Consider the following 57,671-nt stretch of genomic DNA (forward strand, 5'->3'; position numbering starts at 1 on the left):
CCCTTGCGGGCCACGGCCACGACGTCGTCGCGGAACTCCTTGGGATAGGGCTTTGCCACGGGGACATCCTTCCGCTTGAGGTCGAAACCTCAGAGGTCAGGTGTCAACTCAACTGGGGGCAGTCCCGGACTCGGGTCATCGGGCCAACGACGGCCCGGATGAGGTCATCGGTGCCCAACCTCACCTCGAATGTGGTGCCGCACGCACTCGCGGAGCGTGGGAGGTCTGGAACGTCGAACTCGCTCATCACCGCTCCTGGTCCGCGGCCCAGAGCAGAGGTGTCGCGAGACGGATCGGCTGGTCGAGATCAGGCGTCCCAACGTGACCATGCGCCAAGGCGTACAGTGCCGCATCCAAGCCCACCAACGACGGGCAGCCCACGCTCGGCAGGTCCAAGGTCTGACCGAACCCCAAGTGCCCGCGGATCACGCCGTAGAACCCGCCCATCGTCCGCGGCCGGCGCAGCGCCGCGACCTCGACCAGGGCCTCCAAACCAGCGTCATAGACGCGGTACCGCGCCAGACGGTCGAGATTGACCCGCTGCTGCTTCGATAGCGACCCACGAACCTCGAAGCCGACCCGAGCGCATCTCAGTGCCTCAGCGGCGAAGTCGAACATCAACCGCACCCGCTCCTCCGACGACCGCTCATCCGGTTTGACGGCGTACACGGTCCACTCCTGCCCGCGTCGCGCGGCTAGGTCAGGCACGTGGAGTACCGAACCTCTCGGATGGCGCCACAGCATCAAGAACGGTTGCGCCAGCAGGTCACTGACCCGCGGATCGAGACTCAACTTGAGGGCGTGGAAGCGCTCCAGTTGCGACTCCAGTTCCAACATCGTGGCCTTGCCCTCGCGGATCACCGGGTACATCGCGATACGGCTCTGAGCGCCCTTGTACGTCCCGATCCGGCGAACAGATTTCACCGCTTCCAGCGACGGCACCTGCATCTGCGATACCGGGTGTATAACCGCCCGATCCCGGACGTTCCACACGATCTGACACCGGCCCGGGTCCAAATCCCCAGACGCGATGAGCGCCTCCGCGTCCACCCGCGGCATCAGTGAGCCGACCGCAGCACGGATCGCTGGCACCATCCGCCTCGTACCGCGCCGGGCCGTGGCTTTCGGCAACAGTGCGTGCGGCCCGGGAAGAGAGACGGATCGAGCCTGGGTGGCCCCGATAGGCGTCGCGGCACTCACTGAGCCGCCCTGCCTGAGAGACCAACGTGGTCATTGCACGCCGCACTGTGCCGCCCGAGGTGGCGTATGCGCGCCGGGTCTAGAAGAATGGGCACAGCAGCCCCTTCCGTCGACTTGCGTTGTCGTATCCGCGAAGGGATCTGCGAGTGAAGCCCGCGAACTGTGCCAGCAGTCGCGGGCTTTGCGCTTCTCAGTGCTCTCTCGAGGCCCCGTCGCCCTGTCTCCGAAGTTACGACCATCCGCAGGGCTGCGGCAAGTGTTAAAAAAACGGCCCGCGGAAATCTCAACGTGTCATTTTCACGCGCAGCATCCGCATCTACCCTGTTCACATGCGGTACTTCGCGATCGACAGCACCGGAGTGAGGCCTACCCAAGCGCTTCCCGGATCCGGGGAAAAAGATCAAGGGCGCCCGTGTCGCGCACCGACCTGTCGACGGCAGGTGAAGAAGGACTCCACCTCAGGGGAGACCCGTGGACGCAAGAAGCAGTTCTGCAGCCGGAGTTGCGCAGAGCAGTTCGCACGCACCAGGCAGAGACTCGATGAGGCGATCGACGAACTTGTCAGCGCGCTGGACTCTGAGCAGTGGACGGCACGGCAAGAACGACAGTTGGCGTCGCTCCTGCGGGGTCTGCTTGATCAACGTTCGCTGTACGTCACCCCTGCCGAGTTCTTGGCTGTCACCCTCGACGACGTTGAGCACGTCGGCGACTTCGGCAAGCGCCCGACAGCCGGTCTCATCCGCGGATGGCTTCACCGCCCGCGTCCCCGGCCGGAGGTCGCATGTAGGCGATGCTCAGGAACGGGAGAGGACGAAAGAGGTCGGCGCCTCGGGCGTCTGCGAGGCCATCGCATCGCAGACCGAGACGCACGCGACATGGTCCGCGACGTCTTGTGGCAGATCGCCTCTCACAACCCCGGCTACGTGCTCAGCGACTGGTATCGCATGGCCGAAGACTGGGCGAACTCGCGCCCGAAGCACGGAAGTGAGCGCTGACGCTCGCCATTCGGGGCGCGCCCAGCGTCGGCCCAACAGCCCCCGCACCGAAGAGAGCGCCAAGACATGCCATCAGCCGCGCGCGATGGGCCAGAGCCCTCGGCAGAGGTTGTGGATGACCGCCGTGCCCGCAGGCATCGGGTTGTGTTTTTGGTGTTTGCGCGTGAGAATCACACCGTGACCACGACGACGCTCGAACCGATGCTGAGGACCGGCGAGGTCGCCCAGATCCTCGGGTCCTCGCGCCAGCATGTCGTCGACCTGTGCGATAGCGGCAGGATCCGATCCGTGCGCGTCGGCAGTCACCGGCGCATCCCGCGCAGTGAGCTCGAACGCGTCAAGCGCAGCCCGCTGACCCGCGAGCAGGAGAAGTCGCTGTGGCTGCACCGCGCACTGGTCACGCCACTGGTCCTCGACCCCGAGTCGGTCATCTCGAAGGCGCGCGCCAACATCGAGCGTTGGCGCGAAACCCAGCGTCACGACGGCATGACAGCGCGCTGGCTGAGCCTGTGGGAAGAAGTCTTGGACTCCGGCGTCGACACAGTGATCGACAGGGTGACCTCGCCAGACCCGGAGGCGTGCGAGTTGCGGGCGAACTCTCCATTCGCCGGAGCCCTTTCCGAGGAAGTCCGCACTCAGACGCTGCGCTCGTTTAAGCGCCACTGGCGAGACGAACACGAAGACCTTGCGTCTTGAACCGTCAGCAACTAGCGCACGTACTGCGCTCAGCGTGTCAGATCGTGGATGACCCAGATGTGCTCGTTCTGGGTTCGCAGTCCATCCTCGGCACGTTCGACGAAGACGACCTCCCCGCGGAAGCAACCGCCTCGCTCGAAGCGGACGTGGCGTTCCTCAACGATCCCGACCGTGACAAGGCCGACCGGGTCGAAGGCACGATCGGGGAATTGTCACCGTTCCACGACACGAACGGTTACTACGCCGAGGGGATCCACGTGAGCACGGCCGTCCTGCCGCGCGGGTGGCGTGATCGACTCGTCGGGTGGGGCCTGGTGTCCTCTGCGCCCGCGCGTCCGCACTTCTTGGACCCGCACGATCTGGCGGTGTCGAAGATGGTTCGCCTCAGCGAGAAGGACCGGTTATTCGTCGGGGCACTCATCGAGGCCAGGATGCTCGACGTACAGAGGCTGCGCGAGCGCGCCGAGATGCTCGACGAGAAATACGAGAAGCACCGGATACGCATCCATGGGTACTTGGACTTCTACGACCGCGGCGCTGGCCGTCCGGGCGTGGAGTGATTTTCACCTGAGTAGTGCCGACCGCTCGCGAACCTCGACTTCGCCCGACGCGACTCACGGATCACACCTACCGCGGCATGACAGCGCGACCGTTCCGATTCGCACCGTGAGGTGAGGGGTTAACGCGCAAAAGGGCTTGCTCGTCTGCGGAGAACTAGGCGCCGCCCATCCACTAGCCATCGCTCGATGGCATAGGACTGCTGTAGACAGAGTGAGGGTCGATAGCCTGCGACCTCACCCCAGCAACAGGAGCCTCACCCCGTCATGATGGTCGACTCTAAGACAGGCAAGCCGCAGTCCATGTCCGTGTGGGTCTGGGGCATCTCGGATCTACTCCGCGGCGTCTACAAACCGCACGAGTATGGCCGTGTGATTTTGCCGTTCACGATCTTACGTCGAATGGACTGCGTCATGGAGCCGCCAACCGGCGCGGACCGGCGCGCCGCAAAGCAGAACTACGGCAACACCTCCGGGCTGAGCCTGCCCGAGATCGTGGAGCAGGGCTCAGACATCCACACGAACTTGTTGAAGTTCATTGACGGGTTCGAGGGCGACGCGAAAGACATTTTCGACCGGTTCGGCATCGCTGCCCAGATCGACAAGTTGGACTCCGAGGGACTGCTCGCACCGGTGGTGCAGCGCTTCGCAACCCTCGACCTACACCCTGAGGCGGTCTCGAATACCGACATGGGCATGTTGTTCGAAGACCTCATCCGGCGGAGCCACCATGACTCGCCGGGCGAGGACTTTACTCCCCGTGACGCGGTCGCGCTCCTGGTCGACCTGCTGATCGCCGAACGCCGAACGCACATCGCCGCCACAAACGTCTCCCAGCGGATCTACGACCCGACCGCAGGCACCGGCGGACTCCTGACGGTGGCATCCGACCGGTTTCGAGACCTGAACCCACATGCGTCGTTGCGGTTGTTCGGTCAGGAGATCAACGATCAGTCGTACGCGGTGTGCAAGGCCGATGTGCTCTCCAAAGGCAAGACGTTCGGCGACATCAAACTGGGCAACACCCTCATCGACGACCAGTTCTCCACCTACAGCGGAACCAAGGGCTTCCACTACGTCGTGTCCAACCCGCCGTACGGCGTGGACTGGAAATCACACGCGGCCGAGGTGAAGGCCGAGCACGCGAAGGGCGACCGCGGCCGGTTCCCTGCCGGGCTGCCGCGGGTCTCCGACGGCGCGATGCTGTTTCTCCAGCACGTCGTGTCGAAGATGAAGACCCCGAAGAAGCGCCTAGACGACGGAGCATTCGACTGGCTCGACGGAGGCCGCGGCGCGATCGTGCTGTCGGCCTCCCCACTCTTCAATGGCGGCGCAGGGTCCGGCGAGTCGGAGATCCGCCGGTACTTGCTGGCCAACGACCTGGTCGAGGCCATCGTCGCGCTGCCCGCCGGCCTGTTCACCAACACCGGCATCGGTACCTATATCTGGCTGCTCGATAACACCAAGCGTCCTGACCGTCGTGGCAAGGTCCAGTTGATTGACGCGCGCGAGATCTACACGAAGATGCGCAAGAACGTCGGCGATAAGAACCGCGAGATGTCCGAGGCCGACCGGCGACGGATCCTAGACGCCTACGAGGCGTTCGAGGATGCCGACCCCGACGTCAGCAAGATCTTCGCGAACGACGCCTTCGGGTACTGGTTAATCACGCATGCGCGGCCGGTACCAATGCGCTACGTCGTCGACGAGGACGCCGTGGCGCGGGTTGTGATCTCAGCACCAGAGGCGTCCGACGTGGTCGCCGATCTTATCGGGCAGGAGTTCGAGACCGCACAAGCCCTGTTCGCGGCGCTCGGTGCGGCAGCGACGGCCCGGGGTGGCGCCGTCAAGACCGCTCACGCGCGCAACGCCGTCCGCGCCATCGGGCAACCCGTCGACGAGCACGAGAACGTCACCTACAAGGGCACCAGTCTCACTCCGAACCATCTAACCGAGACCGAGACCGTGTCGTTCGGCTACGCAGGTCCCGATGTGGAGCCGGACTACGACCGCGCCGAGGCCGAGTGCATTGCCGCATACATGGACACCGAGGTAAAGCCGTACTACCCGGACGCGGCAGTGGACGAGAAGAAGACGAAGATCGGCTACGAGATCCCGTTCACCCGACACTTCTACCGCTATGTCCCGCCTAGGCCGCTAGACGAAATCGACGCGGACCTGAACCGACAGGCTGCGCTTGTGATGGAGATGCTTCGGAAGGTAGAGGCGTCTTGAGCGGAGTTACCGCCTGGCTCGACGCCGTTCCAGATCACTGGCAGGTGCAACGAGCCGCCTCTCTATTCCTTGAGCGTACGACACGCTGTGCTCCAACCGACGTGCATCTGACGCCGTCACAAAGGTACGGAGTCCTGCCTCAAGCCGAGTACATGAAGCGCACGGGCTCCCGTGTCGTACTCAGCAACGTCGGGAGCGACTTGATGAAGCGGGTCGAGATCGGGGACTTCATCATCCACCTGCGATCGTTCCAAGGCGGCCTGGAACTATCCCGGCACCAAGGTCGCGTAAGCCCTGCGTACACGGTGTGTCAGCCACGGGAAGGATTCGACGTTGAGTACGGCCGGTGGCTTCTGAAGTGCAGCGGATTCATCGAGCGCCTTGCGACAACAACCGATCAACTCCGAGACGGTCAGGCCATCAAATTTGGCCTCTTCCGGCAGGTGGAGTTGCCTGTTCCGCCGATCACTGAACAGCGTTCCATCGCGTCCTACCTCGACCGCGAGACGACGGAAATCGACGCGCTGGTGGCGGCGCAAGAGGAACTCATTTCAACGCTGCGGGAACGGCGAGCAGCGGTGATCGACCGCGCGATCGCGGCGCATGGGGGACCAACCGTTACACTCTCCCGGCTGCGGCCGTACGTCACAAGCGGCAGCCGGGGTTGGGGCGACTATTACGCAGACCATGGAGAGCGATTCGCGCGTATCGGCAACCTCGGCCGCGGTGACCTGCGCTTGCGTGGCGAGATCCAGCACGTGCGTTTGCCGACTGGCGTTACGGAGGGAGCGCGTACCAAGCTGCGCCTTGATGACCTCTTGTTGAGCATTACGGCCTACTTGGGCAGCGTCTCGATCATCGACGACCCGTCATGGGTAGGGGCATACACGAGTCAGCACGTCGCTTTGTGCCGCTTCCCGCGGACCGCGGAGGTTCTTCCGCGGTACGTGGGCTACGCGCTACTGGCTCGACCAGGGCAGGACCAGTTGAAGATGTCGTCATTGGGTGGGACTAAGCAGGGGCTCTCTCTTGACGACGTGCGCGCACTCCGCGTCCCTCTACCCCCTATCGACGCCCAGCGCCGCACCACCGATTACCTGGATGAGAAGACCGAGGAGATCGACGCGCTGATCGCTGAGACGGAACGATTTATCGTTCTGGCGAAGGAGCGTCGTGCGACACTCGTCACCGCAGCTGTGACCGGGCAGATCGACCACACCACGCGGACCAAACACGCAGGAGCGAGCGACTGATGGAGGTCCATAAAGAGCGCCCCTTCGAGGACGCCATCTGCGAGCACCTTGCGGCCAACGGCTGGCACTACAGCGCCACGGATGCGGGGTATGACGTCGAGCGCGCACTGTTCCCCAACGACGTCTACGACTGGCTTGCTGAGGCCTACCCCGACGAGTGGGCGCGGTTGGCGGAGGTGACTCCGATTGGGCGTGACCCAAGGATCCACCTGCTCGACTCCCTCGTGACCCGCCTCGACAAGCACGGCAAGCCTGACGGCGGCACGGTCGGGGTACTTCGCCGCGACCACCGCCTCACCGGGCGCGGCAAAACGCTTCGGTTCAAGATGTGCCAGTTCGCGCCCGCCTCTAACCTCAACTCCGACCTTCTGCCGCTCTACAACAGAGTGCGGCTGCGGGTAATGCGACAGGTCCACTACTCCAAGCACAACAAGAGCCTGAGCATCGACCTCGTCCTCTTCGTCAACGGGCTACCCGTGGCGACGTGTGAAGTGAAGTCCGACTACACCCAGTCGGTCGCCGACGCGATCGAGCAGTACAAGGAAGACCGAACCCCCGGCACAGGCCGCTTCACCGAGCCGTTACTGACCGCCGGCGCCCGGGCTTTAGTCCACTTCGCTGTCAGCCACGATGAGGTCTACATGACCACGCGCCTGAACGGCGCGGCCACGATCTTCCTGCCATTCAACCAAGGGCGCGACAACGGCCCCGGCAATCCGGACAACCCCCACGGGCACGCCACCTCCTACCTATGGGAGCGCGTCCTCGCGCGGGAGAACCTCCTCGACATCTTGGGTCGCTTCGTGCACTCAGAGAAGATGCCAGACGCCGAGAACATGGAGAAGGCTAAGCGCCCGAAGGCAAAACTGCTGTTCCCGCGCTACCACCAATGGGATGCGGTCAAGTCCATCGTCACCGACATCAGGGAGCATCTGGCAGACCCCGCCACCACCGGCGTCGGCCGCCGCTACCTGATCCAGCACTCGGCCGGGTCGGGCAAGACATCCTCGATCGCCTGGACCGCGCACGCGCTGGCAACCCTGCATGCCACCGGGCCGGATGGCCGCGACAGAAAGGTCTACTCCTCGGTCGTCGTGCTCACCGACCGGACCGTGCTCGATGACCAGTTGCAGAAGGCAATCAAGGAGATCGACCAGACCGGCATCGCGGTCACGCCCATCAACGTCGAAGAAGCTCGGCGCCACGGGTACTCGTCCAAGAGCGAACTGCTCGCCTACGCCCTGAACCGCAACCACCCGATCGTGGTCACGACCATCCAGACGTTCCCGCACGCGCTAACCCTCATGGAGAACCAGGCCGAACGTCGGTTCGCTGTCATCATCGACGAGGCCCACCAGTCCCAGGACGGCGAGACCGGGCGCACCGTCGACGCAGCCCTCGCGAGGTCCGAAGGGCTCACCTGGGACGCGAGGCTACGGGTGTTCCTCGACGCCGACGGGGTGGAAGTAACCCGAGAGGAGTTCGACGACCGCATCGAAGCCGAGATGGCCAAGCGGGCATTGAGCGACCAGGTCACCTACGTAGCGTTCACCGCGACCCCGAAGGCGTCCACAATGACGCTGTTTGGCACCACCAACCCGTACACCGGCGAAGTACGCCCCTTTCACCTGTATACGATGAAGCAGGCGTTGGCCGAGGGGTTCATCCTCGACGTGCTCGCCAACTATCAGTCCGTCGACTTCAAGGCGCTCATCGACGAGGCGTCACGGCCGGGCATGACACCGTTCGACGAACGGCTCGTGGACCCGCGGTTGGCTCGCAGAGAACTGAACCGGCGGTTGTACGAAGACCCCGACCTGATCGCAGCGAAAGCGCGCTGGATCGTCGAGCACTTCACCCACAAGGTCGCCCCGCTGCTGTCCGGTACCGCGAAAGCAATGGTCGTCACCTACTCTCGCGTCGCCGCGGTCCGCTACCTCCGCGCCATCGAAGCCGAGGCGAGCAGGCTGGGGAGCGAACTGCGCGGGTTGGTCGCGTTCTCCGGCACCGTCACTGAGAGCGGCCGCGAAGAGTCGGAGTCGACGCTGAACGGCAACGCGAAGGAACCGGCCGACCTGTTTAAGGGCGACGACGCGTACTCGGTGATCGTCGTGGCCAATAAGTATCAGACCGGGTTCTCCGAACCGCGGCTGTCCGCGATGTACCTGGACAAGCCCGTCAGCGGCATCAACGCGGTCCAGACCCTCTCGCGACTCAACCGCACCATGCCCGCGGAGGGGAAGGACAAGGTATTCGTCGTCGACTTCACCAGCCGCGGCGAGCAGATGCTGAAGGCGTTCCGCCAGTTCCACACCGAAGCGAAACTGCCGCACGAGGTCGACGTCGCCCAGATCTACGACCTGCTCGCTGCTATCAACGGCGAAGGTCTCTACGACGAGGCGACCGTTAAGCGGGCAGTGGAGGGAGCGCTCGCCGGCGACCAAGCCGCGATGGATGCCGCCGTTGCGCCCGTCGCTAGGGACTGGCAGCGGCGGCTGGCTGAGGCCCAGAGTCGCGAAGACATCGAAGAGGCGTCGCGCCTGCTGAACTTCGCGGCCAACGTGTCCAACTTCCTGACCGCCTACTCGTTCATGTCGCAGGTCCACGACTTTGCCGAAGCCGCCCTGGAGAAGCAGCACTTGTTCCTGGGTCTGCTTAACAAGCGGTTCCGGCGTGACCCGTCCCCGCGGCCCGACCTGTCCGGAGTGGCGGTGCGGCTCCTCGAGGTCGAAGAAGGCGCCGTGGCCTCGCTCGTCTTCGGCAACGAGCCGGAAGACCTCGCCCCACCGGAGTTCGGAGTCTCTGACGGCGTCCGCGAAGATCCGGTAGAGGAGACGCTGCGCCACATCATCGACGAGTTCAACGCGCGCCTCGCCGATGCCGGAGTCGAGGTCAGTACCGAGAACTCGCCGGCGTGGCTGGACGCGCTCGTGGGTCTCGTACTGAACGACGAAGGACTTCGAGGCCAGGCCCGCGACAACGACCCGGACGACTTCGAGGACTCACTGGACCTTCAGATCGCCGTTGCGGAGGCCGTGCGAGGGTTCGGCGACGACGCTGCGGCGCTGGCCCAAGGGTTCCACTCCGACGGGGATGTGCAACGCGCCGTGGTGCAGGCCGTCAGCCAACTGGCCCATGTGTACGCAACCCAGCGCACCGGTAGGCATCAACCAGAACCGGACAGGACCGCCGAAGCCTGACTAACCAGCCGGGGCCCCTGACCGCCTACACCGAGGGTCGCCGGCGAGGTCGGCGGGACGAGGGTTCGCCCTCGTTCGTTGGCGGGTTTGGCGCGGTCGCTGGGAGCGCGGCGACGAGACCGTCTCGACCTAGGCCTCGCGCGCGTGCACGGCGAGCGAGGACCACGCTGGGGCATTCACAGCGACAACCTCGGCGCACCCAACGGCGCTCGCGACTCCTGCGCGTCTGAGAGCCAGTGGCGTAGACGTAGCACCCAGTATGAAATTTTTGCAGATTGGAGCCTTCAGTTTCAGTTTCGCGGGTTGTCGGCACCGCGGCCGGCTCAGTGCGCCATGTCGACGAACCGCGAGTAGTGGCCCTGGAAGGCGACGGTGATGTCGCGGGTGGGGCCGTTGCGGTGCTTGGCCACGATCAGGTCGGCCTCGCCGGGGCGGGTCGACTCCTTCTCGTAGACGTCGTCGCGGTGGAGCAGGACGACCATGTCGGCGTCCTGCTCGATCGAGCCGGACTCACGCAGGTCGCTGACCATCGGGCGCTTGTCGGCGCGCTGCTCGGGGCCACGGTTGAGCTGCGAGAGCGCGATGATCGGGAGCTCGAGCTCCTTGGCCAGCAGCTTGATCTGACGGGAGAACTCCGAGACCTCGAGCTGGCGGGACTCGACCTTCTTGCCCGAGCTCATCAGCTGGAGGTAGTCGATGACGATCAGCTTGAGGTCGTGGCGCTGCTTGAGGCGGCGCGCCTTGGCGCGGATCTCCATCATCGTCATGTTGGGCGAGTCGTCGATGAACATCGGCGCCGAGGAGACCTCGCCCATCTTGCGGGCGAGCTTGACCCAGTCGTCGTCGGTCATGTTGCCGTTGCGGATGTGGTTCAGCGGCACCTTCGCCTCCGCGGAGAGCAGGCGCATGGTGATCTCCGCGCGCGTCATCTCCAGGCTGAAGAAGCAGCTCGTGAGGTTGTTGTGGATCGAGGCCGCGCGACAGAAGTCGAGCGCCAGCGTGGACTTACCCATCGCGGGTCGGGCCGCGACGATGATCATCTGACCCGAGTGCAGGCCGTTGGTGAGGTCGTCGAAGTCGGCGAAGCCGGTGGGCACGCCGTAGATGCCGGCCTCACGGTTGGAGATCGCCTCGATCTCGTCCAGGACGCCGGTCATGATGTCGCTCAGCGGCGCGTAGTCCTCGCCCGTGCGCTTGTCGGCGATCTTGTAGACCTCGGCCTGGGCGTTGTCGACGACGTCGTCGATCTGGCCCTCGCCGGCGTAGCCGAGCTGGACGATCTTGGTGCCGGCGTCGACGAGGCGGCGCAGGATCGCCTTCTCGCGCACGATCTCGGCGTAGTAGCCGGCGTTGGCCGCGATCGGGACGTTGGCCGCGATCGTGTGGAGGTACGGCGCGCCGCCGATGCGCTGGAGCTCGCCCTTGCGCTGGAGGTCGGCGGCGACGGTGACCATGTCGACCGGCTCGCCGCGACCGTAGAGGTCGATGATCGCGTCGTAGATCGACTCATGCGAGGGCCGGTAGAAGTCGGTGCCGCGGATCGTCTCGGAGACGTCGGCGATCGCGTCCTTCGAGATCAGCATCGCGCCGAGCACGGACTGCTCGGCGGCCATGTCCTGCGGCGGCGTGCGGTCGCCCGGACGGGAGGGACGCTCCCCCGGCGCGTAGGGGACCGGACCGTCGCCCCAGTCCTCGAACGGCGGCTCAGGAATGTCCTGCTCCGACTGCTCCGCGACGCTCAAGCCTGCCTCCTCCACGGCGAAGTACCACTGATCGACTGGCATCGCCGACCCTAGGAAGAGCCACCGACAGCTCCCTTCGGAGCCCCCTCGCCCCGCGACCGTACGCGCCCGGAGGACCCCACCGACACCACCTTGTCCACAGGCCCTGTGGATAACTGGGGATAACCCGTGGACGACACGCACGGAAGATGTGCACAGGCTGGGGAGGGGGCTGTGGATGAATCGCCCCTCGCGCCCCCTGCACCCCCTCTGACCTGCGCAGACGCAGTTGTGCCGGTGTGGAGCAAAATTCGTGGACAACTGTTTTGGCTGGGGATCGCGACACGCCCGGGGGATGTCGACAAAGCCACCCGGGGACGGGATTTACCGGCGAAACCCCCGAGTTATCCACCGATGGGGGCCGGTCTGCTGCTAAGGGCGACCGGTCCCTACGATCAGCCGGTGAGCACGTCGCCGACCCGCGCCCAGGACCGGGAGATCCTGCGCCTCGCCGTCCCCGCGTTCCTCGCCCTGGTGGCCGAGCCGCTCTTCCTGCTGGCCGACGCCGCCGTCGTCGGCCACCTCGGCACCCGCGAGCTGGCCGGCCTCGGGATCGCCGGCGCCGTGCTGCAGACCGTGGTCGGGCTGTGCGTGTTCCTCGCCTACGGCACGACCGCGAGCGTCGCGCGGCTCCTGGGTGCCGGCAACCGCCGCGCCGCCCTCGCCCAGGGCATCGACGGCATCTGGCTGGCCGTGCTCATCGGGTCGGTGGCGACCGTGCTCGGCATGGTCTTCACCCACCCCCTGGTCTCGGTGTTCGGCGCGAGCCCCGGCGTCACCGACGACGCGGCGACGTACCTGCGCCTGGCGTTCCTCGGCACCGTCCCGCTGCTGGTGATGCTCGCCGCCACGGGCGTGCTGCGCGGGCTGCAGGACACCCGCACCCCGCTCGTCGTCGCCGTCGGCGGCAACGCCCTCAACGTCGTGCTCAACGTGGTGCTGGTCCACGGCGTCGGCTCGTACGCCGGCATGGGGCTGGCCGGTTCCGCGATCGGCTCGGTGGTCGCGCAGGTGGCCTGCGCCGCCGCGCTGGTGGCCGTCGTGGTCCGCGGCGCACGGCGCGAGGGCGCCTCGCTGCGCCCGCACCCGGCGGGGATCCGGCTGGCGGCCCGGGCGGCCGTCGCGCTGGTCGTACGCACCCTGACCCTGCGCGCGGCGCTGCTGGTCACGACCTACGCCGTGACCGCCGGCGCCGCCCCCGGGGACGACGCGGTGCCGGTCGCCACCCACCAGCTCGCGATGACGCTGTGGACCTTCCTGGCCTTCGTCCTGGACGCGATCGCCATCGCCGCCCAGGCCCTCACCGGGCGCCACCTCGGCGCCGGGGACGTGGCGAGCACCCGCGCCGTCACCCGGCGGATGGTCCGCTGGGGGATCTGGTCCGGCGTCGTCACCGGCCTGCTGCTCGCCGCCTCCGGCCCGTTCCTCGGGCCGCTGTTCACCCCCGACCGGGCGGTGCACGAGGCACTCGTGCCCGTGCTGCTCGTCGCCGCGCTGGCCCAGCCCATCGCCGGGGTCGTGTTCGTCCTGGACGGCGTGCTGATCGGCGCCGGCGACGGCGCCTACCTCGCGCGCGCCGGCACCGTCGTGCTGCTCGCCTACGCGCCGGTGGTCCTGGCGCTCGCCGCGCTGGGCAGCGGGCTGACCTGGGTCTGGGCGGCGTTCGGGGCGGTCTTCATGGGCGCACGCCTCGTGGTGCTGCTGCACCGCGCCCGCGGAGACGCCTGGCTGGTCACCGGAGCCGGCGCCGTACGCTGAGGAGCCATGAAGCCCCTCCAGGCCACCGGCTGCGGCCTCCTGCTGATCCTGCTCAACGTCACGCTCGGGGGCTTCGACCTGCTGCCCGACCTGATCGGCTGGGCGCTGGTCCTCCTCGGCGTCGTCGCGATGCGCGCCCGGCTGCCCACCGCGACGCCGGTCCTCGCCGCCGCGGCGACGGCCGGCGTGGTGTCGGTGCCGCTGTGGCTGCCCGGCGTCGCCGAGTCGGTCGCGGACGCCGACCCGGCCCTGGCCTGGGCGCTGAGCCTGCCGCAGGTGGTCTTCGCGGTGCTGTTCTTCCGCGCCCTCGAGCAGCTGGCGCAGGACGCCGGCAACCACGACGCGGCGGGCTGGCTGCGGATCTGCTGGGTCGGCGCGGTGATCGTCGGCGTGCTCCCCGCCGTGCTGCTGCCGTTCGCCGCCAGCGGTCCGCTCGTCGGCCTGGCCGGCGTGTTCTCGCTGCTGGTCGGGGTGCTCCAGGTGGTGCTGTGCTTCGCCTACGCCGGCCGGTCCTGGGCCCGCCGCGCAGGCGCCCCCGCCACCCGCTGAGCCCATCACCGCGGCGGGCGCACCGCGCCCGCACCCCCTCCTCGGGAACGACAACGGGGCCGCCCTCCCGAAGGAGGGCGGCCCCGATGCGTGGAGCTGGTCCGGAGGCGAGCCTCAGGAGGGGATGACGTTGAGCGACACGGTCGCCGTGACGTCGTCGTGCAGGCGCACGGTGACCGTGTGGGCACCGAGCGACTTGATCGGGTTCTTGACCGCGATCGTGCGCTTGTCGACCTTCTCGGCCGTGGCCTCGGTCAGCGCGTTGGCGATCTCGGTGACGGAGACGGAGCCGAACAGACGGCCACCCTCACCGGCACGGACCTTGACGGGAACCGTCTGGGCCTCGAGCTTGCCCTTGATCTCGGCGGCGTGGCCGAGGTCGCGGACGGCGCGCGAGGAGCGGGCGGCCTTGATGGACTCGACGGTCTTCTCAGCACCGCGGGTCCAGCGGATCGCGACGCCGCGCGGGACGAGGTAGTTGCGGCCGTAGCCGTCCTTCACCTCGACGACGTCGCCGGGGCCACCGAGGCCCGTGACTTCCTGGGTCAGGATGAGCTTCATCTTCCCTGATCCTCTCAGCGACCGGTGGACGTGTAGGGCAGGAGTGCGACCTCGCGCGCGTTCTTGACCGCGGTGGCCACGTCACGCTGGTGCTGGACGCAGTTGCCGGTCACGCGACGGGCGCGGATCTTGCCGCGGTCCGAGATGAACTTGCGGAGGAGCGTGGCGTCCTTGTAGTCGACGCCGGTCGCCTTCTCCTTGCAGAACTGGCAAACCTTCTTCTTGGGCTTGCGAATCACTGCCTTGGCCATTGTGGTGCTTCCTTTCTAGAAGCCCGGCTGACGCCGGAATGGTTGAGGGGTGTTCAGGTGGGGTTGATCAGAACGGAGGCTCGTCGGAGCCCACGCCGGGGGCGCCCCACGGGTCGTTGGCAGGAGCGCCACCGCCCGACGGTCCGCCACCCTGGGGTCCGGGAGTGGCCCACGGGTCGTTGCCCGCGGCGGCAGGCTGCGGACGGGACTGCTGCTGGCCGCCACCGGAGTAGCCGCCACCCCCGCCGCCACCGGAGTAGCCGCCGCCACCGCCGCCGCCCGAGCGCGAGGCCCGGGTGACCTTGGCCGTGGCGAACGCGAGCGCGGGGCCGACCTCGTCGACCTCGAGCTCCATCACGGTGCGCTTCTCACCCTCGCGGGTCTCGTAGGAGCGCTGCTTCAGGCGACCCTGCACGATCACGCGCATGCCGCGCTGAAGCGACTCGGCGACGTTCTCCGCGGCCTGACGCCACACCGAGCAGGAGAGGAACAGCGCTTCGCCGTCCTTCCACTCGTTGGTCTGACGGTCGAAGGTGCGCGGCGTCGACGCGATCCGGAAGTTGGCCACGGCCGCACCCGAGGGGGTGAAGCGCAGCTCCGGGTCGTCGACGAGGTTGCCGACCACGGTGATGACGGTCTCGCCTGCCATGAGGTCTCCCTAGCTGTCGAACTGATCGGATGTCTCGCGGTCGGCACCATCGTGACCGGTGGGACCGACATGCGGACGGGGATCATCCACAGACGCTCAGCGAGCGTCGGGGCGGATGACCTTCGTGCGCAGGATGGACTCGTTGAGGGTGAGCTGGCGGTCGAACTCCTTGACCGTGGCCGGCTCGGCCTTCAGCGTGACGATGGCGTAGATGCCCTCGGCGTTCTTCTTGACCTCGTACGCCAGACGGCGACGGCCCCACACGTCCACGCTCTCGACGGTGCCACCGTCGTTGCGAATGACGTTGAGGTACTTGTCGAGGGACGGCTCGATGGTCCGCTCTTCAAGGCTGGGGTCGAGGATGACCATCACTTCGTAATCACGCATAGCGGTCTCCACCTCCTCTGGACTCGGCGGCCACGGTCTCTCCGTGGCAGGAGGGCTGTGCGTTCCCCGTGCGAGCACGGGGGCCCGGGTGCGCACCAGACCCGTCGGTGGGCAGGGCGCAGCGGACACGACAGGCTAGCAGCGGCGCGCACGGCCGACCCAATCCTGTGCAGGGCGCCTCCCACCGGTCCGGACCTGCACCGTCGCGGCGCGACGCGGGCCGTCCAGCGGCGCCGATGCCGACCCCCGCCCTGTCGGTCCGGCTCCCTACGATGGGGCGATGCAGATCGGAGCCCACGTCGACCAGGCCGACCCCATCGGGGAGGCCCAGGCCCGCAACGCGCCGCTGGTGCAGTTCTTCCTCGGCAGCCCGCAGAGCTTCAAGGGACCCGTGTTCGAGCACCCGGGCGGCGCCGAGGGGCTGCGCGCCGAGGCCGAGGCCGCCGGCGTCGACCTCTACGTCCACGCGCCCTACATCATCAACGTCGCGACCACGAACAACCGCGTCCGCATCCCCAGCCGCAAGCTGCTCCAGCAGCACGTCGACGCCGCGGCCTCGATCGGCGCGAAGGGCCTGATCGTCCACGGCGGCCACGTCGACAAGGCCGGCGAGGACCCCGAGCTGCTGGCCAAGGGCTTCGACAACTGGCGCAAGGCGATCGAGGCGACCGACCTCAAGGTCCCGCTGCTGATCGAGAACACCGCCGGTGGCGACCACGCGATGACCCGCCACCTCGACCGGATCGCCCGGGTCTGGGAGGCGATCTCCACCGCCGAGCAGGCCGACCGCGTCGGCTTCTGCCTGGACACCTGCCACGCCCACGCCGGCGGCAACGCCCTGGAGACCGTGGTGGCCGACGTCGTCGCCATCACCGGGCGCATCGACCTCGTGCACGCCAACGACAGCCGCGACGACTTCGGCTCCGGCGCCGACCGGCACGCCAACTTCGGCGCCGGGCGCATCGACCCCGAGCTGCTGGCCGCGGTGGTCCGCGAGGCCGGCGCCCCGGTCGTGTGCGAGACCCCCGGCCCGGTCGACGCGCACCTCGCGGACTTCGCCTGGCTGCGTGAGCGCCTGTGAGCGCCGCGACCCCGGCCACCGGCGTCGCCACCGGTAGCGTCGACGCCGTGTTGACCGTGCGCGAGATCCCCGAGCCCGACCACCTGGAGTTCCTGCGCTCCCAGCCCTCGGCGTCCTTCCTGCAGACCCCCGCCTGGGGCCGGGTGAAGTCGGAGTGGCGCCGCGAGTCCCTCGGCTGGTTCGAGGGCGAGCGCCTCGTCGGCGCCGCCCTGGTGCTCTACCGCCAGCTGCCCAAGGTGCGCCGCTACCTCGCCTACCTGCCCGAGGGCCCGGTCATCGACTGGGCCGGCGACGACGTCGCGGCCTGGCTGACGCCGATGACCGCCCACCTCAAGCGCCGCGGCGCCTTCGGGGTCCGGATGGGCCCGCCGGTCGTCGTACGCCGCTGGAGCGCGGCGCAGGTCAAGGAGGGCATCGCCGACCCGGCCGTGCGCCGCCTCGGCGACATCGTGCCGCTCGAGCGCGACGGCGTCGGCGCCCGCGTGGTCTCCCAGCTCGACGCGCTCGGCTGGCGCCCGCAGGTCGCCGAGGGCGGCTTCGCGGCCGGCCAGCCGCAGTACGTCTTCCAGGTCCCGCTGGTCGAGGCCGACGGCACCCCGCGCAGCGAGGAGTCCGTGCTCGCCGGCATGAACCAGCTGTGGCGCCGCAACATCAAGAAGGCCGCGAAGTCCGGCGTCGAGGTCACCACGGTGCCCGCCGGCGCCCCGGCGCGCGAGGGCAGCCCGCAGACCGCGCTCGAGGCCTTCCACGCGCTCTACGTCCACACCGCGCAGCGCGACCACTTCACCCCGCGCCCCCTGTCGTACTTCCGCACGATGGCCGAGGCGCTGGAGTCCGAGGACCCCGACCGGTTCCGCCTCCACCTCGCCCACCACGAGGGCGACCTGGTGGCGGCGACCATCGCGATCCGGGTCGGCACCCACGCCTGGTACTCCTACGGCGCCTCCTCCACCGAGAAGCGCGAGGTCCGCGGCTCCAACGCCGTGCAGTGGGCGATGATCCGCGACGCGCTCGCGGCCGGCGCCACCGTCTACGACCTGCGCGGCATCACCGACACCCTGGACGCTGAGGACCCCCACGTGGGCCTGATCCAGTTCAAGGTCGGCACCGGCGGCCAGGCCGTCGAGTACGCCGGGGAGTGGGACCTCCCGCTCAACCGGGCGCTCTACGCCGCCTTCGACCTCTACATGAAGCGGCGGGGCTGAGATGAGCCTGACCCTCTCCGTCGACGGCCCCCGCTGGCGCGACCACCTGCGCGCCGTCGCCGAGGCCCACCCCGGGCTGGTCCCGGTCGCCAAGGGCAACGGCTACGGCTTCACCCTGGGCCGGCTGGCCCGCAAGGCCCAGTGGCTCGCCGACCAGGGGTACGGCGTGGACACCCTCGCCGTCGGCACCTACGACGAGCTCGACCACGTCGCGCACCGCTTCGACGGCTCGCTGCTGGTGCTGACCCCGTGGCGGCCCTTCGGCGTCGCGCTCGAGGTCGATCCGGCGCTGGCCGACCGGGTCGTGCACACCCTCGGGCGCCCTGAGGACGTCGCCGCGCTGCTGGCCCGCCAGCCCGACGCCCGCTTCGTGCTCGAGCGGATGACCAGCATGCAGCGCCACGGGCTGAGCGCCCGCGAGCTGTGGGCGGTGGCCGAGGAGCTGCGCGCCCACCCGCAGGCCCGCCTCGAGGGCGTCGCGCTCCACCTGCCGCTGGCCCAGGGCTCGCACCTCTCGGAGGTCCGGCGCCTGCTCAACGACGTCGTCGCCGCCGAGCTGCCCACCCACACCCTGTGGGTCAGCCACCTCACCGACGACGAGCTGGCGCAGCTCGCCACGTCGTACGCCGACTACACCGTGCGCCCGCGCATCGGCACCGGCCTGTGGCTCGGGGACCGCGGCGCGCTGCGGGTCACCTCGACCGTGCTGGACGTCCACCCGGTCGAGCGAGGCGACTCCTTCGGCTACCGCGGCCGCACGGCGCCCAAGTCCGGGCACCTGCTCATCGTGAGTGGCGGCACCGCCCACGGCATCGGCCTGGAGGCACCCACCGGGGACTCCTCGATCAAGGCCCGCGCGGCGACCCTGGCGCGCGGCGGCCTCGACGCGGTCGGCTTCGTGCGCTCGCCGTTCGCCATCGACGGCAAGCAGCGGCTCTTCGCCGAGCCGCCGCACATGCAGGCCTCGATGCTCTTCGTGCCGCACGGCGCGCACGTGCCCGAGGTCGGCGACGAGATCGACGTCCGGGTGCGCTTCACCACCACGGCCTTCGACCGGGTCGTCGTCAGCTGACGCCGGCGCCGACCGGCGGGACCGGTGGGGGTGCCGCCGGCGCGGCGAGGGCGCTGGCGCGCACCGGGTCGTGCTGGGGGCGCAGCACGTCACGGACCACCAGCGCGACCAGGAACAGCTCGCCGGCGATGCGCAGCACGATCGCCAGCCAGTAGAACCCCGGCTCGTCCCCGCCGCCGGGCGCGAGCCAGCCGGCGAGGTACCACCACACGGCCGCGAAGTAGAACAGCTCGCTCAGCTGCCACACCGCCTGGTCGCGCAGCCGCGGACGGGCCAGCACCGCCAGCGGCAGCAGCCACAGCACGTACTGCGGTGAGTAGACCTTGTTGACCAGCAGGAAGCCCGCCACGATCAGGAAGCCCAGCTGGGCGAAGCGTGGCGTCTCGGGGGCCAGCACGCCGAGCACGAAGACGCCCACGCACCAGGCGCCGAAGAGCAGCCAGGACCACAGGTTGATCGTCTCCGGCTCGATGGCCCGGTCGCTCCACTGCGCCGCGACCAGCCACGCCGACCCGAGGTCGGGCCCGCGCTCGGAGTTGAAGGACCAGAAGACCCGCCACTCCTCCGGGCCCGAGAGGTACGCCGGGAGGTTGGCGAGCAGCCACGCGACGGCGGCCGCCGCGGTGGCCTTCACGAAGTCGAGCATCCGGCGGTCGCACAGGCAGATGACGAGGATCGCGCCGAGCAGGAACAGCGGGTAGAGCTTGGTGGCGACGCCCACGCCGATCAGCACGCCGGTGAGCACCGGCCGGTCCCGGGCCCAGGCCCACAGCGCGGCGGCCACCAGCACCACCGCGAGCAGGTCCCAGTTGACCAGGCCGGTCACCAGCAGCGCCGGGGAGACCGCGAACAGCGCGGCATCCCACGGGCGCCGGCGGTTGACCCCGGCGAGGAACCACACCGCCAGCATCGCGGCGAGCGCGAAGGCCAGCGCGCTGAGGGCGAGGAACACGGTGATCTCGCGCTGGACCTGCTCCTCGCCCCAGAACCCGTCGGTGGGCTGCTCGGCGCGGTCCGAGACGTCGGCATTCCCGGTCAGCACGTGCGTCACGCGCGCGGCGGCGTAGGCGAAGTAGGAGATCCCGACGGGGTACTCCATCACCTCGTAGCGGTCGCGGACCTCGGCGTCGTCGTCGTAGGGCCAGGCCGCCTCGACGAAGCCCCGCCCGGTGTAGAGGTAGGGCAGGTCGGAGTAGCACATGTAGGTGGCGCGCACGTCGGCGTCGTTCCACCCGTCCTCGACGCAGGGGGCCTTCTGCACCATCCCCAGCGCCATCACCAGCGCGACCAGCGCGAGCAGGACCCGCACCGGGGTCCACCACGGGTGCCGACCCGCGCGCCGGCCGACCGGGCCGCCGACGCCCTCGCTGAGAGCGGCGATGCCCGGGTCGTCCCGGGTCGGGTCGACGTGCGGACCCGGCCCGGCCGGCGCGCTGGTCACGGCCTACCCGCGCTCGGGGTCGGGGCCGCGGCTGGGTCCACCCCCGGCCGGCGAGGAGCTCGGCGACGGCGTGGTGGGCGGCGTCGTCGGGTCCGGGGTCACCGGGTCGGTCGGGGTCGGCGTGGGCTCCGGCTCCTCGGTCGGCGTCGGCTCCGCGGTGGGCTCCTTCGTCGGCTCCTTGGTCGGCTCCTTCGTCGGCTCCTTCGTGGGCTTCGGGTCCTTGCTCGGGCTCGGCGCCCGCGTCGGGCTCGGCGGGGGCGTGTACGGCGCGTGGCCCGAGGAGGGCGCCTCGCCGTCGACGTACGCCGGCTCGGCGAGCTCCTCGACCTCGAGGCCGTCGTGCAGGCGCACCATCAGCGCCGCCCAGGTGTCGGCGGGGTAGTCGCCGCCGAAGTAGGACGGCAGCCACCCGTCGAGCGGGTCGTTGCCCTTGCCGCGGACGTAGACGACCGCGCTGGAGTACTGCGGGGTGAACCCGACGAACCAGGAGGACACGACGTCGTCGTCGTCGTTGGTCGAGGTGCCGGTCTTGCCGGCGCTCGGGCGCGCGAGCGTCGCGCCGGCGGAGGACCCGGAGCCGCCGGAGGCGGTCACCTGCTGCAGCGCGTAGGAGACGTCCGCGGCGATGTCCTCGTCGATGGCCCGCTCGGTCTTCACCTTGTGGTCGTAGAGCACCTCGCCGTCGGCGGCCTCCACCGACTCGATGAGGTAGGTCTGCGCGGCCACGCCGCCGTTCGCGATGGTCGCGTAGGCGCTGGCCATGTTGATCGGGCTCACCGTCGCGCTGCCCAGCGAGACGCCGAGCGTGGGCTCCAGGCCGGGGGTGCGGTTGGGGAAGCCGACCGCCTTCGGGCCCTTGGCCTCCGCCGGCGGCAGTCCCATCGCGTTGGCGGTCTCGATGATCTTCGCCGGGCCGTCGTCCATCGCGTCGGTCATGTCGATGAACGCGGTGTTGATCGAGCTCGCGGTGGCCGCGAGCATGTTGACCGAGCCGTAGTCCCTGTCGCCCTGGTTGCGGAAGGAGATGTCACCGATCTCGATCGGGCTGTTGCCCTCGAAGGTGTCCTTGAGCGAGAAGCCCTGCTCGATGGCGGCCGCGAGCGCGAACGCCTTCATCGTCGAGCCGGCCTGGCCGCCGGAGACCGCCCAGTTGATCTGGGAGTCGAGGTAGTCCTGGCCGCCGTAGAAGCCGCGCAGGGCACCGGTGCCGGGCTCCACGCTGGCGACGCCGACGTGCAGCTGCTCGTCGCCGAAGCCCTCCGGCTTCGCCTCCTTCACCGCCTCCTCGGCGGCGCGCATCGCGTCCTCGTCGAAGGTCGTGGTGACCCGCAGGCCCTGGCCGTCGATCTCCTCCTCGGTGAACCCGAGGCGCTGGAGCTCCTTCTTGACCATCGAGAGCAGGTGGCCGCGCTGGCCGCCGTAGGTGCTCTCGGCCTTGACCTCGGGGAACTTCGGCAGCCGCTTGGCGGCCTTCTCGGCGACGTCCTCGTCGATCCGGCCCATCTCGGCCATGCCGGCGAGCACCCGCTCGTAGCCGGCCTTCAGCGAACGCCGCGCGTCCGCGCCCTTGGCGGGGTCGTAGCGGCTCGGGTTGTTGAGCACCCGGGCCAGGACCGCCGACTCGCGCAGCGTCAGCTCGGAGGCGGGCTTGTCGAAGTACGCCTGCGCCGCCGCCTGCACGCCGTACGCGCCGCGGCCAAAGTAGATGGTGTTGAGGTAGCCCTCGAGGATCTCCTCCTTGCTCTGCTGGCGCTGCAGCTTGAGCGAGAGGACGGCCTCCTTGATCTTGCGCGTGTAGGTCCGCTCCGAGGTGAGGTAGAGGATCTTCACGTACTGCTGGGTGATCGTCGACGCGCCCTGGCTGGAGTTGCCCGAGGCGTTGCTGAACGCCGCTCGCACGATGCCGCGCGGGTCGATGCCGCTGTCGCTCCAGAAGGTGCGGTTCTCAGCGGCGACGACGGCGTCCTGCAGGTGCTCCGGCATCTCCTCGAGCGGGATCGAGTCGCGGTTCTGGGTCGCGAACTTGCCCAGCTCGGTGGAGCCGTCGGCGTAGTAGATGAACGAGGTCTCGGTCTGGAAGTCCTCGTTGGGGTTCGGGATGTCGATCGATCGGTAGAGGACGACGAACACCGCGACGAGTCCGAGCAGGCCCACGAAGGCGGCCAGCGAGGCCCACTTCACGACGCGGAGCACCTTCTGCTTGCGGGTGCGTGGCGTCTTGCCGGGCTTCGCCTGGGAGTTGCCCGTCTTGGGCGACTTGGTCACGGGCGGTCCCGCGGCCCTGCGCTTTCCACTCAAGCTCGGCTCTTTCGTTGCGGCGCCCGGTCCTCTCGGTCACGGACGACCGCAGAGCAGACCGGGCGTGGGTGGTCGGTTCCAATCCACCAGCGTACGCACCCCTCGGGGTGGTCGCGCGCCACGCGATGAACCTCTCATGATTCACGTTCGGCGGATATATCGCTACGATAGGTCGCATGGCACGTCGTGGAGAGACCATCGAGCTGGCAGTCCTCGGGCTGCTGCACGAGGGACCGATGCACGGCTACGAGCTGCGCAAGCGGCTGAACCTGATGCTCGGGTGGGGTCGGGTGCTGTCCTACGGCTCGCTCTACCCGGCGCTGAAGAAGATGCTGCGCAACAACCTCATCGAGGAGACCAGCACCACGGTCACCCCGGTGTCTCGACGTCCTCGCATCGTCTACCAGGTCACCGCCGCCGGCACCGCTGAGTTCGAACGACTCATGTCCGAGGTCGGCCCCGCTGCCTGGGAGGACGACAACTTCGACATCCGCTTCGCGTTCTTCTCCTCCACCGACATGGAGATCAGGCTGCGGGTGCTCGAGGGGCGGCGGATACGGCTCCAGGAGCGGCTCGACCGCGTCCAGAGCCAGCTGTCGCTGACCGAGAAGGAGGTCGACCGCTACGCGGCCGAGCTCCAACGCCACGGGGTGGAGTCGGTCGAGCGCGAGGTGCGCTGGCTCTCCGACCTCATCAATGCCGAGCGCAGTGCCGGCAGTCCACCGGGGCCCGCCCCGGGCCCCACGCGCGGCGAGTCGCCCGCGCCACCAGACGTGTCCACGGACGGCCTCGCGGCCGCCGATCACCACCAGCAGCGATCCCCGCAGCAGTGACAAGAGAGGAATCCCCCATGGGTTCGGTTCGAGTAGCAATCGTGGGGGTCGGCAACTGCGCGACCTCCCTGATCCAGGGCGTCGAGTACTACAAGGACGCCGACCCCTCGGGGACGGTGCCCGGCCTGATGCACGTCGCCTTCGGCGACTACCACGTCAAGGACGTCGAGTTCGTCGCCGCCTTCGACGTCGACGACAAGAAGGTCGGCAAGGACCTGTCCGAGGCCATCAACGCCTCCGAGAACAACACGATCAAGATCTGCGACGTCCCGACCCTCGGCGTCGAGGTCCAGCGCGGCCACACCCACGACGGTCTCGGCAAGTACTACCGCCAGACCATCGAGGAGTCGGCGGCCGAGCCGGTCGACATCGTGCAGATCCTCAAGGACCGCCAGGTCGACGTCCTCGTCTCCTACCTCCCGGTGGGCTCCGAGGTGGCCGACAAGTTCTACGCCCAGTGCGCCATCGACGCCGGCGTGGCCTTCGTCAACGCCCTGCCCGTCTTCATCGCCTCCGACCCCGAGTGGGCCAAGAAGTTCGAGGACGCCGGCGTCCCGATCATCGGCGACGACATCAAGTCCCAGGTCGGCGCGACCATCACGCACCGCGTGATGGCCAAGCTCTTCGAGGACCGCGGCGTGGTGCTGGACCGCACCTACCAGCTCAACGTCGGCGGCAACATGGACTTCAAGAACATGCTCGAGCGTGAGCGCCTGGAGTCCAAGAAGATCTCCAAGACCCAGGCCGTGACCTCGAACCTCACCGGTCCGCTCGGTGGCGCGACCGCCGACGACCGCAACGTGCACATCGGTCCCTCGGACTACGTGGCGTGGCTCGACGACCGCAAGTGGGCCTACGTCCGCCTCGAGGGTCGCGCGTTCGGCGACGTCCCGCTGAACCTCGAGTACAAGCTCGAGGTCTGGGACTCCCCGAACTCCGCCGGCATCATCATCGACGCGATCCGCGCCGCGAAGATCGCCAAGGACCGCGGCATCGGCGGCCCGATCATCTCGGCCTCGTCGTACCTGATGAAGTCCCCGCCGGTGCAGCTGCCCGACGACGAGGGCCGCCGCCGCGTGGAGGCCTTCATCCGCGGCGAGGAGTGACCTCACCCCGCGCTGCCACCCGCTGATGCGGTGACGACGGCCCGACCGGAGCGATCCGGTCGGGCCGTCGCGTGTTGGGGGGTCGCGGTCCGAGGCCGGTGCCGGGAGCGTCAGGCTCAGCCCTCGGCCTCGGCCCGGATCCGCTCGAGGGTCTGCCGCATCCCGACGCGCAGCTCGGCGGTGAAGGTGTCCTGACCGCCGAGCAGGTGGCGCGTCATCGTGCGGGAGAGCCCGGAGATGCCGTGCGGCACCTCGCGGCGCTGGGTGACCCGGGTCCCCTCGGGCGTCTCCTCGAGGGCGAAGGACCAGATGGTGTGGTTCTCCTGGATGCGGAAGGCGAAGTCGTGGTGCGGGCGGCAGCGCACCACCCGCGCCTGGGTCGGCCAGACCAGCAGGCCCCGCCGGTTGAGGTTGACGAAGCGCACTCCCTCGCGCACCGGCCCGCCGCCGAGCACGGCGGAGCGCACCACCTGTGGGCTCCACTGCGCCATCCGGCGTACGTCGCTCACGAGCGCCCACACCCGAGCGGCTGGCGCCGCGATGTCGATGGTCTCGGAGAGCTCGGCGGCCACGGTGGTGTCGGTCATGGCGCAGACCGTAACCGGCTGTGACACCCGATGCCGCACCACAAGCGCCGACTCGCCGCGCCACAAGGGCCGACTCGGCGCACCACAAGGGCCGACTCGGCGCACCACAAGGGCCGACTCGGCGAAGACGGAGGGGTCAGGCGGAGGAGCGGGACTTCCACCACGCCAGCAGCTCGGCGCGGGCGGTGGGCTCGTCGAGGGGGCCGCGGTCCATGCGGACCTCGAGCAGGTGCTGGTAGGCCTGGCCGACCTCTCGGCCGGGGCCGATGCCGAGGATCTCCATGATCTGGTTGCCGTCGAGGTCGGGCCGGATCGAGGCCAGCTCCTCCTCCTCGGAGAGCCGGGCGATGCGCTCCTCGAGGTCGTCGTAGGTACGCCGCAGCCGCTCGGCCTTCCGCTTGTTGCGGGTGGTGCAGTCGGCGCGGGTGAGCACGTGCAGGCGCTCGAGCTGGTCGCCGGCGTCGCGGACGTAGCGGCGTACCGCGGAGTCGGTCCACTCTCCGGTGCCGTAGCCGTGGAAGCGCAGGTGCAGCTCGACGAGGTGGGAGACCGCGTCGATCTCGTCGTTGGAGAAGCGCAGCGCCTTCATCCGCTTGCGGGTGATCTTGGCGCCCACGACGTCGTGGTGGTGGAAGGTGACGGTGCCGTCGTCGACGAAGCGGCGGGTGCGCGGCTTGCCGACGTCGTGCATCAGCGCGGCGAAGCGGGAGATGAAGTCCGGCTCGCCGCCGAGACGGTCCTCGAGCTCGATCGCCTGCTCGAGCACCGTCAGCGTGTGCTCGTAGACGTCCTTGTGGCGGTGGTGCTCGTCGCGCTCCAGGGCCAGCGCGGGCAGCTCGGGCAGCACGTGCGCGGCGAGCCCGGTGTCCACGAGCAGGGTCAGGCCCAGACGCGGGTACGGCGCGCACACCAGCTTGACCAGCTCGTCGCGGACCCGCTCGGCGGAGATGATCGTGATCCGCTCGGCCATCGCGGTCATCGCCACGACCACCTCGGGGGCGACGGTGAAGCCGAGCTGGGCGGCGAACCGCGCGGCGCGCATCATCCGCAGCGGGTCGTCGGAGAAGGAGTCCTCCGGCGTGCCCGGCGTGCGCAGCACCCGGTGGGCCAGGTCGACCACGCCGCCGTACGGATCCTCGACCTCGTGGCCCGGGATCCGCACCGCCATCGCGTTGACGGTGAAGTCGCGGCGGCCGAGGTCGCCGGCCAGGGTGTCGCCGAAGTCGACGTCGGGCTTGCGCGAGGACGGGTCGTAGGTCTCCGAGCGGTACGTCGTGACCTCGACCACGTAGTCGCCCTTGCGGCAGCCGATGGTGCCGAAGGCCCGGCCCATGTCCCAGGTGGCGTCCCCCCAGGACTTGAGGATCTTCTCGGTGGCGTCGGGGCGCGCCGAGGTGGTGAAGTCCAGGTCGTGGTGGTGGCGCCCCAGCATCGCGTCGCGCACCGGTCCGCCGACCAGGGCGAGCTCGTGCCCGGCGGCGGCGAAGCGGCGGCCGAGCTCGTCGATGACCGGACCGATCCGGTCGAGCTCGGCGGCCACCGAGCGCTGCACGTCGGCGACGTTCAGGGGCGGCAGCGAGGCGTCGGACACAGCGGAGCAGTCTACGGCGGCTCTCTCGCGCAACTGCCATCCCGGGGCTGCCGGACCCGGCGATAGAGTCACGGCCATGGTCCGCCCCCGGTCGCTGCTGCCTGCCCTCGTGGCACTCGCGACCCTCGCGGCCCCCTGCGCCGCCGTGCCGGCGGCCAGCGCGATGCATCCGGACTCACCCGTCGCCGGGTCGTCGTCGTACTCCGCGCCGGCGCCCGCGCCGTCGGCGCAGCCGAGCCGCTCCAGCCGTGCCCGGACGGCCGCCGCCCCGGCGACCGGGACCCTGGCCACGTCGGGCGGCACCGCGACGGCGACCGCCTCCTCCTCCGCCCCCGAGGTCCCGGGGACCACCGGGGCCGTGGAGGACACCGCCCCACTCGCCGTGAGCGTCGGCTCGCTGGCGCCGTCGGTGGTCCCGCAGCGCGGCGCGCTGCGCGTCACCGGAACCGTCACCAACCTCGACGACGTGCCGTGGTCCACGATCAACCTCTATCCCTTCGTCTCGACGACCCCGATGACGACCCGCGCGGAGCTGGCGGAGGCCGCCACCGCGGACCCCTCCGCCTTCGTCGGCGACCGGATCACCGACCCCGGTCCGTTCGCCACCATCAAGGAGCTGGCGCCCGGGGAGAGCGCGACGTACACCGTCCGGGTGCCGCGCCCGCTGCTGCCGGTGAGCGAGCCGGGCGTGTACTGGTTCGGGGTGCACGCGCTCGGCGAGTCGAGCACCTCCTCGCGCGACGGGCTCGCCGACGGCCGCGCCCGCACCTTCCTGCCGCTGGTCCGCAAGGCCCGCTCCACCCCGCCGGTGGAGACCGCGATCGTGGTGCCGCTGCGCCGCGGCGTCGCCCGCGAGCCGGACGGGTCGATCACCGGCCCCGAGGCCTGGGCCGACACCCTCGGGCCCGGCGGCCGGTTGCGCAGCCTGCTGGACTTCGGCGCCGCCGCGGGCGCGCGCCCGGTCACCTGGCTGGTCGACCCCGCCGTCGGCGACGCCGCCCGGCGCCTGGCCGCCGGCAACCCGGCCCGCACCACCGGTCCCACGCTCGATCCCGACGAGGGCGACGACCCCGACCTCCAGCCCGACCCCGACACCACCCCGGGCGCCTCGCTGTCGCCGTCCCCGAGCGACAGCGCCGACGGCGACGGCGACGGGTCGGGCAGCGGCGAGGACGGCGAGCAGGCGGAGCCCGACCCCGATCCGGCGGCGGAGGCGGCGTCGACGTGGCTGGACCGGCTCGCCGGCGCGCTCTCCGACGGCGAGGTCCTCGCGCTGCCGTACGGCGACCTCGACGTCTCCGCGGCCGCCACCCACGACCGGACGGTCTACCGCCAGGCGCGGGCGCGCTCCGCCGACGCGCTGCGCCAGCTCGCCCCCGACGCCACCCCGGTGATCACCTCACCGGGCGGCTACCTCGACCCCGGCGCGGTCCGGCTGGCCACCCAGGCCACCACCGTCATGGTCAGCGACGCGATGGTCGAGGGCGACGCACCCGGCGTGGTCTCCGTCGACGACCACCCCGTCGCGGTCTTCTCCAGCGCCACCGGGACCGGCGGCCCGGGACCCGACGACCGGCTCGCGATCGTCGCCGTACGCCAGCGGCTGCTGGCCGAGGCCGCGGTGCGCCACCTGCAGGCCGCGTCGGCCACCCCCGACCAGGAGGTCGTCCCCGGCAGCACCGCCGGCCCGGGCACCACCGGCGGTGCGGGCGCCGCGACCCGTGAGGCCATGACCCCGACCGGCCCCGAACCGCTCGTCGTGGTGCTGCCGGACCGCTGGGTGCCCGCCGGCACCACCGGGTTCTTCCAGGGCCTCGACGTGCCGTGGCTGCAGCTGAGCACCGTCGACGACATCACCGACGGCGCCGCCCTCGACCGCGACGACGAGCCGGTCGAGCTCGACTACCCGACGAGCGTGCAGCGCCGTGAGCTGACCGCCGCCGACTTCGGCGCGGCCCGCGCGCTCGAGCGCGCCGGGGACACCCTGCAGAACCTGCTGCGCCGCAACGACCGGGTCGCCGGCGAGGTGACCGACGAGGCGCTGAGCAACCTCTCCTACGCCAGCCGCGTGCACCCCACGGCGTCCCGGCGCCGCGCCGAGGCCTCCCGCGCCTGGATCGAGACCCGGCTGCGCAGCATCGACATCGAGGCACCGCCCTCGGTGACACTGTCCAGCGCCAGCGGCCGCTTCTCGGTGACGGTGTCGAACAACCTCGACGAGCCGGTCACCGTCGCCATCGACGCCATCGTCGACGGGCCGGTCGTCATCGACGGCCCCGACACCGTCGAGCTCGCCGCGCGCAGCCGGCGTACCGTCCTGCTGACCGCGAGCACGGAGCGCCAGGGCGTCCACAACGTCACGCTGGTCGTCACCGACCTCGACGGCACCGCCCTCGGCTCCTCCGACCAGCTGCCGATCCGCGCCGCGCAGTTCAGCGTGGTGATCTGGGTGATCATCGGCGGCGGACTGGCCCTGTTCCTCGGCGCCGTCGCGGTCCGCGTGGTGCGCACCGTGCGCGCCCGGCGCCGGGCCCTGGAGACGACCTCCGCGCCCGGCGACGCAGACGTCTCGCCCTCGGCCCCCGACTCCCAGGAGACCCCCGCATGAGCGAACCCTCCACCGACGTGCGCGAGGAGGACCGCAAGATCCTCGCCTCGAGCGCGGTGATGGCAGCCGGCACGGTGCTGTCGCGGGCGAGCGGATTCGTGCGTACGGCGCTGCTCGCCGCCGCTCTCGGCGCCGGGCTGCACGCCGACCAGTTCACCATCGCCAACACCGTCCCCAACGCGCTCTACATCCTGCTCGCGGGCGGTGTGTTCAACGCCGTGATGGTGCCCCAGCTGGTGCGGGCGATGAAGCACGACCCGGACGGCGGGGTGGCCTACACCAACCGCATCCTCACCCTCGCCGGGCTCTTCCTCGCGCTGGTGACGGTGCTGCTGGTGCTGGCCGCGCCGCTGGTGATGGACCTCTACCTCAGCGACCAGTACAGCCGGCCCTCGCTGGCCGAGCAGCGCGACTCGGCGATCGACCTGGCCCGCTACTGCCTGCCGCAGGTGTTCTTCTACGGCATGTTCGTGCTGGTCGGGCAGATCCTGAACTCGCGCGGGCGCTTCGGCCCGATGATGTGGGCGCCGATCGCCAACAACCTGATCGCGATCGCGGTGCTGGTCGCCTACCTGTTCAGCTTCGGCGCCGCCACGGGCGCGGCCGAGGACGCCGGGTACTCCGTCGACCAGGAGCTGCTGATCGGCCTCGGCTCGACGCTCGGCATCGTCGTGCAGTTCCTGATCCTGATCCCCTACCTGCGATCCACCGGCTTCCGGTTCCGCCCGCGCTTCGACTTCCGCGGCACCGGCCTGGGCCACACCCTGCGTCTGGGCATGTGGACGGTCCTGTTCGTGGTGGTCAACCAGATCGCCTACACGGTGGTCGTCAACCTCGCCTCGAGCGGCGCGGCGGACGGCGGCACCGGCTACACCGTCTACTCCTTCGCGTTCCTGCTGGTGATGGTCCCGCACTCGGTGATCACCGTGTCCCTGGCGACGGCGATCCTCCCGCGGCTCTCCCGGCAGGCCGCCGACGGCGACCTGCCGGCGCTCGGCCGGACGCTCGGCGGGACCCTGCGCACCGCCCTGGCGGTGATGGTCCCGTTCGCGGCGCTGCTGCCGCTGGTGGCCCCCGAGCTGGCCCGGATCCTGTTCGGCTTCGGCGCCTCGGCCGACTCCGTCGGCGCCTACGCCCCGACGTTGGCGGTCTTCGGCCCCGGCATCCTGCTGTTCACCGTCCACTACCTCGTGCTGCGCGGGTTCTACGCCCTGGAGCAGACCCGAACGGTGTTCCTCAACCAGTGCTGGGTGGCGCTGACCAACATCGTGGTCGCGCTGGTCGCGGTCCGCGCCGTCGACCCCGAGCACACCGCGCCCGCCCTCGCCGCCGCGTACGCCGCGTCGTACCTGGTCGGCAGCCTGCTCTCGTACGGCGTCCTGCGCCGCCGCCTCGGGACCCTCGACGACGCCCGCCTGGTGCGGTTCCTGGTGCGGCTCGCGCTGGTCACGGTGCTGACCACCGCGGTGGCCGCCGTGCCGGCGTACGCGGCCGACCGCTGGTTCGCCGTCGAGAGCTGGCCGGCCGCCGTGCTGGTCGCCGGGGTGACCCTCGGGATCGCCGGCCTGACCTACCTGCTGCTCGCCCGCGTCTTCCGGCTGCGCGAGGTGACCGACGTCATCGAGACGCTCACCCGTCGCTTGCCTGGCGCCCGCCGACAGGACCGCGGCCTACGATGAGGCCGGGCCGCGGACAGCGGCCAGCTCGCCCGACCAGCCCCGGAGCAGCCCCCGACAACGAGCAGGGAAGGAGTCGCAGGGTCCACGTGCCACTGTCGAACCGACCCGGCGACGTCCTCGCCGGGCGCTACCGACTCGTCGACCTGCTCACCGAGAGCGGCGGCGGCCGCTTCTGGCGAGCCCACGACCAGATCCTCGAGCGCCACGTCGCGCTCCACGTCATCGACGAGGACGACCCGCGGGCCGCGGAGCTGATCGACGCCGCACGCCGCTCCGCCCGGATCCACGACCCCCACCTGCTGCGCGTGCTCGACGCCGAGCGCACCGGCGGGCTGTGCTACGTCGTGAACGAGTGGGGCTCCGGCGTCACCCTGGACCACCTGGCCGCCACCCACGGTCCGCTCCCGCCGCGCCGCGCGGCCTGGCTGGTCGGCGAGGTCGCCGACTCCGTCGCGCGCGCCCACGACGCCGGTGTCGCGCACGGCCGCCTGGTCCCCGAGAACGTCCTGGTCGACCGGACCGGGTCGGTCCGCGTCATCGGCCTCGCCGTCGACGCCGCGCTCCACGGGCTGCCGACCGACCGGCTCACCACCGACGTCGCCAACCTCGCCGGGCTGCTCTACTGCGCGCTGACCGGCCGCTGGGCAGGGCTGGCCAGCTCCGCGGTGCCGCCGGCCCCCACCGACCACGGGCACGTGCTGCGCCCGCGCCAGGTCCGCGCCGGGGTGCCGCGCCCGCTCGACGCCCTGTGCGACGAGCTGCTCAACCCCGCGCTGCCGCGCGGCCGCGAGCTCGGGCTGCGCTCGGCGCGCGACATCGCCGACTTCCTCTCCGACTTCGTCGGCGACCCCACCGGCATCCCCGAGGAGATGGCGGCGCTGCGGATCCACCGCAAGCCGGAGACCGTGGTGCTGCCCCCCGTCCCGGAGATGGCGCTGCACGAGCCGCGCCACAGCGCCCGCCCGGCCGAGTCGCCGCGCGCGCACCGGCGCGAGCCCGAGCCTGCCCCCGACGCCGCACCCGAGCCCGACACCCGGACCGTGCGCACCCCCGTGGTGGGGACCCCGAGCGACAGCACACCCACCACCGTCACCCCGACGCCGGACCCCGACGCCGCCGACATCGCCGACACCGCCGACACCGACCCGGGCGTCTCCGGCGCCACCGCCGTCGTGCCCGACGGGCTGCCGACCCAGGCAGGCATGCCGGTCTTCGACGACGAGAGCGACGACGTGTCGTGGCTCCAGCGCTCCGCGGAGCCCGCGCCGCCGCCCCCGCCGTTCGAGGACCCGCCCGAGCGGCCGCTGTTCGCGCCGGAGCCGCCCGACGGCGCCCCCGTGCGGCGCGCCCGCACCCACGCCATACCGACCGACGCGGCGAGCGACTTCTGGCCCTGGGACACCGCCGACGGGCGCCACACCGGCACCGGCATCTCCGTCGTCCCCCCGACCGAGGACGACGAGGTGCCCGGGCGCAGCTCGCTGCGCCTGGCGATGCTGATCGCGGCGAGCCTGCTGCTGCTGGTGGCGGTGGTCGTCGGGATCAACCTCGGGCGCGGCAAGACCCCGCTCGGCAACGACCCCGACGCCGGCCCGACCCGCACCCCCGGTGCCACGCCGGCCGCGCTCCAGGTGCTGCCGGTCGCGGGCGCCACCGACCTCGACCCGCAGGGCGACGACGGCGGGGAGTACCCCGAGCTCACCGGCCTCGCGACCGACGGCGACGACACCACGGTGTGGACCACCCAGACCTACCTCCAGCAGTTCGGCCCCGGTGGGCTGAAGAGCGGCGTGGGGCTCGTGCTCGACCTCGGCAGCAGCCAGGACGTCTCCGAGGTCGCGCTGACGCTGCGTGGCGAGCCGACCACCGTCGAGGTCTTCGTCAGCGACACCGCGCCGACGACCACGCCGAGCGACGCCGGCCCCCCGGCCGCGACGGCGACCGTGGGCACGTCGGGCCGAGTCACCCTCGAGGAGCCGGTCCGCGGGCGCTACGTCACGCTGTGGCTGACCGCCCTGCCGTCGGTCTCCGACGGGTTCCGCGCCGAGGTCGCCGAGGTCGTGGTCCGCGGATGAACGAGTCCGACGCGGGCGCCCGGTCCGACGCCGAGCTGCTCGCCGCCCACGTCACCGGCGACCGCGAGGCCTTCGGCGAGCTCTTCGCCCGGCACCGCGACCGGCTCTGGGCGGTCGCGCTGCGCACCTCGGGCAACCCCGAGGACGCCGCCGACGGCCTCCAGGACGGCATGATCGCGGCGTACCGGCGGGCCGCGAGCTTCCGCGGGGACGCCGCGGTGACCACCTGGCTGCACCGCGTCGTGGTCAACGCCTGCCTGGACCGCCACCGCGCGGCGCGGGTGCGGCGCACCGACGTGCTCCCCGACGACCTCGAGGAGTACGGCGGCCGCGGGTCGCTGCGCTCCTCCGCCGGCGACGCCGAGCACCCGGCCGACCCCGCCGAGCACGCCGTACGCCTCGCGGAGCGCCAGGCCGTCCTCGACGCGCTGCGCCTGCTGCCACCGGACCAGCGGGCCGCGATCGTGCTGGTCGACATGGAGGGCTATCCCGTCGCCGAGGCCGCCGCGATCCTCGGCTGCGCGGTCGGCACCGTGAAGTCGCGCTGCTCGCGCGGCCGGACCCGGCTCGCGGTGCTCCTGGGCCTCACCGCCCGCGGTGAGGCAGGACACGCCGGGCGCCGGAACCGGGTCCCGGACCCCGGCGTCGAAGAGATGCGGGACACCCACGCGCCACCGGCCGCGCCCGCACCCTGATGCCCGACCGACACCGACCGCACCGACCGCTTCAAGAAAGGAGGCCGACATGACCCGACACGAGCACGACGAACGGGTGCGCCGCCTCCTGCACGACGCCCGCCACGACGAGCCGATCCCCGAGGACATCGCGACCCGCCTCGACCGGGTGCTCGCCCAGCTCTCGGCCGACGAGCCGGTGGACGCCCCCAGCGTCCACGAGATCGCCGCGCGGCGGCGCCGGCGGGCCGGTGGGCTGCTGGTGGCCGCGGCCGCCGTGGTCGTCGCCTCGGTGGGCCTGGACCAGGCCCTGGACCGCGGCGAGGACGCCGCCGACAGCTCCGCGGCGACCGCCGGCGGCTCCGCGGACGCCCAGGACTCGGTACGCGCGGAGCGCGACCAGGCCGGCTCGGCGCAGAGCACGCTGCCGCGCAGCAAGGCGCCCACCCCCGTCGGCGGCCCCGTCGACGTGCACGCGGACCGGTTCACCAGCGAGGCCCGCGCGATCCTGCGCACGACCGAGGACCGGCGCGCCGAGCTGCGGGCGACCACCGCCGCGCCGCAGGACTCGGACGCGCCCGGCCTCGACGCCAACCCGGATGCCCAGGCCTCCTCCGCGCCGCCGACCGCCAACGGCGGCGCCCCGTTCGCCACCCGCAACGGCACCGCGTGGTTCACCTGCGACCCCGCGCCGTGGGGGCCCGGACGCCTCGTCGCGGTGCGCTACGACGGCGAGCCCGCGGTCATCGCCGTACGCCCGCCGGCCGGCGACACCCGGGTGGTGGAGGTCCTGCAGTGCGGCACCGGCGCGATCCTGCGCTCGGTGACGCTCCCCCGGCGCTGAGCGTCCCCGGGACGCGGTCCGGGCGGGAACATCCCTCGCCTACGATCGGTTCTCGAAGTGTCACCCCGACCCACCCGATCCAACCCGATCCACCGAGAGGACGTCATGTCCGAGACCCGCAACGTGATCATCATCGGCTCCGGCCCGTCGGGCTACACGGCCGCCGTGTACGCCGCGCGCGCCAGCCTCCAGCCCCTGGTCTTCGAGGGCTCGGTGACGGCCGGCGGCGCGCTGATGAACACCACCGAGGTCGAGAACTTCCCGGGTTTCCGCGACGGCATCATGGGCCCCGCGCTGATGGACGAGATGCGCGCCCAGGCGGAGCGCTTCGGCGCCGAGCTCGTGGCCGACGACGTCGTCGAGGTCGACCTCACCGGTGAGCTCAAGGTCGTCAAGACCGCCACCGACACCTACACCGCCCGCGCGGTGATCCTGGCCACCGGCTCGGGCTACCGCAAGCTCGGGCTGCCAGGCGAGGAGGAGCTCTCCGGTCGCGGCGTCTCGTGGTGCGCGACCTGCGACGGCTTCTTCTTCCGCGACCAGCACATCGCGGTCGTCGGCGGTGGCGACTCCGCCGTCGAGGAGGCCACCTTCCTCACCCGCTTCGCCTCCAAGGTCTCCCTGATCGTGCGCCGCGACGAGCTGCGCGCCTCCAAGATCATGGCCGAGCGCGCCTTCGCCGACCCCAAGCTCGAGATCGAGTGGAACAGCGTCGTGGAGTCCATCAACGGCTCCGACCGGCTCGAGTCGGTGACCCTCAAGGACACCGTGACCGGCGAGACCCGCGACCTCGCGGCCACCGGCCTGTTCATCGCGATCGGCCACGACCCGCGCTCGGAGCTGCTGACCGGTCAGGTCGACCTGAACGACGACGGCTACGTGCTGGTCGAGCACCCCTCGACGGCCACCAACGTCCCCGGCGTCTTCGCCGCCGGCGACCTGGTCGACCACCACTACCGCCAGGCGATCACCGCGGCCGGCACCGGCTGCGCGGCCGCCCTCGACGCCGAGCGCTACCTCGCCGAGCTCGACCACACCGCCGCGACCTCGGGTCAGGCGCAGCAGGCCGTGGCCGCCTCCGCCGAGGACGACAAGGTCCCGACCGCCGGTCTCTGAGACCGCGCACGGCGACGCCCGACGCGGGAACATCACGCCGGGCGTCGCTGTTGCACCAGCACAGACATCACCGTCATCCGCAACCACCGAAGGGAACCACCGTGGGCAACATCGCCGCCGTGTCCGACGCCGAGTTCGAGGCGCAGGTCCTCAAGTCCGACAAGCCCGTCCTGGTCGACTTCTGGGCCGAGTGGTGCGGGCCGTGCCGCCAGGTCGCGCCGATCCTCGACGAGATCGCCGGGACCCACGGGGACAAGATCACGTTCTTCAAGATGAACGTCGACGAGAACCCCGTCACCCCCTCGTCCTACCGGGTCACCGGCATCCCGACGATCAACGTCTACCAGGGCGGCGAGGTCGTGAAGACGATCGTCGGCGCTCGCCCGAAGGCCGCGATCCTCAACGAGCTCTCCGAGTTCATCGCCTGAGCCCCACGCACCTCAACGAGGCCCTCGACGTCCCACCCACGCGGGTGGGGGTCGGGGGCCTTGCTGGTCTCGGGCCCGGGCGCACGGCACCCACCAGCCGCTCGATCGCGGCCTCGACCTCCCCGCGCCAGCTCAGCGCGGCGCGCAGGCTCATCCGCATCCGCGGCGTCAGCGGGTGCGCGCGCTGGGTCTTGAACCCCACGCTGCCCAGGAACCCCGCCGGCACCAGGCAGCCGGGCCCCGGCAGCCCCGGCACGTGCGGACGCTCCGCGCGGGTGGTGGCGAACGCCTCGACGGCCGCGATCCCGCCGCGCTGCACCAGGTCGCGTGCCATGCCCTGGATCAGCATCCGGCCGAGCCCGCCCCCGGCGTACTCCGGGTCGACGTACACCGTGGTGAGCAGGACGGCGTCCGGGGAGACCGGGGCGGTGGGGAACAACGCCGCCCCCGGCACGTACGCCGCAGGGGCGTAGACCGCCCAGCCGGCGGTGCGGCCCTCGACCTGGACGACCCGGCCGCAGGAGCCCCAGTCGCGCAGCACCTCGCTGACCCACTCCTGCTTCGCCTCGGCCGCCCGGTCGGCCGGGACCCGGTCGCGACGGACCGGGTCGAGCTCCCAGAACAGGCACCTCGCGCACTGCGCACCACGCTCGTCGAGCTCCGCGAGATGGTCCGCGGTGAGCCTGACGACCTTGCGCGACACGGGTGACCTCCCGGGCTGTGACGGGACAGACGCGCCCAAACCGCGATCCGCACGTGCGGCGAGGGCGTCCATCGGCCATGCTAGAGGGATCATGGAACAGAGTCCCGCACGCCCGCCCAGCGCCCGCCTCGACGCCTTTGTCGATCGCTACGCTGCGCGCACCGCGGGCATGACGGCCTCGGAGATCCGGGCGCTGTTCGCGGTGGCCTCGCGACCGGAGGTCGTCTCCCTCGCCGGGGGCATGCCCAACATCTCCGGGCTGCCCCTCGACGTCGTCGGGGGCGCGATCAGCGACCTCGTCGCGCAGCAGGGTGCCGTCGCGATGCAGTACGGCTCCGGCCAGGGCGTGCCCGAGCTGCGCGAGCAGATCACCGACGTCATGCGTCTCGAGGGCATCGAGGCCCACCCCGACGACGTGGTCGTCACCGTCGGCTCCCAGCAGGCCGTCGACCTCGTGACGCGCGTCTTCTGCGACCCCGGCGACGTGGTGCTGTGCGAGGCCCCGTCGTACGTCGGCGCGCTGGGCGTCTTCAAGTCCTACGAGTGCGAGGTCGTGCACGCCGAGATGGACGCGCACGGGCTGGTGCCCGAGGCGCTGCGCCAGGCGATCGCGTCGGTCAAGGCCGCGGGCAAGACGATCAAGTTCCTCTACACGATCCCCAACTTCCACAACCCGGCCGGCGTGACGCTGTCCGCCGAGCGCCGCCCGGAGATCCTCGAGATCTGCCGCGCCGAGGGCATCCTCATCCTCGAGGACAACCCCTACGGCCTGCTCGGCTTCGACCAGGAGCCGATGCGCGCGCTGCGCGCCGACTCCGCCGACAACGTCATCTACCTCGGCTCCTTCTCCAAGACCTTCGCCCCGGGCTTCCGGGTGGGCTGGGCGCTGGCGCCGGGCCCCGTGCGCGAGAAGCTCGTGCTCGCCCAGGAGTCCGCGACGCTGTGTCCCCCGCAGTTCTCGCAGATGGCGATCTCGGCGTACCTCGCGAACCACGACTGGCAGGGCCAGATCAAGCAGTTCCGCGAGATGTACCGCGGGCGCCGCGACGCGATGGTGGACGCGCTCTCGGACCTGATGCCGGCCAGCTGTCGCTGGAACGTCCCCGACGGGGGCTTCTACGTCTGGCTCTCCCTCCCCCCGGGCGTCAACGCCAAGGCGATGCTGCCCCGCGCGGTCACCGCGCGCGTCGCCTACGTCCCCGGCACGGCGTTCTATGCCGACGGCTTCGGCTCCAACGCGATGCGGCTGTCGTTCTGCTACCCGACGCCCGAGCGCATCCGCGAGGGCGTACGCCGCCTCGCCGGCGTCCTCGAGGCCGAGATGGAGCTGCGCGCGACGTTCGGCGCCCCGGATCAGGGGAAGCCTGCGCTCGGGAGCAGCGGCTACGACAGTCCCCGCATCGACCTGAGCTGATCCCCCTCACCACCCAGACAGACCGACAGACAGGCCTGACGCATGCGCGACCTCACCTACCCCCCGATCATCGCGACCGCCAAGACCGCGTTCCGTGTGCTGGGGCAGCAGATCACGCTCACCGGTGACCACCACGTGCCCCGCGAGGGCGGCGTGCTGCTCGCCTTCAACCACGTCAGCTACCTCGACTTCATCTACGGCGGGCTCGCCGCGCACCCCTCGCGGCGCCTGGTGCGTTTCATGGCGAAGAAGGAGGTCTTCGACCACGCGGTCGGCGGCCCCGTGATGCGCTCGATGCACCACATCCCCGTGGACCGCGGCGACGGCCTCGGGTCCTTCACCGCCGCCGTCGACCGGTTGCGTGCCGGCGAGGCGGTCGGCATCTTCCCCGAGGCCACCATCTCGCGCTCCTTCGAGCTCAAGGAGTTCAAGACCGGCGCCGTCCGCATCGCGGCCGCTGCCGGGGTCCCGCTCGTGCCGGTCATCCTGTGGGGCACCCAGCGGATGATGACCAAGGGCCACCCCAAGGACTTCTCCCGCGGCAAGGCCATCGCGATCACCGTCGGCGAGCCGCTGCACCCGACGACCGACACCGCCGCCGAGGACAACACCGAGCTGCACAAGCGGATGTCGGTGATGCTCGACGAGACGATCGCGTCCTACCCCGCCGACCAGCAGCCGGCCGGCTCCTGGTGGCTCCCCGCGCGCCTGGGCGGCTCCGCTCCCACGCTGGAGGAGGCGGAGGCGCTCGACGCCGCCGAGAAGCGCGAGCGCGCCGCGCGCCGCGCCGCCAAGCGCCGCTCCTGACCCCACCCCCGGCGGCACGGCCCGTCGGTCGAGCCAGTCGCGAGCCGGCCTGCCGAGCAACCTGCTGGGCCACGCGCGCCTCGGAACCGGTCCAGTGGCGCCCGAAGATGCGTTCGTACTCCGCTGCGGCGGCTGCCTGCAGGACATGACCGCCCCGGCGTAGCATCCGCAACTCTCGTAAAGTCGACATGGCGACAGGTGCACATGTCACTTCGGCCCGCGCCAAGAGGTCGACCCACCACCGCGCCGCGGCCATCGCGCACGCCCGCCGGCCGGCGGCACGCGGGTCGCTGAGGTGTGCGCCCGGGACCACGACCAGCGAGGTTCCCGACCCCACCGTGTGGGGGGACGCGACCTCGACCTCTCTGCGTGGCCGATGTTTGGCCGGCACCGCCCATCCACGGTGCCGTCGCCGTCGCGGACTTCATGCCGCTCACGTTGACGGTGGCCCCACACGGCGTTTCACGTGAAACGAAGCCCGGTCACACGGTCCGCACCGCCGCGCGCACCTCCGTCCCGCGCACGTGGCGCTGCGATGGCACAGCACCGGGAGTGCGTGCTGGGCGTCGACCTCGGCCCGCACGGCATGCCGACAGGTCGATATGTCTACTTATCTCTCCGGCCGCCGGAGTCTCGACAGCCCCCGAGCCACTGAAGTGGGTCTCGACGGACCTGACCACCGCATCGGTCGGCCCGACCTCGGCCCTCAAGCAGATTTGTCGCTAGATCAATATGTCGACAAAGCGACGAATCCCCGTCAGATGATGCGATCGGTGCGGTTGCGGGGGTCCATGATGTCCACGATCCGCTGCAGGTCCTCCATCGTCGCGAACTCGACGGTGATCTTGCCCTTGCTCCGGCCCAGATCGACCTTCACCCGCGTCTCGAAGCGGTCTGCGAGGCGGTCGGAGTACTCCACGAGGCCGGGTACGGCGCGCTGGGCGCCGCGGCCGCGCGGAGCGGGGCGCTCGCCACGGTTCCCGACGGCGACGATCTCCTCCAGGCCGCGCACGCTGATGCCCTCGGCGACGACGCGCTGGGCGAGGCGGTCCTGCAGGGCCGGGTCCTCGACGGCGAGCAGCGACCGGGCGTGGCCCGCGGAGAGCACACCTGCCGCGACCCGGCGCTGGACGGCCGGGCTCAGCTTGAGCAGGCGCAGCGTGTTGCTGATCTGCGGGCGGGAGCGGCCCAGGCGGCGCGCGAGCTCCTCGTGCGTGCACCCGAAGTCCTCGAGGAGCTGGGCATACGCCGACGCCTCCTCGAGCGGGTTCAGGTCGGAGCGGTGCAGGTTCTCCAGCAGCGCGTCGCGCAGCATGTCGGTGTCGTCGGTGTCGCGCACGATCGCCGGGATCGTGTCGCGACCGGCGGTCTGGCTGGCCCGCCACCGGCGCTCGCCCATGATCAGCTCATAGGACTCCGGGCCGGTACGACGTACGACGACCGGCTGCAGCAGCCCGATCTCACTGATCGAGTGGACCAGCTCCGCCATCGCCTCCTCGTCGAAGACGGTGCGGGGCTGGGCGCGGTTCGGGACGATCTGGTCGATCGGGATCTCGGCGAAGTACGCCCCGTGGACCGGCGCGAGGCCCTCCGAGGGGTCCGAAGCGGTGCTCTGGGCGCCCTCAGGAGCGTTTTCGACGCCTCGCGACGCCGCCGTGGAGGACCCGACCTCGCTCAGATCGGCTCCTGACGAACTCTGGGGGCCGTTCTGAGCGGCAGAACCGTCGTTCGAGGGGGTCGCGACGGGCCCCGTGGGGATCAGCGAGCCGAGTCCGCGGCCCAGTCCCCGACGCTGCGGCGGACGAGTGGTGCTCACGCGGTGCCTCCGGGAGTGGTGGGCGACTTGCTGACGGCCTTGCTGGCGATCTCCCGGGCCGCTTCGAAGTAGCTCAGCGCACCCGGTGACCCCGGATCGTAGGTCATCACCGTCTGGGCGTACGACGGCGCCTCGGAGACGCGCACCGAACGGGGGATCGCGGTGCGCAGCACCTGGCTCCCGAAGTGCTCGCGGACCTCCTCCGCGACGCCAGCGGCGAGACGCGTGCGTGCGTCGTACATCGTGATCAGGATCGTCGACACCGAGAGATCCGGGTTGAGGTGCGCCCGCACCATCTCCACGGTCTCCAGCAGCTGTCCCAGGCCCTCCAGGGCGTAGTACTCCGCCTGGATCGGGATCATCATCTCGTCGCCGGCGACGAGCGCGTTCAGCGTGAGCAGGCCCAGCGACGGCGGGCAGTCGACGAAGACGTAGTCGAAGCGCTCCTCGCCGGCCTTGGCCTCGTCCCCGACCAGCGGGTGGCCGTGGATGGCGCGGCGCAGTCGGTTCTCGCGCGCCACGACGCTGACCAGCTCGATCTCGGCGCCTGCGAGGTCGATCGTGGCGGGCACGACCATCAGGTTCTCCACGTCCGGGCATGGCGTCGCGACGTCCGCGAGCGGTACGCCGTCGACCAGGGCGTCGTACGTCGAGGGCACGCCGCGCCGGTGCTCGATGTTGAGTGCGGTGGAGGCGTTGCCCTGGGGGTCCAGGTCGATGACCAGCACCCGCTGCCCGAGCTGGGCCATCGCGACGGCGACGTTCACGGTGGAGGTGGTCTTGCCGACGCCGCCCTTCTGGTTGGCGACCACGAAGATCCGGGTGCTCGCAGGGCGCGGGACGAGGTGGCGTGCAGCGGTGCGGGACTGACGGGCCAGCACGCTGTGCTCGGCGGCCTTCGCCAGGGGAGTGGTGTTCATGTCGAGATCGCTGGAGTACGGCGCCATCTCACCGGCGGTGCGGACCGTGAAACCGGGCTTCGTTTCACGTGAAACCGCGGCTCCCGTGCTCGCCGACCCGGGACTCTCAGCGGAGCTGGTTTCACGTGAAACCGAGGCGGTCGCCGTGGTCACGTCCGAGGACTCAACCTGGGGATAATTCCCCTCATCCTGTGGAGACTCAGGCGTGGAAGGGCTCTTCGCACCTGTGGAAAACTTTGGGGATACCGCATCGTTCACGGGCGGGGAACCGGCGCTGTTGGTGCCGGAGCCCAGACGATCGTCGTCGCTCACGAACCCTGCTTTCGTCTCGGGCGGGACTTCTTGGCGCGGGACCGGCGAGGAGTCGCCGATGCCCCGGCCGCGGTCCCGGACGGCCAAGATACCTGCGCCGGATCGGCCCAGGCCACTCGGAGGGCCACCGTGGTCTCGGCCAGCACGCCCTCACCCAGGACCCGCACCTCGGGCTCGGCGCAGTGCCACGCCTCGAGCTCTGCGGCCGCGCCGGCGATCTCCTCGTGCACCGAGGATCCCTTCATCGCGACGAGCGCACCCGTGGGGGCGACCAGCGGCATCGACCAACCGAGCAGACGACCCAGCGGCGCGACCGCGCGCGACGTCACCACGTCGAACGTCTCCACCCCGTGCAGCGCGTCGGCCCGGCCGCGGTGCACGCGCACGTGGCCGAGTTCGAGCTCGTCGACCACCTCCTGCAGGAACGTCGTGCGTCGCAGCAGCGGCTCGACGAGGGTGATCGTGAGGTCGGGACGTGCGATGGCGAGGACGAGGCCGGGCAGCCCGGCACCGGAGCCGATGTCGCACACCGTGGCGCCCTCGGGGATCCACTCGCCGAGCACGGCGCAGTTGAGCAGGTGGCGGTCCCACAGCCGCGGCGCCTCCCGCGGGCCGATCAGCCCGCGTACGACGCCCTCGGTGGCCAGCAGGTCCGCGTAGCGCTGCGCAAGGGGCAGCCGCTCGGACGAGAAAACCCTCCGCGCCACATCGGGCGCGGAGGGCGTTTCACGTGAAACGTCGCTCATCAGCTGGGCAGGATCACCACGTGGCGACGGGGCTCGACGCCCTCGGACTCCGAGACCAGGCCGGCCTCCGCGACCGCGTCGTGCACGACCTTGCGCTCGAACGGCGACATCGGCGCCAGCGAGACCGGGGCACCGCTCTCGCGGACCTCGGCCACCTTGGCCGCCGCCAGCTCCTCGAGCTGCGCGCGGCGCTCGGCACGGAAGCCGGAGATGTCCAGCATCAGCCGCGAACGCTCGCCGGTCTCGCGGTAGACCGCGAGGCGGGTGAGCTCCTGCAGGGCCTCCAGGACCTCGCCGTTCGCGCCCACGAGCTGGCTCAGGTCGGCGCCGACGATGGACACCGCGGCGCGGTCACCCTCGACGTCCATGTCGAGGTCGCCGTCGAGATCGGCGATGTCGAGCAGCTCCTCGAGGTAGTCGGCCGCGATGTCGCCCTCGTTCTCCAACGCGGCGAGCCGGTCGGTGGTGGCGCCCTCGGGCGCGGTCTCCTCGCCGTTCACGGGCACGGTGCTCTCCTCGGTCACTTCTTGCCTCCCTGGGGGCCGCTCTTCGGCGAGCCACCCGGCTTCTTGCCGGACTTCTTGCGCTGCTCGCGCGTCTGCTTCTGGGGCTGCGGGCGGACCGCCGGGCGGCGCTCCACCTCGGGCTCGACCGGAGCCGCGGTGTCGACCACCAGGGTGCCCTTGCGGGCCGCCTTGGCGCGCTCGCGCTCCTCCTTGGCCGTGGCGGCCGGGGTGCCGGGAGCCGGGTTGTTGCGGATCACGTAGAACTGCTGGCCCATGGTCCACAGGTTCGAGGTGGTCCAGTACAGCAGCACGCCGATCGGGAAGGCCACGCCACCGAGGCCGAACGCCACCGGGAGGACGTAGAGCAGCATCTTCTGCTGCTGCGCGTAGGGCCCGGAGAGGGCGTCCGCGGGCATGTTCTTGGCCATCAGCTGGCGCTGCGTGGTGAAGGTCGTGGCGGTCATCGCCAGGACGAGCACGAGGGCCGCCAGCATGACGGTGACGTCGCCGTTGTCGCCCCACGTGCGGGCCGCCCAGAAGCTGTCCTTCAGGGGGATGGCGTCGAACAGGCGCGAGTTGGCGAAGTCACCGGCCAGCTCCGCGGTCAGGAAGCCGTGCGGCGTCTCCTTCTTCGCGGCCTGGTCGAGGATGCGGAACAGCGCGAAGAAGATCGGCATCTGCACCAGGATCGGCAGGCACGAGGCGAACGGGTTGGTGCCCGAGTCCTTGTACAGCTTCATCGTCTCCTGGGCGAGACGCTCCCGGTCGTGGCCGTACTTCTTCTGCAGCTCCTTCACCTTGGGCTGGATGAGCTGCATGTTGCGGCTGGACTTGATCTGCTTGACGAACAGCGGGATCAGCGCGGCGCGCACCACCAGGGTCAGGCCGATGATCGACAGCACCCAGGCCGCACCACCGGCGCTGTCCAGGCCGAGCTTGGTGAACAACCAGTGCCAGGCGACCAGGGGCGCGGAGATGATGTAGTACAGCGGCGTCATGATGAACGAGCCGATGGCGCTGAAGAATCCCACGGATTCAGGCTCCTTGCTGGGGTGAGGGAGACGAGGCTCCGGGGCGGTCCGGGACGGGGTCGTACCCGCCGGCCGCCCACGGGTGACAGCGTGCCAGACGTCGTACGGCGAGCCAGCTGCCACGCAGCGCACCGTGCTGGGTGACGGCCTCGAGCGCGTACGCCGAGCAGGACGGGTGGTAGCGGCAGACCTGGCCGTACAGCGGGCTGATCACCGCGCGGTAGGCCCGGAGCAGGCCGATCAGGACCAGCCTCATGCCAGGACCCGGTCCAGGGCCCGCTCGAGGTCCACCGCGAGCTCCGCGGAGGAGGCCTCCGCGGCCGCCGGAAGCGCACGGACCACCAGCACAGCAGAGCCCGGGAGCGACGAAAGTCGTTCCCGGGCCTGGTGTCGAAGGCGTCGCTTCACGCGGTTGCGTACGACGGAGTTCCCGACCGCCTTGCTCACGACGAAGCCGACCCGCGGCACGCCGGGGTCGGCATCGGTGCTGCTGTCCGCCTCGAGCAGGAGGTGCACCACGAGGGTGCGGGTCCCGGCCCGGCGGCCTCGGCGTGACGCGGCGCGGAAGTAATCCCCGTCGGTCAGTCGATGAGACCTGGTGAGCACGGACGCAGCGGTGTGACGGTCGAGAGCCCCCGTCAGACGGCGAGGCTCTTGCGGCCCTTGCGGCGTCGCGCGGTCAGGATGGCGCGGCCAGCGCGGGTACGCATGCGCAGGCGGAACCCGTGCACCTTGTGGCGACGACGGTTGTTCGGCTGGTAGGTACGCTTGCTCACGAGCTTCTCTTTCGGTGGTGGTTCGCGGTGTGTCCCCGCCGGGCTGATCGGCAGTGCCGCCACGCGCCCGGAACTTTCCCGGGCCAGCGACGTTCGGCAGGCACCGCCCACCCACGGTGACGGGGAAGCCTCCGTGGACGTGCGGCACCGGTCGACTCCGGCAGACCGGCCAACGGTACGCGCTGGCGAACAGCAGGGTCAAACCGGTGAGCGGCCGTGCGGGACCACTCTACGGGTGCCCCCGGCGAGACGTGCGGCACCCTGTGGATGACGGCTTGCCGCAGTGAACAACCGGGCGTTACGTTCGGTCAGCCGTCGCCCGGCTCCACCCCTGTCCCGAGAGGTGGTCGCACCGGTCGCGGTGGGACTCACCCAGAGCGGAAAACCGCCTCTGACCAGCACCGATGTCGCGACACCAGCCTTCCGGGACCAGCAGTGGGTGCGGATGGCCCGCCGCGGCGGCACAAGGTCCACAGCCTGTGGACAAACTTGTGGAGACACCGACCGCACGCGGTGGGCGAGACGTAGGACACGATCGAAGGGCAGGAACCCGTGGACCAGGACGCCACCGAGCTCCACGTTGCGTGGCACGGCGTGGTCGAGGACCTCCAGCCCAACCAGCGAGCCTGGCTGCGCGCGAGCGAGCCCGTGACGCTGCACGGCAACACCGCGATCATCGCGGTCGCCAACGACTTCACCCGCGGCCAGCTCGAGGGCCGGCTGCGCGGCCAGCTCGAGGACGCGCTCACCGTCGCATTCGACCGGGAGATCCGGATCGCGGTCACGGTGAACCCGGCGCTCGAGGAGGAGAGGCGCGAGGCCGTTGCGGTCGCACCGCCCGCCGCCGCGCCCGACGCTGCCCGCGACCACGCGCCCACCCAGGGCATTGATCGACAGATCGACAAGTCGACAAATGTGGAGGACCTGGCGCCCGCGCCGGTCGCGGACACCCATCTGCTCCCACCGCCGGCCACCGGCCCGAAGCCCTCGGCGCTCGAGACCCGGCTGAACCCGAAGTACACCTTCGAGACGTTCGTCATCGGTTCCTCGAACCGGTTCCCGCACGCCGCAGCCGTCGCCGTCGCGGAGGCGCCGGGCAAGGCGTACAACCCGCTGCTCGTCTACGGCGACTCCGGGCTGGGCAAGACCCACCTCCTGCACGCGATCGGCCACTACGTGCGCTCGCTCTACACCGGCGCCAAGGTGCGCTACGTGTCGAGCGAGGAGTTCACCAACGAGTTCATCAACGCGATCCGCGACGACCGGCAGGACCGGTTCAAGCGGCGCTACCGCGATGTCGACGTGCTCCTCATCGACGACATCCAGTTCCTGGAGGGCAAGACCCAGACCCAGGAGGAGTTCTTCCACACCTTCAACACGCTGCACAACGCCAACAAGCAGATCGTGCTGACCAGCGACCGGCCGCCCAAGCGCCTCGAGGCGCTCGAGGACCGGCTGCGCAACCGCTTCGAGTGGGGCCTGATCACCGACGTCCAGCCCCCGGACCTTGAGACCCGCATCGCGATCCTGCGCAAGAAGGCCGCGATGGACCGGCTCACCGCGCCGCCGGACGTGCTGGAGTTCATCGCCTCCAAGATCCAGACCAACATCCGCGAGCTCGAGGGCGCGCTGATCCGGGTCACGGCGTTCGCGAACCTCAACCGCCAGGAGGTCGACATGACCCTGGCCGAGATCGTGCTCAAGGACCTGATCCCCGAGGGCGGCGAGCCCGAGATCACCGCCGCGCTGATCATCGCCCAGACCGCGGCGTACTTCGGGCTCTCCATCGAGGAGATCACCGGCCCCAGCCGCGGGCGCCACCTGGTGATGGCGCGTCAGATCGCGATGTACCTGTGCCGCGAGCTCACCGACCTGTCGCTGCCCAAGATCGGCGCGCAGTTCGGCAACCGCGACCACACCACGGTCATGTACGCCGACCGCAAGATCAACCAGCTCCTCGCCGAGCGACGCGCGGTGTTCAACCAGGTCAGCGAGCTGACCAACCGTGTGAAGATGCAGGCCCGCCAGTCCTGAGCACCACCCTCGGGCTTCAGACCTGGGGCGTCCCGGCCCGTGGGGCCGGTGCCGCGTCGAGGTCTCGCAGCAGGCGACCCAGCAGGTCGCGCAGCTGCTCGGCCTCGGCCGGCTCGAAGGTGATCCCCTCGACCAGGCGCGCCGGGACCTCGGCGAGCCGTTCGCGCAGCGCCCAGCCCTGCTCGGTCGCCTCGACGAGCACCCGCCGCTCGTCGGCGGGGTCGCGGCGGCGGGTCAGGTGGCCCGCGGCCTCGAGCCGCTTGAGCACCGGCGTCAGCGTGCCCGAGTCCAGGTGGAGGCGCCGTCCCAGCCCGGAGACGGTCAGCGCCTCCGCGTCGTCGCCGGCCTCCCACAGCGCCAGCAGGCACAGGTACTGCGGGTAGGTCAGGCCGACCTCGGCCAGCAGCGCGCCGTAGCGACGGGTGAGGGCGCGGGTGGCGGCGTACAGCGGGAAGCAGAGCTGGGCGTCGAGGTCGAGCTGCGGGAAGGCGGGGTCGGGCACGAGGGAAATCCTAGACCCCTTGTCCGATTCAATTGCGCGCAATACGTTTGCACGCATGAAGCCTCTCTACACCGCCTCCGCCGTCGCCACCGGTGACGGCCGCAACGGCCACGTCCAGTCCCTCGACCAGATGCTCGACCACGACGTCCGGATGCCCCCCGAGATGGGCGGCCCCGGCGGCGGCACCAACCCCGAGCAGCTCTTCGCCGCCGGGTACGCCGCGTGCTTCCACTCCGCGCTGCGCGCCGTGGCCGGCAAGGCCGGCGCCGACGTGACCGACTCCGAGGTTGCCGCGGACGTCAGCATCGGCACCCGCGACGACGGCGGTTTCCAGCTCGCCGTCCGTCTCGAGGTGGCGCTGCCGGCCGTCGACGAGGAGCGCGCCCGCGAGCTCGTCGAGCAGGCCCACCAGGTCTGCCCGTACTCGAACGCGACCCGCGGCAACATCGACGTGGAGCTCGCGATCGCCTGATCCGGGTCCTCGGCCGGATCGATCGGCCACCACCAACGACGGCGAACCACACGAAATCCCGCCCCTCGCAGGGTGTGGACTTCCTGTGGTTCGCCGTCGTCATGTCCGGGAGAGGCTGTGGAGGAACAGGGGTGCCACGTCGAACTTGTGATTCGACTGCACAGCGGCACGCGAGCTGGCCGTCGTTCCTCCACACCCCCTGTGGGATTTGATTGAGCGCGCTGACCTGCGCAGATGTAGTTCATCCACAGTTTCCACCCACGCTATTACTCCGACCTACCTGTACATGGATCGATTGCCAGTGAACTTCCACTCGGGCTCCAACCTGGGGACAACCTCCTTCCGAGAGGTCTCGACCACCTCCCTTCGGACCCGCGTGAAGAACAAGTTCTGCCCCACCTCCGCTGCCGGTGCCGTCGGCGGCGTGGCAGGATGCGGTTCCCCAGCAGCCCTCCTCCTCGAAGGACCACCAACGTGAAGTTCCGCGTCGAACGCGACGTGCTCGCCGATGCCGTCGCCTGGGCTGCTCGCAGCCTTCCGGTGCGTCCCAGCGCGCCCGTCCTCGCCGGCCTCCTCATCGAGGCCAACGACGAGGGTCTGGTCCTGTCGACGTTCGACTACGAGACCTCCGCCCGGGCCACGCTGCGCGCCGACGTGACCGAGAACGGTCGCGCCCTCGTCAGCGGCCGGCTGCTGTCCGACATCTGCCGCAGCCTCCCGGCCAAGCCGGTCGACATGGTGATCGACGGCGCCCGCGTCTCGCTGACCTGCGGTTCTGCGCGCTTCAGCCTCCAGACGCTGCCGGTCGACGAGTACCCCTCGCTGCCCGACATGCCGACCGCGACCGGCACCGTGCAGAGCGACGTGTTCGCCCACGCGGTCGCCCAGGCCGTGACCGCGGCCGGCCGCGACGACATGCTCCCGGTGCTCACCGGCGTGCGGATCGAGATCGAGGGCTCGACGATCTCGCTGCTGGCGACCGACCGTTTCCGGCTCTCGCACCGCGAGCTGGGCTGGGACCCCCGCACCCCCGACGAGTCGCTCGCCGCGCTGGTCCCGGCGAAGGTGCTCGGCGAGACCGCCAAGTCCCTCACCGCGGGCAGCGAGGTGACCATCGCGCTGGCCGCCGGCGGTGCCGGCGAGGGCATCATCGGCTTCGAGGGCGCCTCGGCCGGTGGCGTACGTCGTACGACGACCCGCCTGCTGGACGGCGAGTTCCCCAAGGTCCGCAGCCTGTTCCCCAGCGAGCACCAGACGGTGGCCAAGGTCAAGAAGTCCGACCTGGTCGAGTCGGTCAAGCGCGTCGCGCTGGTCGCCGAGCGCAACACCGCGGTCCAGCTGAAGTTCAGCGACGGCGTGGTCACGCTCGACGCGGGCTCCGGCGACGAGGCGCAGGCCTCGGAGTCGATCGAGGCCGAGATCGACGGCGAGGACATCGTGACCGGCTTCAACCCGCAGTTCCTGCTCGACGGGCTCACCGCCATCGACGAGGACCACGTGGAGCTCGCCTTCACCCAGTCCTCCAAGCCGGTCGTGATCAGCGGCTCGCGCGAGGACGGCACGACGCCGGCCTTCCGCTACCTGCTGATGCCCCGCCGGCTGCTGTCCTGAGCCCCTGCCCCGGGGTCGTCTCACGCGCCACGGTCTAGCGTGGGTCCGACGAAGGACCCCGCAAGCACCTGACTCTCGAGGAGACGCGTGATGGAGATTGGACTCGTCGGCCTGGGCAAGATGGGCGGCAACATGCGCGAGCGGTTGCGCCGCGGCGGCCACACCGTGGTCGGCTACTCCCACCAGCCGGAGGTCCGCGACGTCGACTCGCTGGCCGAGATGGTCGAGAAGCTCTCGGCGCCCCGCGTCGTGTGGGTGATGGTGCCCTCCGGCGAAGCGACCAGGAAGACGATCGAGGAGCTCGGTGAGCTCCTCGACGAGGGCGACGTCGTGGTCGACGGCGGCAACTCGCGCTGGACCGACGACCTCGAGCACGCCGCCCAGCTCGCCGAGAAGGGCATCGGCTACGTCGACTGCGGTGTCTCGGGCGGCGTCTGGGGCCTGGAGAACGGCTACGCGCTGATGTACGGCGGCAGCGAGGACGACGTCGCGAAGGTGCAGCCCGCCCTGGACACCCTCAAGCCCGAGGGCGACTTCGGTGCCGTGCACGCCGGCAAGGTGGGCGCCGGGCACTTCTCCAAGATGGTCCACAACGGCATCGAGTACGCGATCATGCAGTCCTACGCCGAGGGCTGGGAGCTGCTCGAGAAGGTCGACATGGTCGACAACGTCACCGAGGTCTTCCGCTCCTGGCGCGAGGGCACCGTGATCCGCTCGTGGCTGCTCGACCTGCTGGTCGCCGCCCTCGACGAGCAGCCCAACCTGGAGGGCATCCGCGGGTACGCCGAGGACTCCGGCGAGGGCCGGTGGACCGTCGAGGCCGGCATCGAGCACGCGGTCGCGACCCCCGCGATCACCGCGGCGCTCTACGCCCGCTTCGTCTCCCGCCAGGACGACTCGCCGGCCATGAAGGCGGTCGCGGCGATGCGCAACCAGTTCGGCGGCCACGCCATGCACACCGCCCCGCCGCCCGGCGGCGACGCGGCCGCGGGCGACGACTCCGCCAGTCCCGTGGAGAGCTAGGCGGCGTTGTACGTCTCGCACCTCACCCTGCACGACTTCCGGTCCTACGCGACCGCCGAGGTCCCGCTCGAGCCCGGCGTCACCGCGTTCGTCGGGCGCAACGGGCAGGGCAAGACCAACCTCGTCGAGGCGATCGACTACCTGTCGCGCCTCAGCTCGCACCGGGTCGCCTCCGACGCGCCCCTGGTGCGGGCCGGTGCGGAGCGCGCCGTCGTGCGCGCCGCGGTCGTGCGCGACGGGCGCACGGCGGTGCTCGAGGTCGAGCTGATCCCGGGCAAGGCCAACCGGGCGAAGGTGAACCGCTCCGCACTCCCCCGCTCCCGCGACCTGGTGGGGCTGGTGCGCACGGTGGTCTTCTCCCCCGAGGACCTGGTGCTCGTCAAGGGCGACCCCTCGGACCGGCGCCGCTTCCTCGACGACCTGCTGGTGCTGCGCACCCCGCGCCTGGCCGGCGTCCGCGCCGACTACGACCGGGTGCTGCGCCAGCGCAACTCGCTGCTCAAGACCGCCGGCGCCGCCCGGCGCGGCAGCTCCTCGCAGGAGGCCGCGCTCTCGACGCTCTCGGTGTGGGACAGCCACCTGGCCCACATCGGTGCCGAGCTCCTGGCGCACCGGCTGCGGGTGGTCGAGGACCTCGCGCCGTACGTCGGCAAGGCCTACGAGACCGTCGCCCGCGGCGCGCGCCGCGACGACGCCGACATCGCCTACCGGCCCAGCTTCGACCTGGGCGGGGCCCGCGAGCCCGCCGACCTGGAGCAGGCGCTGCTCGCCGAGGTCGAGCGGCGCCGCGGCGACGAGCTCGACCGCGGGGTCTCGCTGGTGGGCCCGCACCGTGACGAGCTGCTGCTCAGCATCGGCCACGGTCCCGACGAGAGCCGGCTGCCGGTGAAGGGCTACGCCTCGCACGGGGAGTCCTGGTCCTTCGCCCTCGCGCTGCGGCTGGCCTCCTACGACCTGCTCCGCTCCGAGGGCGACGACCCGATCCTGATCCTCGACGACGTCTTCGCCGAGCTCGACACCGAGCGGCGCGAGCAGCTCGCCGGCCTGGTCGCCGGCGCCGAGCAGGTGCTGGTCACCGCGGCCGTGCCCGAGGACGTGCCGGCCGCGCTGTCCGGGGTGCGGTACGCCGTGGCGGGCGGCGAGGTGACCCGTGACTCCTGACCCCGAGGGGCGAGCCGGCCCCGAGGTCCCCGCGCCGGGGACCGGCGGGCTGCTGCCGGAGGCGGAACCGGAGCCCGAGCGCCGCGACGACGGCCTGGACCTGGCCCGCTCGCTGACCCGCTCCACCGCGTCCAGCTCACCGGTCGCCCGGCGCCGCCCGCGCTCGAAGTTCCGCGCGCCGGGCCGGGTGAGCGGCTCGCACCCCGACGACCGCGACCCCCAGCTGCTCGACACCACCCTCGGCCGGCTGATCGGCGACCGCGGCTGGGAGCTCGACCTGCGCATGCAGGGGGTGTTCGGCCGCTGGGAGCAGCTGGTCGGCGCGGAGATCGCGCAGCACTGCACGCCGGAGTCCTTCGCCGACGCCAAGCTGGTGGTCCGCACCGACTCCACTGCGTGGGCGACCCAGCTGCGGCTGCTGGCACCGACGCTGGTCCGGCGGCTCAACGAGGAGCTCGGCCACGGCACCGTGACCGTGATCGACGTGCTCGGACCGCACCTGCCCACCTGGAAGAAGGGCCGGCGATCGACCCGCGACGGGCGGGGTCCGCGCGACACCTACGGCTGATCCGGGGAGCCGCGCGAGCCCCGGGCGAGGCGGCGCGGGGTCCGGATGACCGGCAAGGCGCGCGGCCGTCCGGGCGCCCGGGTGGGTGTACCTCTCCCTGTCCGACCCCCTGTTCGGCCCTTCCCGGCCCGTTTGTGGTCCGCCCAGGGGCATCCGAGGGGTCCGGACCACCCCACGGGCGCGGGCCGGTCCGTGTTTCCGAGTCCTCTGGCGGGTAGGATGGGCGCTGGGTCGCCGCTGTGCGACCCGTTCCATGTCGGCTCGGCGTTCGCCGGGCCACACCCGCGTTTCCAGGAAGAGGTGGCCATGCCAGGGGAGAACTCTGTCGAGCAGGGGTCCGGACCGACCCCCGAGACCAACAACTCCCCCGCTGCCGAGACCACCGAGGACGAGATCGTCGAGGTCAGCGGCCTGCGCAGCACCGCCGTGGACACCGAGTACGACGCCTCGGCGATCCAGGTGCTCGAGGGCCTCGAGGCGGTGCGCAAGCGCCCCGGCATGTACATCGGCTCCACCGGTGAGCGTGGCCTGCACCACCTGATCTGGGAGATCGTGGACAACGCGGTCGACGAGGCACTCGCGGGCCACTGCGACCGGATCGTGCTGACCCTGCGCGAGGACGGCGCGATCAGCGTCGAGGACAACGGTCGCGGCATCCCCACCGACACCGCGCCGGGCCAGGAGATGCCGGCCGTCACGATGGCGCTGACCATGCTGCACGCCGGCGGCAAGTTCGGCGGCGGCGGCTACAAGGTCTCCGGCGGCCTGCACGGCGTCGGCGTCTCGGTCGTCAACGCCCTGTCGAGCCACCTCATCGTGGACGTGAAGAACCGCGGGCACCTGTGGCGCCAGTCCTTCACCATCGGCGAGCCCGACGGCCCGCTGGAGCAGGTCCGCCCGCTCGAGGAGGGCGAGGACACCGGCACCACGGTGACCTACTGGGCCTCGGAGGAGATCTTCGAGACCACGACGTACTCCTTGGAGACCATCACCAACCGCGTGCGCGAGATGGCCTTCCTCAACAAGGGCCTCGAGATCGTCGTGCGCGACGAGCGCGCCGCGGCCGACGAGGTCGTCGACGCGGTCGAGGGCGACGCGGTCGCCGACGCCGCGGAGGGCGCCGAGACCGGTGACGGCGCGGCCATCCACCGTGCCCACACCGGTGGCCTCGAGCAGGTCTTCCGCTACGACCGCGGCCTGGTCGACTACGTCGAGCACCTCAACAAGCGCAAGGAGAAGGCCAACCCGACGGTCATCTCCTTCGAGGCCGAGACTCCGGCCTCGATCGAGAACCACATGAGCCTCGAAGTCGCGATGCAGTGGAACACCAGCTTCACCGAGTCGGTGCACACCTTCGCCAACACGATCAACACCCACGAGGGCGGCACCCACGAGGAGGGCTTCCGCGCGGCCCTCACCTCGCTGGTCAACCACTGGGGCGAGGAGTGGGGCCTGATCAAGAAGGCCGAGGACCGGGTCAAGGGCGACGACATCCGCGAGGGCCTGACCGCGATCATCTCGGTCAAGCTCGGCGAGCCGCAGTTCGAGGGCCAGACCAAGACCAAGCTTGGCAACACCGAGGCCAAGGGCTTCGTCCAGCGCCTGATGAACGACCAGTTCGGTGCCTGGCTGGAGCAGAACCCGGCCGAGGGCAAGGACATCGTCCGCAAGGCCCAGGCCGCGGCGTCCGCCCGGATCGCCGCGCGCAAGGCGCGCGACCTGGCCCGCAACCGCAAGGGCATCCTCGGCGGCGGCGGCCTGCCCGGCAAGCTCTCGGACTGCCAGTCGACCAACCCCGCCGAGTGCGAGGTCTTCATCGTCGAGGGTGACTCCGCAGGCGGTTCGGCGCGTCAGGGCCGCGACCCGCGGATCCAGGCGATCCTGCCGATCCGCGGAAAGATCCTCAACGTCGAGAAGGCCCGCCTGGACCGGATCCTGGGCAACCAGGAGGTGCAGTCCATCGTCTCCGCGATGGGCACCGGCATCCAGGAGGACTTCGACATCGACAAGCTGCGCTACCACAAGGTGGTGCTGATGGCCGACGCCGACGTCGACGGCCACCACATCAACACCCTGCTGCTGACGCTGCTGTTCCGGTTCATGAAGCCGCTGATCGACCACGGCCACGTCTACATGGCCCAGCCGCCGCTGTACCGGCTGCGCTGGAACAAGCCGCACGAGCACGAGTTCGTCTACTCCGACGCCGAGCGCGACGCGCTGATGGCCGCGGGCCTGGCCGCGGGCAAGAAGCTGCCCAAGGAGAACCCGGTCCAGCGCTACAAGGGTCTGGGCGAGATGAACGCCAAGGAGCTGTGGGAGACCACGATGGACCCCGACCAGCGGCTGATGCTGCAGGTCACGCTCGAGGACGCCGCCCAGGCCGACGAGATCTTCTCGATCCTGATGGGCGAGGACGTCGAGCAGCGCCGCTCCTTCATCCAGCGCAACGCCAAGGACGTCCGATTCCTCGATATCTAGCTCTCTAGCGCCAGAACTAGATTCCCGTAGACACGACCAGAGAGACCCATCGTGACTGAGACACCCACCTCCGGCGGCACTCCCCCCATCCCGCCGCCCGGCGGCCGGATCGAGCCCGTCGAGCTGAAGACCTCGATGCAGCGCGCCTACATCGACTACGCGATGGCGGTCATCGTCGGTCGCGCGCTGCCCGACGTACGCGACGGTCTGAAGCCGGTGCACCGGCGGGTGCTCTACGCGATGTACGACGGGGGCTACCGCCCCGACCGCGGCTTCTCCAAGTGCAGCCGCGTCGTCGGTGACGTCATGGGTCAGTACCACCCGCACGGCGACACCGCGATCTACGACACCCTGGTCCGCCTCGCGCAGCCCTGGGTGATGCGCGCGCCGATGATCCAGGGCCAGGGCAACTTCGGCTCGCCGGGCAACGACTCGGCGGCCGCGATGCGGTACACCGAGTGCCGGATGGCCCCGCTGGCCCTGGAGATGGTCCGCGACATCGAGAAGGAGACCGTCGACTTCCAGCCGAACTACGACGGCCGCTCCCAGGAGCCCACGGTCCTGCCGTCGCGGATCCCGAACCTGCTGGTCAATGGCTCGGCCGGCATCGCGGTCGGCATGGCCACCAACATCCCGCCGCACAACCTGCGCGAGGTCGCCGAGGGTGCCCGCTGGGCCCTCGAGCACCCCGACGCGACCCGCGAGGAGCTCCAGGACGCCCTGATCGAGCGGATCAAGGGCCCCGACTTCCCCAACGGCGCGCTGATCGTCGGCACCCAGGGCATCGAGCAGGCCTACCGCACCGGTCGCGGGTCGGTCACCCAGCGCGCGGTGATCGAGGTCGACGAGGACAGCAAGGGCCGCACCTGCCTGGTGGTCACCGAGCTGCCCTACATGGTCAACCCGGACAACCTGGCGCTGAAGATCGCCGAGCTCGCCGACTCCGGCCGGGTCCAGGGCATCGCCGACGTCCGCGACGACACCTCCGACCGCACCGGCCAGCGCCTCGTGGTCGTGCTCAAGCGCGACGCCGTGGCCCGCGTGGTGCTCAACAACCTGCTCAAGCACACCGAGCTCCAGACCAACTTCAGCGCCAACATGCTGGCGCTGGTCGACGGCGTGCCGCGCACCCTCTCGATCGACCAGTTCATCAGCAACTGGGTCACCCACCAGGTCGAGGTCATCCGCCGGCGCACGGAGTTCCTGCTCCGCGAGGCCGAGGCCCGCGCCCACATCCTGCGCGGCCTGGTCAAGGCCCTCGACATGCTCGACGAGGTCATCGCGCTCATCCGCCGCTCCCCCGAGGTCGACGACGCCCGCCAGGGCCTGATCGCGCTGCTGGAGATCGACGAGCTCCAGGCCAACGCGATCCTCGACATGCAGCTGCGCCGCCTCGCCGCGCTGGAGCGCCAGAAGATCATCGACCAGCTCGCCGCGATCGAGGTGGAGATCGCCGACTACCGCGACATCCTCGCCAACGTCACCCGCCAGCGCCAGATCGTCGCCGACGAGCTCGCCGAGATCGTGGAGAAGTACGGCGACGACCGGCGTACCCAGATCATCGCGGCCTCCGGCGACATGTCGATGGAGGACCTGATCCCCGACGAGGACCTCGTCGTGACGATCACCCGCGGCGGCTACGCCAAGCGCACCCGCGCGGACCAGTACCGCACCCAGAAGCGCGGCGGCAAGGGCGTGCGCGGTGCGACCCTGCGCGGCGACGACGTGGTCGAGCACTTCATCGCGACCACCAACCACCACTGGCTGCTGTTCTTCACCACCGCCGGCCGGGTCTACCGCACCAAGGCCTACAACCTCCCCGAGGCGCTGCGTGACGCCAAGGGCGGGCACGTCGCCGGGCTGCTGTCCTTCCAGCCCGACGAGCACATCGCCCAGGTGCTCGCGATCCGCGACTACGAGCAGGCGCCGTACCTCGTGCTGGCGACTCGCAACGGCCTGGTCAAGAAGACCCGCCTGGGCGACTACAACAGCCCGCGCCAGGCCGGCGTCATCGCGATCAACTTCCGCGACGAGGACGACGAGCTGATCGGCGCCGAGCTGGTGAACTCCGAGGACGACAT

50 protein-coding genes (1 of these 50 running past the window's edge) are annotated in these 57,671 nt (G+C 70.6%); 30 read left to right on the plus strand and 20 right to left on the minus strand.

What is annotated here, in order from left to right:
* Positions 1-246 precede the first annotated feature (246 nt).
* The gene (locus tag HOQ23_RS18415) at positions 247-1,092 is read right to left on the minus strand and encodes a hypothetical protein (RefSeq protein WP_172216641.1); all 846 of its coding nucleotides are present in this window, start codon (positions 1,090-1,092) and stop codon (positions 247-249) included.
* 548 nt (positions 1,093-1,640) lie between these two features.
* Here HOQ23_RS18415 and HOQ23_RS18420 point away from each other — a divergent pair.
* The 6 genes from HOQ23_RS18420 to HOQ23_RS18445 all read left to right on the plus strand — a co-directional run bounded on the left by HOQ23_RS18420 (position 1,641) and on the right by HOQ23_RS18445 (position 10,136).
* Positions 1,641-2,195, plus strand: a complete 555-nt coding sequence (locus HOQ23_RS18420) for a hypothetical protein (RefSeq protein WP_172216643.1) — start codon at positions 1,641-1,643, stop codon at positions 2,193-2,195.
* Between the two features lie 177 nt (positions 2,196-2,372).
* A complete protein-coding gene (locus tag HOQ23_RS18425) occupies positions 2,373-2,891 on the plus strand; it encodes a helix-turn-helix domain-containing protein (protein WP_216654420.1) in 519 nt (172 codons plus the stop codon).
* Positions 2,892-2,935: 44 nt separating this feature from the next.
* Positions 2,936-3,451, plus strand: a complete 516-nt coding sequence (locus HOQ23_RS18430) for a DUF6036 family nucleotidyltransferase (RefSeq protein ID WP_216654421.1) — start codon at positions 2,936-2,938, stop codon at positions 3,449-3,451.
* 300 nt (positions 3,452-3,751) lie between these two features.
* Positions 3,752-5,683, plus strand: a complete 1,932-nt coding sequence (locus tag HOQ23_RS18435) for a class I SAM-dependent DNA methyltransferase (RefSeq protein WP_172216647.1) — start codon at positions 3,752-3,754, stop codon at positions 5,681-5,683.
* 203 nt (positions 5,684-5,886) lie between these two features.
* On the plus strand, positions 5,887-6,936 hold the full coding sequence (locus HOQ23_RS18440) for a restriction endonuclease subunit S (protein ID WP_172216649.1): 1,050 nt from the start codon (positions 5,887-5,889) through the stop codon (positions 6,934-6,936).
* Positions 6,936-10,136 carry a type I restriction endonuclease subunit R gene (locus HOQ23_RS18445; RefSeq protein ID WP_172216652.1) on the plus strand — a complete coding sequence of 1,067 codons (3,201 nt, stop codon included), beginning with the start codon at positions 6,936-6,938 and terminating at the stop codon, positions 10,134-10,136. Before HOQ23_RS18440 ends, HOQ23_RS18445 begins: the two co-directional genes overlap by 1 nt.
* A 323-nt stretch (positions 10,137-10,459) precedes the next feature.
* Here the strand turns inward: HOQ23_RS18445 and dnaB are convergent, their stop codons facing one another.
* Positions 10,460-11,920, minus strand: coding sequence for a replicative DNA helicase (dnaB, locus tag HOQ23_RS18450; RefSeq protein ID WP_172216655.1), 1,461 nt, complete (start codon positions 11,918-11,920; stop codon positions 10,460-10,462).
* Positions 11,921-12,319: 399 nt separating this feature from the next.
* On the opposite strand from dnaB, the gene HOQ23_RS18455 reads away from it, so the two are divergent.
* Positions 12,320-13,675: an MATE family efflux transporter gene (locus HOQ23_RS18455; RefSeq protein WP_367650572.1), complete on the plus strand. Its 1,356-nt coding sequence runs from the start codon at positions 12,320-12,322 to the stop codon at positions 13,673-13,675.
* Between the two features lie 6 nt (positions 13,676-13,681).
* Positions 13,682-14,224: a hypothetical protein gene (locus HOQ23_RS18460; protein WP_172216660.1), complete on the plus strand. Its 543-nt coding sequence runs from the start codon at positions 13,682-13,684 to the stop codon at positions 14,222-14,224.
* Between the two features lie 114 nt (positions 14,225-14,338).
* Here the strand turns inward: HOQ23_RS18460 and rplI are convergent, their stop codons facing one another.
* The 4 genes from rplI to rpsF all read right to left on the minus strand — a co-directional run bounded on the left by rplI (position 14,339) and on the right by rpsF (position 16,072).
* Entirely contained in the window at positions 14,339-14,785 is a 447-nt protein-coding gene (gene rplI / locus HOQ23_RS18465; protein WP_172216662.1) for a 50S ribosomal protein L9, read from the minus strand.
* A 14-nt stretch (positions 14,786-14,799) separates the two neighbouring features.
* The gene (gene rpsR, locus HOQ23_RS18470) at positions 14,800-15,036 is read right to left on the minus strand and encodes a 30S ribosomal protein S18 (RefSeq protein ID WP_153325512.1); all 237 of its coding nucleotides are present in this window, start codon (positions 15,034-15,036) and stop codon (positions 14,800-14,802) included.
* Between the two features lie 67 nt (positions 15,037-15,103).
* Entirely contained in the window at positions 15,104-15,685 is a 582-nt protein-coding gene (locus tag HOQ23_RS18475) for a single-stranded DNA-binding protein (protein ID WP_172216665.1), read from the minus strand.
* 96 nt (positions 15,686-15,781) lie between these two features.
* Positions 15,782-16,072, minus strand: a complete 291-nt coding sequence (rpsF, locus tag HOQ23_RS18480) for a 30S ribosomal protein S6 (protein WP_166135118.1) — start codon at positions 16,070-16,072, stop codon at positions 15,782-15,784.
* A 280-nt stretch (positions 16,073-16,352) separates the two neighbouring features.
* Here rpsF and HOQ23_RS18485 point away from each other — a divergent pair, with 280 nt between their 5' ends.
* The 3 genes from HOQ23_RS18485 to HOQ23_RS18495 are packed head-to-tail and all read left to right on the plus strand — an operon-like array spanning position 16,353 to position 19,430.
* Positions 16,353-17,153, plus strand: coding sequence for a deoxyribonuclease IV (locus HOQ23_RS18485; protein WP_172216667.1), 801 nt, complete (start codon positions 16,353-16,355; stop codon positions 17,151-17,153).
* A gap of 50 nt (positions 17,154-17,203) precedes the next feature.
* On the plus strand, positions 17,204-18,358 hold the full coding sequence (locus HOQ23_RS18490) for a peptidoglycan bridge formation glycyltransferase FemA/FemB family protein (RefSeq protein WP_172216849.1): 1,155 nt from the start codon (positions 17,204-17,206) through the stop codon (positions 18,356-18,358).
* 1 nt (position 18,359) lies between these two features.
* On the plus strand, positions 18,360-19,430 hold the full coding sequence (locus tag HOQ23_RS18495) for an alanine racemase (RefSeq protein WP_172216669.1): 1,071 nt from the start codon (positions 18,360-18,362) through the stop codon (positions 19,428-19,430).
* Here HOQ23_RS18495 and HOQ23_RS18500 read toward each other — a convergent pair.
* Both HOQ23_RS18500 and HOQ23_RS18505 read right to left on the minus strand, forming a co-directional pair.
* A complete protein-coding gene (locus HOQ23_RS18500; RefSeq protein WP_172216678.1) occupies positions 19,423-20,871 on the minus strand; it encodes a glycosyltransferase 87 family protein in 1,449 nt (482 codons plus the stop codon). The two genes, HOQ23_RS18495 and HOQ23_RS18500, sit on opposite strands and share 8 nt — an antisense overlap.
* Positions 20,872-20,874: 3 nt before the next feature.
* Positions 20,875-23,136, minus strand: a complete 2,262-nt coding sequence (locus HOQ23_RS18505; protein ID WP_367650573.1) for a transglycosylase domain-containing protein — start codon at positions 23,134-23,136, stop codon at positions 20,875-20,877.
* Between the two features lie 209 nt (positions 23,137-23,345).
* Between HOQ23_RS18505 and HOQ23_RS18510 the strand changes: the two genes are divergently transcribed.
* Complete coding sequence (locus HOQ23_RS18510; protein WP_172216682.1) at positions 23,346-24,002, plus strand: PadR family transcriptional regulator; 657 nt, start codon at positions 23,346-23,348, stop codon at positions 24,000-24,002.
* Positions 24,003-24,019: 17 nt separating this feature from the next.
* Positions 24,020-25,108, plus strand: a complete 1,089-nt coding sequence (locus HOQ23_RS18515; RefSeq protein WP_172216694.1) for an inositol-3-phosphate synthase — start codon at positions 24,020-24,022, stop codon at positions 25,106-25,108.
* 116 nt (positions 25,109-25,224) lie between these two features.
* Here the strand turns inward: HOQ23_RS18515 and HOQ23_RS18520 are convergent, their stop codons facing one another.
* Both HOQ23_RS18520 and HOQ23_RS18525 read right to left on the minus strand, forming a co-directional pair.
* Positions 25,225-25,695, minus strand: a complete 471-nt coding sequence (locus tag HOQ23_RS18520) for an SRPBCC family protein (RefSeq protein WP_172216696.1) — start codon at positions 25,693-25,695, stop codon at positions 25,225-25,227.
* Positions 25,696-25,831: 136 nt separating this feature from the next.
* Positions 25,832-27,286 (minus strand): CCA tRNA nucleotidyltransferase, encoded by a 1,455-nt coding sequence (locus HOQ23_RS18525; RefSeq protein WP_367650574.1) that lies wholly within the window; start codon positions 27,284-27,286, stop codon positions 25,832-25,834.
* Positions 27,287-27,362: 76 nt separating this feature from the next.
* Here HOQ23_RS18525 and HOQ23_RS18530 point away from each other — a divergent pair, with 76 nt between their 5' ends.
* From HOQ23_RS18530 to trxA, 7 genes are all read left to right on the plus strand, one after another.
* Positions 27,363-29,894 carry a DUF6049 family protein gene (locus tag HOQ23_RS18530; protein ID WP_172216700.1) on the plus strand — a complete coding sequence of 844 codons (2,532 nt, stop codon included), beginning with the start codon at positions 27,363-27,365 and terminating at the stop codon, positions 29,892-29,894.
* Entirely contained in the window at positions 29,891-31,573 is a 1,683-nt protein-coding gene (murJ, locus tag HOQ23_RS18535; RefSeq protein ID WP_172216702.1) for a murein biosynthesis integral membrane protein MurJ, read from the plus strand. Before HOQ23_RS18530 ends, murJ begins: the two co-directional genes overlap by 4 nt.
* An 86-nt stretch (positions 31,574-31,659) precedes the next feature.
* Positions 31,660-33,648, plus strand: a complete 1,989-nt coding sequence (locus HOQ23_RS18540) for a protein kinase family protein (protein ID WP_172216704.1) — start codon at positions 31,660-31,662, stop codon at positions 33,646-33,648.
* Positions 33,645-34,343 (plus strand): RNA polymerase sigma factor SigM, encoded by a 699-nt coding sequence (gene sigM, locus HOQ23_RS18545; protein WP_172216706.1) that lies wholly within the window; start codon positions 33,645-33,647, stop codon positions 34,341-34,343. Before HOQ23_RS18540 ends, sigM begins: the two co-directional genes overlap by 4 nt.
* A 49-nt stretch (positions 34,344-34,392) precedes the next feature.
* On the plus strand, positions 34,393-35,166 hold the full coding sequence (locus HOQ23_RS18550) for a hypothetical protein (protein WP_172216708.1): 774 nt from the start codon (positions 34,393-34,395) through the stop codon (positions 35,164-35,166).
* A gap of 105 nt (positions 35,167-35,271) precedes the next feature.
* A complete protein-coding gene (gene trxB / locus HOQ23_RS18555; protein ID WP_172216711.1) occupies positions 35,272-36,282 on the plus strand; it encodes a thioredoxin-disulfide reductase in 1,011 nt (336 codons plus the stop codon).
* Between the two features lie 101 nt (positions 36,283-36,383).
* Positions 36,384-36,710, plus strand: coding sequence for a thioredoxin (trxA, locus tag HOQ23_RS18560; RefSeq protein WP_172216713.1), 327 nt, complete (start codon positions 36,384-36,386; stop codon positions 36,708-36,710).
* Here trxA and HOQ23_RS18565 read toward each other — a convergent pair.
* Positions 36,700-37,413: a GNAT family N-acetyltransferase gene (locus tag HOQ23_RS18565; protein ID WP_172216715.1), complete on the minus strand. Its 714-nt coding sequence runs from the start codon at positions 37,411-37,413 to the stop codon at positions 36,700-36,702. The genes trxA and HOQ23_RS18565 overlap by 11 nt on opposite strands.
* 91 nt (positions 37,414-37,504) lie before the next feature.
* On the opposite strand from HOQ23_RS18565, the gene HOQ23_RS18570 reads away from it, so the two are divergent.
* Positions 37,505-38,827, plus strand: a complete 1,323-nt coding sequence (locus HOQ23_RS18570) for a PLP-dependent aminotransferase family protein (RefSeq protein ID WP_172216717.1) — start codon at positions 37,505-37,507, stop codon at positions 38,825-38,827.
* Between the two features lie 42 nt (positions 38,828-38,869).
* Positions 38,870-39,634: a 1-acyl-sn-glycerol-3-phosphate acyltransferase gene (locus HOQ23_RS18575; protein ID WP_172216719.1), complete on the plus strand. Its 765-nt coding sequence runs from the start codon at positions 38,870-38,872 to the stop codon at positions 39,632-39,634.
* A gap of 757 nt (positions 39,635-40,391) precedes the next feature.
* Here the strand turns inward: HOQ23_RS18575 and HOQ23_RS18580 are convergent.
* The 8 genes from HOQ23_RS18580 to rpmH form a co-directional block, all read right to left on the minus strand.
* Positions 40,392-41,450, minus strand: a complete 1,059-nt coding sequence (locus tag HOQ23_RS18580; RefSeq protein WP_172216721.1) for a ParB/RepB/Spo0J family partition protein — start codon at positions 41,448-41,450, stop codon at positions 40,392-40,394.
* Entirely contained in the window at positions 41,447-42,370 is a 924-nt protein-coding gene (locus tag HOQ23_RS18585; RefSeq protein WP_301539848.1) for a ParA family protein, read from the minus strand. The genes HOQ23_RS18580 and HOQ23_RS18585 overlap by 4 nt, the downstream gene beginning before the upstream one ends.
* Before the next feature lie 308 nt (positions 42,371-42,678).
* Positions 42,679-43,389, minus strand: coding sequence for a 16S rRNA (guanine(527)-N(7))-methyltransferase RsmG (gene rsmG, locus HOQ23_RS18590; RefSeq protein WP_367650575.1), 711 nt, complete (start codon positions 43,387-43,389; stop codon positions 42,679-42,681).
* A gap of 38 nt (positions 43,390-43,427) precedes the next feature.
* A complete protein-coding gene (locus tag HOQ23_RS18595) occupies positions 43,428-43,934 on the minus strand; it encodes a protein jag (protein WP_367650579.1) in 507 nt (168 codons plus the stop codon).
* A gap of 14 nt (positions 43,935-43,948) precedes the next feature.
* On the minus strand, positions 43,949-44,965 hold the full coding sequence (yidC, locus tag HOQ23_RS18600) for a membrane protein insertase YidC (RefSeq protein WP_172216728.1): 1,017 nt from the start codon (positions 44,963-44,965) through the stop codon (positions 43,949-43,951).
* A 4-nt stretch (positions 44,966-44,969) separates the two neighbouring features.
* Positions 44,970-45,221 (minus strand): membrane protein insertion efficiency factor YidD, encoded by a 252-nt coding sequence (gene yidD / locus HOQ23_RS18605; protein WP_172216730.1) that lies wholly within the window; start codon positions 45,219-45,221, stop codon positions 44,970-44,972.
* Positions 45,218-45,571, minus strand: coding sequence for a ribonuclease P protein component (gene rnpA, locus HOQ23_RS18610; RefSeq protein ID WP_172216732.1), 354 nt, complete (start codon positions 45,569-45,571; stop codon positions 45,218-45,220). Before rnpA ends, yidD begins: the two co-directional genes overlap by 4 nt.
* Positions 45,572-45,603: 32 nt before the next feature.
* Positions 45,604-45,741: a 50S ribosomal protein L34 gene (gene rpmH / locus HOQ23_RS18615; protein ID WP_153325538.1), complete on the minus strand. Its 138-nt coding sequence runs from the start codon at positions 45,739-45,741 to the stop codon at positions 45,604-45,606.
* A 534-nt stretch (positions 45,742-46,275) separates the two neighbouring features.
* Between rpmH and dnaA the strand changes: the two genes are divergently transcribed.
* Positions 46,276-47,775: a chromosomal replication initiator protein DnaA gene (dnaA, locus tag HOQ23_RS18620; RefSeq protein WP_172216853.1), complete on the plus strand. Its 1,500-nt coding sequence runs from the start codon at positions 46,276-46,278 to the stop codon at positions 47,773-47,775.
* Between the two features lie 16 nt (positions 47,776-47,791).
* Here the strand turns inward: dnaA and HOQ23_RS18625 are convergent, their stop codons facing one another.
* Entirely contained in the window at positions 47,792-48,277 is a 486-nt protein-coding gene (locus HOQ23_RS18625) for a MarR family winged helix-turn-helix transcriptional regulator (protein ID WP_367650576.1), read from the minus strand.
* 55 nt (positions 48,278-48,332) lie between these two features.
* Here HOQ23_RS18625 and HOQ23_RS18630 point away from each other — a divergent pair, with 55 nt between their 5' ends.
* The 7 genes from HOQ23_RS18630 to gyrA all read left to right on the plus strand — a co-directional run.
* Complete coding sequence (locus HOQ23_RS18630; RefSeq protein ID WP_172216737.1) at positions 48,333-48,749, plus strand: organic hydroperoxide resistance protein; 417 nt, start codon at positions 48,333-48,335, stop codon at positions 48,747-48,749.
* A gap of 474 nt (positions 48,750-49,223) precedes the next feature.
* The gene (dnaN, locus tag HOQ23_RS18635; protein ID WP_172216747.1) at positions 49,224-50,360 is read left to right on the plus strand and encodes a DNA polymerase III subunit beta; all 1,137 of its coding nucleotides are present in this window, start codon (positions 49,224-49,226) and stop codon (positions 50,358-50,360) included.
* Positions 50,361-50,450: 90 nt separating this feature from the next.
* Positions 50,451-51,383, plus strand: coding sequence for a phosphogluconate dehydrogenase (NAD(+)-dependent, decarboxylating) (gnd, locus tag HOQ23_RS18640; protein WP_172216749.1), 933 nt, complete (start codon positions 50,451-50,453; stop codon positions 51,381-51,383).
* Between the two features lie 6 nt (positions 51,384-51,389).
* Positions 51,390-52,544: a DNA replication/repair protein RecF gene (recF, locus tag HOQ23_RS18645; protein ID WP_172216751.1), complete on the plus strand. Its 1,155-nt coding sequence runs from the start codon at positions 51,390-51,392 to the stop codon at positions 52,542-52,544.
* Entirely contained in the window at positions 52,534-53,112 is a 579-nt protein-coding gene (locus tag HOQ23_RS18650; protein ID WP_172216754.1) for a DciA family protein, read from the plus strand. The genes recF and HOQ23_RS18650 overlap by 11 nt, the downstream gene beginning before the upstream one ends.
* Before the next feature lie 306 nt (positions 53,113-53,418).
* Complete coding sequence (gene gyrB / locus HOQ23_RS18655; protein ID WP_172216756.1) at positions 53,419-55,590, plus strand: DNA topoisomerase (ATP-hydrolyzing) subunit B; 2,172 nt, start codon at positions 53,419-53,421, stop codon at positions 55,588-55,590.
* 51 nt (positions 55,591-55,641) lie between these two features.
* Positions 55,642-57,671 carry the 5' portion of a DNA gyrase subunit A gene (gene gyrA / locus HOQ23_RS18660; RefSeq protein WP_172216758.1) on the plus strand. It continues 691 nt past the right edge of the window, so the window shows 2,030 of its 2,721 coding nt (coding positions 1-2,030); its start codon is at positions 55,642-55,644; its stop codon lies off the right edge, out of view.

The organism is Nocardioides sp. zg-DK7169, assembly GCF_013155365.1.
Taxonomy (GTDB): Bacteria; Actinomycetota; Actinomycetes; order Propionibacteriales; family Nocardioidaceae; genus Nocardioides.

Bases quoted from the DNA above. Each gene is read 5' to 3' on its own strand.
- HOQ23_RS18445 (WP_172216652.1), top strand. From the start codon at position 6,936: ATGGAGGTCCATAAAGAGCGCCCCTTCGAGGACGCCATCTGCGAGCAC.
- HOQ23_RS18630 (WP_172216737.1), top strand. From the start codon at position 48,333: ATGAAGCCTCTCTACACCGCCTCCGCCGTCGCCACCGGTGACGGCCGC.
- HOQ23_RS18550 (WP_172216708.1), top strand. From the start codon at position 34,393: ATGACCCGACACGAGCACGACGAACGGGTGCGCCGCCTCCTGCACGAC.
- HOQ23_RS18585 (WP_301539848.1), bottom strand. From the start codon at position 42,370: ATGAACACCACTCCCCTGGCGAAGGCCGCCGAGCACAGCGTGCTGGCC.
- HOQ23_RS18435 (WP_172216647.1), top strand. From the start codon at position 3,752: ATGTCCGTGTGGGTCTGGGGCATCTCGGATCTACTCCGCGGCGTCTAC.
- yidD (WP_172216730.1), bottom strand. From the start codon at position 45,221: ATGAGGCTGGTCCTGATCGGCCTGCTCCGGGCCTACCGCGCGGTGATC.
- rplI (WP_172216662.1), bottom strand. From the start codon at position 14,785: ATGAAGCTCATCCTGACCCAGGAAGTCACGGGCCTCGGTGGCCCCGGC.
- HOQ23_RS18475 (WP_172216665.1), bottom strand. From the start codon at position 15,685: ATGGCAGGCGAGACCGTCATCACCGTGGTCGGCAACCTCGTCGACGAC.
- HOQ23_RS18510 (WP_172216682.1), top strand. From the start codon at position 23,346: ATGGCACGTCGTGGAGAGACCATCGAGCTGGCAGTCCTCGGGCTGCTG.
- dnaB (WP_172216655.1), bottom strand. From the start codon at position 11,920: ATGCCAGTCGATCAGTGGTACTTCGCCGTGGAGGAGGCAGGCTTGAGC.
- sigM (WP_172216706.1), top strand. From the start codon at position 33,645: ATGAACGAGTCCGACGCGGGCGCCCGGTCCGACGCCGAGCTGCTCGCC.
- gyrB (WP_172216756.1), top strand. From the start codon at position 53,419: ATGCCAGGGGAGAACTCTGTCGAGCAGGGGTCCGGACCGACCCCCGAG.
- trxB (WP_172216711.1), top strand. From the start codon at position 35,272: ATGTCCGAGACCCGCAACGTGATCATCATCGGCTCCGGCCCGTCGGGC.
- HOQ23_RS18485 (WP_172216667.1), top strand. From the start codon at position 16,353: ATGCAGATCGGAGCCCACGTCGACCAGGCCGACCCCATCGGGGAGGCC.
- murJ (WP_172216702.1), top strand. From the start codon at position 29,891: ATGAGCGAACCCTCCACCGACGTGCGCGAGGAGGACCGCAAGATCCTC.
- rpsR (WP_153325512.1), bottom strand. From the start codon at position 15,036: ATGGCCAAGGCAGTGATTCGCAAGCCCAAGAAGAAGGTTTGCCAGTTC.
- HOQ23_RS18520 (WP_172216696.1), bottom strand. From the start codon at position 25,695: ATGACCGACACCACCGTGGCCGCCGAGCTCTCCGAGACCATCGACATC.
- HOQ23_RS18530 (WP_172216700.1), top strand. From the start codon at position 27,363: ATGGTCCGCCCCCGGTCGCTGCTGCCTGCCCTCGTGGCACTCGCGACC.
- HOQ23_RS18570 (WP_172216717.1), top strand. From the start codon at position 37,505: ATGGAACAGAGTCCCGCACGCCCGCCCAGCGCCCGCCTCGACGCCTTT.
- HOQ23_RS18460 (WP_172216660.1), top strand. From the start codon at position 13,682: ATGAAGCCCCTCCAGGCCACCGGCTGCGGCCTCCTGCTGATCCTGCTC.
- HOQ23_RS18515 (WP_172216694.1), top strand. From the start codon at position 24,020: ATGGGTTCGGTTCGAGTAGCAATCGTGGGGGTCGGCAACTGCGCGACC.
- rpsF (WP_166135118.1), bottom strand. From the start codon at position 16,072: ATGCGTGATTACGAAGTGATGGTCATCCTCGACCCCAGCCTTGAAGAG.
- gnd (WP_172216749.1), top strand. From the start codon at position 50,451: ATGGAGATTGGACTCGTCGGCCTGGGCAAGATGGGCGGCAACATGCGC.
- HOQ23_RS18495 (WP_172216669.1), top strand. From the start codon at position 18,360: ATGAGCCTGACCCTCTCCGTCGACGGCCCCCGCTGGCGCGACCACCTG.
- HOQ23_RS18440 (WP_172216649.1), top strand. From the start codon at position 5,887: ATGAAGCGGGTCGAGATCGGGGACTTCATCATCCACCTGCGATCGTTC.
- HOQ23_RS18575 (WP_172216719.1), top strand. From the start codon at position 38,870: ATGCGCGACCTCACCTACCCCCCGATCATCGCGACCGCCAAGACCGCG.